General features: G+C 67.9%; 39 protein-coding genes (1 of these 39 cut by a window edge). 19 read left to right on the top strand and 20 right to left on the bottom strand.

Going from position 1 to position 54,128, the window contains the following annotated elements; genetic code table 11:
• Positions 1-1,507, bottom strand: a 1,507-nt coding sequence (gene fusA, locus ABFD52_14130) for an elongation factor G (protein MEN6561904.1), incomplete at its 3' end; no start/stop codon positions are given.
• 250 nt (positions 1,508-1,757) lie between these two features.
• Here fusA and ABFD52_14125 point away from each other — a divergent pair.
• A complete protein-coding gene (locus ABFD52_14125) occupies positions 1,758-3,254 on the top strand; it encodes a M64 family metallopeptidase (GenBank protein MEN6561903.1) in 1,497 nt (498 codons plus the stop codon).
• A 19-nt stretch (positions 3,255-3,273) separates the two neighbouring features.
• Here the strand turns inward: ABFD52_14125 and ABFD52_14120 are convergent, their stop codons facing one another.
• The 12 genes from ABFD52_14120 to buk form a co-directional block, all read right to left on the bottom strand.
• On the bottom strand, positions 3,274-4,224 hold the full coding sequence (locus tag ABFD52_14120) for a prohibitin family protein (GenBank protein ID MEN6561902.1): 951 nt from the start codon (positions 4,222-4,224) through the stop codon (positions 3,274-3,276).
• Positions 4,225-4,298: 74 nt separating this feature from the next.
• Positions 4,299-5,369 carry a tRNA 2-thiouridine(34) synthase MnmA gene (gene mnmA, locus ABFD52_14115; protein ID MEN6561901.1) on the bottom strand — a complete coding sequence of 357 codons (1,071 nt, stop codon included), beginning with the start codon at positions 5,367-5,369 and terminating at the stop codon, positions 4,299-4,301.
• Entirely contained in the window at positions 5,366-6,208 is an 843-nt protein-coding gene (larE, locus tag ABFD52_14110) for an ATP-dependent sacrificial sulfur transferase LarE (protein ID MEN6561900.1), read from the bottom strand. The genes mnmA and larE overlap by 4 nt, the downstream gene beginning before the upstream one ends.
• An 80-nt stretch (positions 6,209-6,288) precedes the next feature.
• Positions 6,289-7,167, bottom strand: coding sequence for a DUF481 domain-containing protein (locus ABFD52_14105; GenBank protein ID MEN6561899.1), 879 nt, complete (start codon positions 7,165-7,167; stop codon positions 6,289-6,291).
• A gap of 111 nt (positions 7,168-7,278) precedes the next feature.
• Positions 7,279-8,133, bottom strand: coding sequence for an ROK family protein (locus ABFD52_14100; GenBank protein ID MEN6561898.1), 855 nt, complete (start codon positions 8,131-8,133; stop codon positions 7,279-7,281).
• Positions 8,130-9,428: an MFS transporter gene (locus ABFD52_14095; protein MEN6561897.1), complete on the bottom strand. Its 1,299-nt coding sequence runs from the start codon at positions 9,426-9,428 to the stop codon at positions 8,130-8,132. The genes ABFD52_14100 and ABFD52_14095 overlap by 4 nt, the downstream gene beginning before the upstream one ends.
• A 49-nt stretch (positions 9,429-9,477) precedes the next feature.
• Complete coding sequence (locus ABFD52_14090) at positions 9,478-12,123, bottom strand: DPP IV N-terminal domain-containing protein (GenBank protein MEN6561896.1); 2,646 nt, start codon at positions 12,121-12,123, stop codon at positions 9,478-9,480.
• Positions 12,124-12,191: 68 nt separating this feature from the next.
• The gene (locus tag ABFD52_14085; GenBank protein ID MEN6561895.1) at positions 12,192-12,557 is read right to left on the bottom strand and encodes a M48 family metallopeptidase; all 366 of its coding nucleotides are present in this window, start codon (positions 12,555-12,557) and stop codon (positions 12,192-12,194) included.
• A 196-nt stretch (positions 12,558-12,753) separates the two neighbouring features.
• A complete protein-coding gene (locus tag ABFD52_14080; protein ID MEN6561894.1) occupies positions 12,754-15,156 on the bottom strand; it encodes a hypothetical protein in 2,403 nt (800 codons plus the stop codon).
• Between the two features lie 27 nt (positions 15,157-15,183).
• The gene (locus ABFD52_14075) at positions 15,184-17,511 is read right to left on the bottom strand and encodes a sulfatase-like hydrolase/transferase (GenBank protein MEN6561893.1); all 2,328 of its coding nucleotides are present in this window, start codon (positions 17,509-17,511) and stop codon (positions 15,184-15,186) included.
• Between the two features lie 50 nt (positions 17,512-17,561).
• The gene (locus ABFD52_14070) at positions 17,562-18,461 is read right to left on the bottom strand and encodes a bifunctional enoyl-CoA hydratase/phosphate acetyltransferase (protein MEN6561892.1); all 900 of its coding nucleotides are present in this window, start codon (positions 18,459-18,461) and stop codon (positions 17,562-17,564) included.
• Positions 18,462-18,486: 25 nt separating this feature from the next.
• Complete coding sequence (gene buk / locus ABFD52_14065) at positions 18,487-19,554, bottom strand: butyrate kinase (GenBank protein ID MEN6561891.1); 1,068 nt, start codon at positions 19,552-19,554, stop codon at positions 18,487-18,489.
• Between the two features lie 182 nt (positions 19,555-19,736).
• Here buk and ABFD52_14060 point away from each other — a divergent pair, with 182 nt between their 5' ends.
• The 5 genes from ABFD52_14060 (at position 19,737) to ABFD52_14040 (ending at position 25,517) form a co-directional block, all read left to right on the top strand.
• The gene (locus ABFD52_14060) at positions 19,737-20,150 is read left to right on the top strand and encodes a GNAT family N-acetyltransferase (GenBank protein ID MEN6561890.1); all 414 of its coding nucleotides are present in this window, start codon (positions 19,737-19,739) and stop codon (positions 20,148-20,150) included.
• Positions 20,147-21,019, top strand: coding sequence for a phosphatidylglycerol lysyltransferase domain-containing protein (locus tag ABFD52_14055; GenBank protein MEN6561889.1), 873 nt, complete (start codon positions 20,147-20,149; stop codon positions 21,017-21,019). The genes ABFD52_14060 and ABFD52_14055 overlap by 4 nt, the downstream gene beginning before the upstream one ends.
• A 109-nt stretch (positions 21,020-21,128) precedes the next feature.
• Positions 21,129-24,521 (top strand): type ISP restriction/modification enzyme, encoded by a 3,393-nt coding sequence (locus ABFD52_14050; GenBank protein ID MEN6561888.1) that lies wholly within the window; start codon positions 21,129-21,131, stop codon positions 24,519-24,521.
• A gap of 420 nt (positions 24,522-24,941) precedes the next feature.
• A complete protein-coding gene (locus ABFD52_14045; GenBank protein ID MEN6561887.1) occupies positions 24,942-25,343 on the top strand; it encodes a DUF3307 domain-containing protein in 402 nt (133 codons plus the stop codon).
• Positions 25,344-25,370: 27 nt separating this feature from the next.
• Entirely contained in the window at positions 25,371-25,517 is a 147-nt protein-coding gene (locus ABFD52_14040; GenBank protein MEN6561886.1) for a hypothetical protein, read from the top strand.
• A gap of 121 nt (positions 25,518-25,638) precedes the next feature.
• Here ABFD52_14040 and pta read toward each other — a convergent pair whose 3' ends face one another.
• The gene (pta, locus tag ABFD52_14035) at positions 25,639-26,616 is read right to left on the bottom strand and encodes a phosphate acetyltransferase (GenBank protein ID MEN6561885.1); all 978 of its coding nucleotides are present in this window, start codon (positions 26,614-26,616) and stop codon (positions 25,639-25,641) included.
• A gap of 155 nt (positions 26,617-26,771) precedes the next feature.
• Here pta and ABFD52_14030 point away from each other — a divergent pair, with 155 nt between their 5' ends.
• Positions 26,772-28,115, top strand: coding sequence for an acetate kinase (locus ABFD52_14030; GenBank protein MEN6561884.1), 1,344 nt, complete (start codon positions 26,772-26,774; stop codon positions 28,113-28,115).
• Between the two features lie 20 nt (positions 28,116-28,135).
• Complete coding sequence (locus tag ABFD52_14025) at positions 28,136-29,158, top strand: AI-2E family transporter (GenBank protein MEN6561883.1); 1,023 nt, start codon at positions 28,136-28,138, stop codon at positions 29,156-29,158.
• An 11-nt stretch (positions 29,159-29,169) separates the two neighbouring features.
• Here the strand turns inward: ABFD52_14025 and ABFD52_14020 are convergent, their stop codons facing one another.
• The 4 genes from ABFD52_14020 to ABFD52_14005 all read right to left on the bottom strand — a co-directional run bounded on the left by ABFD52_14020 (position 29,170) and on the right by ABFD52_14005 (position 35,874).
• A complete protein-coding gene (locus ABFD52_14020) occupies positions 29,170-29,619 on the bottom strand; it encodes a low molecular weight phosphatase family protein (protein MEN6561882.1) in 450 nt (149 codons plus the stop codon).
• Positions 29,616-31,634, bottom strand: a complete 2,019-nt coding sequence (locus tag ABFD52_14015) for a serine/threonine-protein kinase (GenBank protein MEN6561881.1) — start codon at positions 31,632-31,634, stop codon at positions 29,616-29,618. The genes ABFD52_14020 and ABFD52_14015 overlap by 4 nt, the downstream gene beginning before the upstream one ends.
• A gap of 114 nt (positions 31,635-31,748) precedes the next feature.
• Positions 31,749-34,907 (bottom strand): glycoside hydrolase family 2 TIM barrel-domain containing protein, encoded by a 3,159-nt coding sequence (locus tag ABFD52_14010; protein MEN6561880.1) that lies wholly within the window; start codon positions 34,905-34,907, stop codon positions 31,749-31,751.
• Between the two features lie 37 nt (positions 34,908-34,944).
• Positions 34,945-35,874 carry a sugar phosphate nucleotidyltransferase gene (locus ABFD52_14005; GenBank protein MEN6561879.1) on the bottom strand — a complete coding sequence of 310 codons (930 nt, stop codon included), beginning with the start codon at positions 35,872-35,874 and terminating at the stop codon, positions 34,945-34,947.
• A gap of 165 nt (positions 35,875-36,039) precedes the next feature.
• Between ABFD52_14005 and hslV the strand changes: the two genes are divergently transcribed.
• From hslV to fabD, 9 genes are read left to right on the top strand one after another with little or no spacing between them, the layout of a single operon-like run.
• On the top strand, positions 36,040-36,567 hold the full coding sequence (gene hslV, locus ABFD52_14000; GenBank protein MEN6561878.1) for an ATP-dependent protease subunit HslV: 528 nt from the start codon (positions 36,040-36,042) through the stop codon (positions 36,565-36,567).
• Positions 36,567-37,964, top strand: a complete 1,398-nt coding sequence (hslU, locus tag ABFD52_13995; protein ID MEN6561877.1) for an ATP-dependent protease ATPase subunit HslU — start codon at positions 36,567-36,569, stop codon at positions 37,962-37,964. Before hslV ends, hslU begins: the two co-directional genes overlap by 1 nt.
• Positions 37,964-38,494: a hypothetical protein gene (locus ABFD52_13990; GenBank protein ID MEN6561876.1), complete on the top strand. Its 531-nt coding sequence runs from the start codon at positions 37,964-37,966 to the stop codon at positions 38,492-38,494. The genes hslU and ABFD52_13990 overlap by 1 nt, the downstream gene beginning before the upstream one ends.
• A 16-nt stretch (positions 38,495-38,510) precedes the next feature.
• Positions 38,511-39,290: a fumarylacetoacetate hydrolase family protein gene (locus ABFD52_13985; protein ID MEN6561875.1), complete on the top strand. Its 780-nt coding sequence runs from the start codon at positions 38,511-38,513 to the stop codon at positions 39,288-39,290.
• Entirely contained in the window at positions 39,287-39,931 is a 645-nt protein-coding gene (fsa, locus tag ABFD52_13980; GenBank protein ID MEN6561874.1) for a fructose-6-phosphate aldolase, read from the top strand. The genes ABFD52_13985 and fsa overlap by 4 nt, the downstream gene beginning before the upstream one ends.
• Entirely contained in the window at positions 39,928-43,425 is a 3,498-nt protein-coding gene (locus ABFD52_13975; GenBank protein ID MEN6561873.1) for a translocation/assembly module TamB domain-containing protein, read from the top strand. The genes fsa and ABFD52_13975 overlap by 4 nt, the downstream gene beginning before the upstream one ends.
• Entirely contained in the window at positions 43,400-46,180 is a 2,781-nt protein-coding gene (locus ABFD52_13970) for a POTRA domain-containing protein (GenBank protein ID MEN6561872.1), read from the top strand. The genes ABFD52_13975 and ABFD52_13970 overlap by 26 nt, the downstream gene beginning before the upstream one ends.
• Positions 46,181-46,197: 17 nt before the next feature.
• Positions 46,198-46,836 carry a hypothetical protein gene (locus ABFD52_13965; protein ID MEN6561871.1) on the top strand — a complete coding sequence of 213 codons (639 nt, stop codon included), beginning with the start codon at positions 46,198-46,200 and terminating at the stop codon, positions 46,834-46,836.
• On the top strand, positions 46,833-47,762 hold the full coding sequence (gene fabD, locus ABFD52_13960) for an ACP S-malonyltransferase (GenBank protein MEN6561870.1): 930 nt from the start codon (positions 46,833-46,835) through the stop codon (positions 47,760-47,762). The genes ABFD52_13965 and fabD overlap by 4 nt, the downstream gene beginning before the upstream one ends.
• Here fabD and pgsA read toward each other — a convergent pair.
• Positions 47,745-48,290 carry a CDP-diacylglycerol--glycerol-3-phosphate 3-phosphatidyltransferase gene (gene pgsA / locus ABFD52_13955; GenBank protein ID MEN6561869.1) on the bottom strand — a complete coding sequence of 182 codons (546 nt, stop codon included), beginning with the start codon at positions 48,288-48,290 and terminating at the stop codon, positions 47,745-47,747. The two genes, fabD and pgsA, sit on opposite strands and share 18 nt — an antisense overlap.
• Before the next feature lie 156 nt (positions 48,291-48,446).
• Here pgsA and mutS point away from each other — a divergent pair, with 156 nt between their 5' ends.
• Positions 48,447-51,080 carry a DNA mismatch repair protein MutS gene (gene mutS, locus ABFD52_13950; protein MEN6561868.1) on the top strand — a complete coding sequence of 878 codons (2,634 nt, stop codon included), beginning with the start codon at positions 48,447-48,449 and terminating at the stop codon, positions 51,078-51,080.
• A gap of 55 nt (positions 51,081-51,135) precedes the next feature.
• Here the strand turns inward: mutS and ABFD52_13945 are convergent, their stop codons facing one another.
• Entirely contained in the window at positions 51,136-51,489 is a 354-nt protein-coding gene (locus tag ABFD52_13945; GenBank protein ID MEN6561867.1) for a hypothetical protein, read from the bottom strand.
• 147 nt (positions 51,490-51,636) lie between these two features.
• Between ABFD52_13945 and clpB the strand changes: the two genes are divergently transcribed.
• Positions 51,637-54,128: the 5' portion of an ATP-dependent chaperone ClpB gene (clpB, locus tag ABFD52_13940; protein MEN6561866.1), read on the top strand. It continues 94 nt past the right edge of the window; the window shows 2,492 of its 2,586 coding nt (coding positions 1-2,492); the start codon lies at positions 51,637-51,639; its stop codon lies beyond the right edge, outside the window.

Below are 54,128 nucleotides of genomic sequence, written 5' to 3'. Positions count from 1 at the left end.
ACTGGCCGGAGCCGCCCGTCTGCTTCTTATGCGTGTAGTTGAACTCGGCGCGCTGGGTGATCGTCTCGCGGTAGGCGACGCGCGGGCTACCCGCTGTTACCTCCGCCGAGTATTCGCGCTTCATCCGTTCCAGGTAGACTTCGAGATGAAGCTCGCCCATGCCCTCGATAATCGTTTCGTTTGTTTCCTTGTCCACATGGCACTTGAAGGTCGGGTCCTCCTTGGTGAAGCGGTTGAGGGCCTTGGCCACCCGGTCGGCGGCGGCCTTGTCGACCGGCTCGATGGCCAGCGAGATGACCGGCTCGGGGACGTAGATCGCGGACATGGCCAGGTTCAGGCCGGGGCCGCAGAACGTGTCGCCCGAGGCGCACTCGACGCCGAAGAGGGCGACGATGTCGCCCGGCCCGGCCGTGGTGATCTCGACCATCGTGTCGGCGTGCATGCGGACCAGGCGGCCGACCTTGATCTTCTGGCCCGAGCGGGTGTTGACGAGCTCGTCGCCCTTGCGGAGCGAGCCCTCGTAGATGCGGATGTAGGTCAGCTGGCCGTAGGCCCCGTCCTCGAGCTTGAAGGCCAGGGCCACGGTCGTCGCGTCGGGGTCGGAGCCGAGAACGCGCTCGGCGCCGCCCTCGTCCAGGTCGACGGCCCGGTTCTCGACCTCGGCCGGGTTGGGCAGGTAGTGGACGATGGCGTCGAGGAGGGGCTGGATGCCCTTGTTCCGGTAGGCCGAGCCGATGAAGACCGGGACGAGCTTGCGGGCCAGGACGCCCTTGCGCACGGCCGCCCGGATGAGCTCCTCGGTCGCCCGGCCCTCGAGCAAGGCCTCGGTCAGCTCGTCGGAATGGAGGGAGGCGGCGTCGAGGAGGTCCTCGCGCAGCCGGGCCGCCTCGGCGGCCAGCTCCCCGGGGATGGGCTCGACCCGGACGATCTCGCCCTCCGGGCCGTCGAAATAGAGGGCCTTCATCGTGACCAGGTCGACCAGGCCCTGGAAGGCGCCCTCGAGGCCGATCGGCATCTGCATCAGGACGGCGCGGTGGTTGAGCTTGTCGGCGATCTGGTCGCGGACCTTGACCGGATTGGCCCCGACCCGGTCGGCCTTGTTGACGAAGGCGATGAAGGGGACGTTGTAGCGCCGGAGCTGGCGGTCCACGGTGATGGTCTGGGACTGGACCCCGCCGACCGCGCAGAGGACGAGGACGGCCGAGTCGAGGACGCGGAGGGACCGCTCGACCTCGATGGTGAAGTCGACGTGGCCCGGCGTGTCGATGATGTTGACGGAGTGGTCGGCCCACTCGACATTGGTCGTGGCCGAGGCGATGGTGATGCCGCGCTCCCGCTCCAGGTCCATGGAATCCATGGTCGCGCCGACGCCGTCCTTGCCCTTGACCTCGTGGATCTTGTGGATCTTCTTGCAGTAAAAGAGGATCCTCTCCGTCAGCGTCGTCTTGCCGGAGTCGATGTGGGCGCTGATGCCGATGTTGCGCATCCGGGCGATGTCGGTGGTCATGACCAGCTCACTTCTTCCGAAAATTAGAATTTACGCCTGTCGGGATATTCGGGGTATTGCCGTCCGGGGCCTACGGGTGAACCGATATCGAACAGTCCAGACGGCATTATAGCGGAAAACGGCCGCCCTCTCAAGTCCGCGGGCCTGTCGCGGCTCATCCGGCCCGGGGACGGGCCTGCCCCCGGCCGGGGGCGGGTTGTCCGCCGCCGCCGTCCGGCTTATAATCCTGGGGAAGACCGGAGGATCTCCCATGAAGAAACCGATCCTGGCCCTTGTCGGCCTGGCGCTCGCTTTCCTGACGGCCGCCCCGGCGGCGGTCCCCGAACCCCAGCCGTCCTTCGATGAATTCTTCGCCGACAAGGCCTGGCGCGTCGATCTCTACCAGACGGGCGACGCCAGGAACGAGAGCGTCCTCCTCCACCGGATCTCCGAGGAGGGGGCCTGGCCCGAGCCCAAGACCGCGCTCCTGCCGCCCTTCGACTACGGGCGCTACGTCTGCCGCCTCTACGACGCCGCCTCCAACCGGCTCATCTTCTGCCGCGGCTTCGACACCATGTTCGGCGAATACAAGACCACCTCGCCGGCGCTGGCGGGCGCGGCCCGGGTCTTCGAGCGATCCCTCCGGATCCCCGCGCCCAGGCGGCCGGTCCTCCTCGTCGTCGAGCAGCGCGACAAGCGCAACCTCCTCCATCCCGTCCTCAACCAGATGATCGATCCGTCGGACTACCACATCCTCCGGGAGCGGCCGGCGCAGGGGGACTGGATCTACAGCGCCAGGATCGCCGGCGATCCCCACGAGAAGGTCGACCTGGTCTTCCTGGCCGAGGGGTACACGGCGGAGGACCGGGACAAGTTCAAGTCGGACGTCGACCGTATGGCGGCGTTCCTCTTCTCGGTCGAGCCGTACAAGGCCCTGAAGGACCGCTTCAGCGTCCGGGGCGTCTTCAGGGCTTCGCCCGAACGGGGCATGGACGAGCCGCGCCAGCGGGTCTACAGGAAGACCGTGCTCGACGCCTCCTTCAACGCCTTCGACCTCGACCGCTACATGCTCATCGAGCGGGACCACCGGATGCACGAGATGGCCGGGCAGGTCCCCTACGACGTCCTGGTCGTGCTGGTCAACAGCGCGCGCTACGGCGGCGGGAGCATCGGCCTCGACTACTGCGTGACGACCGTCGACCACCCGGCCAGCCCCCAGGTCTTCATCCACGAGCTCGGCCACTCCTTCGCCTACCTGGCCGACGAGTATTACGATTCCGAGGTCTCCTACAACGACTTCTACCCCAAGGGCGTCGAGCCGCTCGAGCCCAACATCACCGCCCTCCTCGACCCGGCCCGGGTCAAGTGGCAGGACCTGCTCTCTCCCGGGATCGGCATCCCGACGGAGTACGGCAAGGCGCAGATCGAGGCCCTCCGGGCCGAGCTCCGGGAGAGCCGGGAGGGGCGGGCCAGGGCCGTCGAAGCGGCCGGCCAGCGGGGCGCCCGCGCCGACGAGATCCAGGCGATCGAGGCCAAAGCCAAGGCGGCCGAGGACGAACTGACCAGGAAGATCGACGCGGTCCGGGCGTCCTACGACGCCTCCCTCGCCGACAAGGTCGGCGTCTTCGAGGGGGCCGGCTACGCCTCGAAGGGGCTGTACCGGTCCATGATATATTGCATCATGATCGGCAACCCGAAGAACGAGTTCTGCCGGGTCTGCCAGCGGGCCATCGCCCAGATGATCGACTTCTGCAGCGGCCGGTCCTGACGGCCGGCCCGCGCCGCGCCTACTTCTGCGGGTTCGCCAGGCCCTTGAAGTCGATGACCGGGATGACCTTGTCCGGCATGATGCCCCACTGGACGTTCGGAGCCAGCTTCTGGACGAACTCCCACTGGATGATGGTCGGGTTCTTGGTCAGGGCCGCCTGCCGGATCTCGATGCTCCTGGCGTCGCCCTCGGCCTCGACGATCTTCTGTTCCTTGCGGATCTTCTCCTGCTCGAGCTTGTTCTTCTCGGTGGTGATGTTCTCGAGGGCGATCTGCTTCTCCTCGAGCGTCTTGGCGTATTCGGGCGTGAAGGTGATGTTCCGGATGATGATCTCGTCCAGGATGAGGCCGTTCTTCTCGAACTTGGGCGAGATCTCGTCGTAAAGGGCCTGCTGAGCCTCGTAGCTTTTCTTGGTATAGAGATCGTAGGCGGCGAACCGGGTCGGCACGCGCCGGCCCGAGCCGCGGATCTCGGTCTTGACGACCTTCTCGACGTATTCGCGCTCGGAGCCGAGATTTTGGAGGATCCAGGCGGCCTTGCCCGGGGCGATCATGAAGCGGGCCGTGAGGCCGACGCGGATCTGCTGGCCGTCGGAGGTCAGGGCCGCGACGATGACGTCGGGATAGTCGGCCTCGCTCGATTGCGGCGTTTCGGAGGCCTCGTAGGTCTTTTTCAGGGTCGGGAAGATGACGACCTTGTCGATGAACGGCACGACGGCGTGGAGCCCCGGGTTGAACTCCTGGCGCACGGCCCCGAGCCGCTTGACCACGCCGACCGTCCCGGCCTGGACGGTGACCAGGGATTGGACGGCCAGGACGAGGACGATGACCGCCGCGGCCGCCCAGAAGACCAAGCCCTTCCGGGCCCGGAACAAGGCGCCGAAGCCGCCGCTGCCGGGCCGCTCGCGCTGGGCGACCAGGGCGGCCATGACGATGATGCCGATGACGAAAGCGATGATGATGCCGGCCATGAGCGATCCTCCTCTCGGATGCTGATCAAAGCGGGCCGATTATAGCCTGGACCGGGGCCGGACGGGAAGGGCGTTCAAGAAGAGGATTCGATGACGCCGCCGCCGACCACCGTCTCGCCGTCGTAGAAGACGGCGGACTGGCCGGGGGCCACGGCGGCGACGGGCTCGTCGAAGTCGACGCGGCAGAGCCCTTCGGCGAACGGGGAGATGGCCGCCGCGGCCGGCCGGCCGCCCGACCGGACCTTGGCCCGGACCCGGACGGGAGCGGTCAGCGCCTCGAACGGCCCCCAGACGCAGTCCCTGACGACTGCCTCGCGCCGCAGAGTCTCATGCTCCGGGCCGACGACCAGCCGGTTGGCGGCGGCGTCGATGGCGACGACATAGAGGGGGACGGGCGAGGCCAGGCCCAGGCCCTTGCGCTGGCCGATGGTGTAGAAGCCGACGCCGCGGTGGCGGCCGAGGACGCGGCCGTCGCGGTCGACGATCTCGCCGTCGCCGGGGCCGGGGCCGACGAGGTCGCCGATGTCGCCGGCGTAGAAGTCCTGGCTTTCCCGCCGGTCATGGACGGCCAGGCCGGCCTCGCGGGCCAGGGCCCGGACCCGGGCCTTGGCCAGCTCGCCGAGAGGGAAGACGGTCTCGGCCAGCTGGGCCTGGCTCAGCCGGTAGAGGAAATACGACTGGTCCTTGGCCGGGTCGACCGCCCGCTTCAGCAGGTATCGCCCGGTCGCGGCGTCGCGGCCGATCCGGGCGTAGTGGCCGGTGGCGAAGCGGTCCAAGGCCAGGCCCGCGGCCCGCGCCGCCGCGGGCAGGACCCCGAACTTGACCAACTGGTTGCAGCGGACGCAGGGATTGGGGGTGGTCCCGGCCGCGTAGGCCTCGCGGAAATAACGGAGGACCAGGCTCTCGTAATCAGCGGCGCAGTCGATGACCCGGAGCGGGATGCCGAGCCGGCCGCAGACGTCCCCGGCCGCGCGGATGTCCTCGGCCTCGTCGGGGCCGTAGCAGGCGCTCTTGGCCGCGGCCGGGGCTCCCGGCCCGGGCCAGAGCTTCATGATCAGGCCGAAGACCTCGTGGCCCTCGCGGAGGAGAAGCAGGGCGGCGACGGAGGAGTCGACCCCGCCGCTCAGGCCGACGGCGATCTTCATCGCTGCGCCTTGGAAGCCGGGGCCCGGCCGGCGACGGCCCGGTTGAGGCTGCCCATCCGGTAGCCCTCGACGTCGGCGGCGGTCCAGAGATAGCCGAGCTTCCGCAGCCGGGCCGCGATCCGGCGGGCCGTGGCCGGTCGCACGAGGCGGGCCAGGTCGGCCGCCGGGACCTCGAGGCGGGCCAGGTCGCCGTGGTGGCGGAGCCGGACGACGGGGAAGCCCAGGCCCCGGACGAACCTCTCGCCGGCCTCGATCCGGCGCAGGACCTCCGGCGTGATCCGGGTGCCGTACGGGACACGGCTGGCCAGGCAGGGGTTGGCCGGCTTGTCCCAGGTCGCCAGGCCGAGCTTCTTCGACAGGGCCCGGACGTCCCTTTTGGCGAACCCGGCTTCGAGGAGCGGGCTGACCACGCCGAGCTCCCTGGTCGCCCGGCGGCCGGGGCGGTAATCGTCCAGGTCGTCGACGTTCGAGGCGTCGTAGACGGCCTCGGCGCCGAGGCTCTTGGCCAGGCCGGCGATCTTGGCGAAAAGCTCGCGCTTGCAGTGATAGCAGCGGTCGGCCGGGTTGGCGGCGAAGGCGGCGCAGGCGAGCTCGTCGGTCTCGACGAGGATGTGCCGGACGCCGAGGGCGCGGGCGGCGCTCCGGGCCGCTCTCTTCTCTTCGGGCGTGTAGGTCTGCGAGATGCCGGTCACCGCGACGACGTTGCCCGGGCCGAGGACGTCGCGGCAGACCCGGAGCAGGAGGGTCGAATCGACTCCGCCGGAGAAGGCCACGACGGCCTTTGGCCGCGAGCGGATGACGGCCTCGAGCCGGTCGATCCTGGCGCGGGCGATGGTCATGAGAAAGCCACTATACCACAGGCGGCCGCCAGCCGCCCGCCCCGCGGAGGCAGGGCCTCCGGCGGCCCCTCGAAGCCGCTCTAGAAGTTGATGACGACCGAGGTCATCAGGAACGTGTCGAACTTCTTCAACGGATACGGCACCGTGAGCCCGGTCGGCTCGCCGAGAGGGTCGAGGAGCGTCAGGCTCTGCATCGCCGGGACGTGGGTGTAGAGCGTCCGCAGGCTCACCTTGAGAGCCAGGGACCTGGAGATCGAGGCCGTGGCCGAGTTGGTCCAGTCGAAGCGCCAGTCGGGCGCGTTCTTGAGATTGTCGTCGAAGATGATCTGGCTCGCCAGCTTCGAGGTTTCGAGGATCTTCTGGTCCGCGCCAAGGGTGAACCGGAACCCGGCGAAGGATTCCGTCTTCTGGCCGACGTATTGCCGCAGGGTGTGGGTCAGGCCGGCCGAGGACTTGATCTGGGTCCGGGGCCTCTCGACGAAAGCGAGGCCGAAGCCGGCGGTGAAGATGGCCCGGTTCTCGACGCCGGCGAAGCGGTTGCGGTCCCAGATCAGGCCGGCCTGGCCCTCGAGCCTCTTCGAGACGCGGCGGTCGTACTGGCCGGACAGGAGGTAGTTCTCCGCCACTTTCCGGGTGATCTTCTCTTCCAGGATCCGGTAATCGTCGACGGTCCCCTGGGCCGTACGCGTGGTCGTCGTCGCGTTGCTCTTCAGGATGTAGCTCTTGAAGACCAGGGCGTCGCTCGTCCACTTCCGCGAGAACGTCGTGGCCAGGCTCAGCGCCGAGGTCGAGGTGTTGCCGCCCGTGACCACGTAGCTGACCTCGGCCGTGGCCGCCCAGGGGCCGAAAAGGCCGGTTTTCTTTTCTTCGGCCGCCGCGGCCGGAAGGATCAGGCCGGCCAGCAGCCCGGCCGCGACCGCTCCGGCGGAAATCCTCGCGACACCTGTTCTCGGGGCCATGCGGACGCCTCCTTTGAAGTGAGCCATAACGTTCTATTTAAGGCCATCCGGAAAAACGCTGTCAAGCGTTTTAATGTTCTCCGCGCCGTTCTTTCCCGCGCTCCGGCGGGATCAGCGTGCCGCGGCGTCGAAATACAGGGCGGCGGCGCCGAGGATGGCGATGTTCTCGATCTCCGAGACCTCGATCTTCAGCCTGTCCCTGGCGATCGAGTAGGCGTAGGTCCGGAAGGTCTCCCAGAGGGCGTCGCGGAAGAAGCCGTAGGACCGGCTGACCGAGCCTCCGAGGACGATGATCTCGGGATCGACGGCGTAGCAGACGGCCTTGACCGCTTCGCCGAGGTGCCGGCCGAACTCGGCGAAGATCTCGAGGGCCCGGGCCTCGCCGCGGCCGGCCCGCTCCGCGAGGTCCCGGCCCGTCGTGCCGTGGACGCGCCGGAAGAACTGGCCGCTGGCGTAGGCCTCGAAGTTCAGGTCGCGGTAGGGCAGCATGCCGAACTCGCCGGCGCCGCAGTTGACGCCCGAGTAGAGGCGCCCGTTGGCGATGATGCCGGAGCCGAGCCCCGTCCCGACGATCAGCCCGACGGCGCTGTCGTGGGGCCTGAGCTTGCCGAAATATTTCTCGCCGGCGGCGAAGCAGTTGGCGTCGTTGTTGACGCAGGCCGGCAGGCCGTATCGCTCCTCCAGCCGGGCCCTGAGCGGCACCTTTTTCCAGGAGGGGATGTTCTGGACGTCGTAGACCGTGCCGGTCTTGAGGTCGACGATCGACGGCACCCCGGCGCCGAGGCCGGCCGTGCCGGGGCGCATGACCGCGTCGACCGCGCCGAACAGGTCCTCGAGGACCTCCTCCTCAGAGCCCTGGCCGCGCACCGGGACGGACCGGACATCGGCCAGCCGGCCGTCCACGACCAGGCCGGCCCGGACGTTGGTCCCGCCGAGGTCGATGCCGACGACCGCCGGGCCGCTCACGCCCCCTCCTGCCTCTTCTTCCGCAGCGAGATCGTCTCGTTGACGATGAGGGGCCGGGCCCAGATCCCGATCGAGAGGATGTAGCCGAGGGTCAGGTAGAGGACGAACAGGCCCTGGCGCAGGCCGAAGGCGTCCCCGAGGCGGCCGATGACCAGGGGCATGATTGCCCCGCCGATGATGCCGGTGCAGAGGATGCCGGAGAAGGAGCCGTGGTGGCTGGCGACCGAGTTGAGGGCCAGCGAGAAGATGATCGGCCACATGACCGAAGCGGCGAAGCCCATGAGCGGGAACATGACCAGGGCCACCGGCCCGGGGCCGAACAGGGCCAGGCTCAGGAAGACCAGCGCCGCGGCCGTGAAGCCCAGCAGGACCTTGCGGCTGTCGAAGAACTTCAGCAGGACGAGGCCGAGGACGCCGCCCAGGGTCATCAGCAGCCAGAACAGGGCCACGCGGTGAGCGCCGACCGTCTGCTGGTCGTAGCCGTGATAGGTCTTGAGGAACTTGGAGATCCAGAAGGACACTCCCTGCTCGGTGCCGACGTAGGCGAAGATGCCGAGGAAGAACAGGAGGACCGTCCGGTTCCTGAACAGGGCCTTGTGCGTGGCCCAGGCCCCGGCCCGCTCGTCCTCCTTGCGCACGACGACCGGGAAGCGCGCCGCCGCCAGGATCGCGATCATGACCAGGAGGATGACGGCGAAGACCCAGTAGACCGAGACCCACGACAGGCCGGGCCGGACGAGCTTCGTCATCAGCCCGACCAGCGGCTTGTCCCCGGCCCCCGGCCGGCCGATGTTCTGGACGAAATATGAATAGATGAACGGGCTCAGGAACGAGGCCCCGCCGAAGATGAGCTGGGCCAGGACGGAATTGAAGGCGTAATGCTCCTCTCCGCCGGAAACCCGGAGGAGGGGATTGATGACCACCTGGAGGGCGGCGAAGCCGGTCCCGATGAGGAAGAGGGAGGCCAGGAACACGGGATAGCTCGGATAGAGCGAGATGAGCAGGGCCCCGGCCAGGGCCAGGCCGAAGGCCGTGACCATGACCGGCTTCTCCCGGTAGCGCTCGACCAGCAGCCCGGCCGGGATGGACATGACGCCGTAGGCGATGAAAAAGGCGAAAGCCAGGAGCCCGACGAGGGTCAGGCTGAGGCCGAAGCTCTGGCCGACGTCGGCGTTGATGGCCCCGATGACGTTGGTGACGAGAGAGATGACGAAGAAGGTCAGCATCACCAGGGCGACCATGCCGGGTGATCGCCGGGAGACGGGGGTCAGAGGCGCGTTGTCGTTCATGGTCATCAGCCGCCTTTCACCGACTGTTTTAACCCATTCCGCGCCGAAAGGGAAGTCAGCGCGGCTTCTTGGCGCCGGCCTGCTCCTTTTCCCGCTGGAGCTCGACGAGATCGACGCTCTGGGAGAAGTCTCCCAGCAGCCAGCGGCAGAAGTAGTCGGCCCGGATCCAGAACCAGTAGTCGCCCATGTCGCCGTAGCCGTGGCGCTGGCCGGGGAAGACGAAAAAGTCGAAGCGCTTGTTGGCCCGGATCAGGGCCGAGGCCAGGCGCAGGGTGTTGGCCGGGTGGACGTTGTCGTCCATGTCGCCGGTCGTGATCAGGAGGCGGCCCTTGAGGTTCCTGGCGATCTCGGAGTTCTTCTCGATCGAGTACTCGAACTTCGTGTTGCCGTCCTGGTCCGCGGCCTCCCTGACGCCGTGATGCTTCTCGCTCCACCAGCGGTTGTAGACGTTGTTCTCGTGGTTGCCCGAGGAGGAGACGGCGACCTTGAAGAAGTCCGGGTAGACGAGCATGGCCGCCGTGGACATGAAGCCGCCGCCGGAGTGGCCGTAGATGCCGACCCGGTCGATATCGATGAAGGGGTGACGGACGGCCAGCTCCTCGATGGCCCGCTTCTTGTCGGCCAGCCCGTAGTCGCGGAGGTTGCCGTAGCCGTAGTTGTGGTACCACTTGGACCGCGACGGGTGGCCGCCGCGGTTGCCGACCTCGATGACGACGAAGCCGAGCTGAGCCAGGGCGACGTTGGCGTTGCGGGGCGCGAAGGTCTTGGAGACGCTTTCCGTCTGCGGCCCGGGATAGACGTAGGCGATGATCGGGTACCTGGCGCCGGGGTCGAAATCGAAGGGCTTGTACATGACCCCGTAGAGGTCGGTGATGCCGTCGTCGGCCTTGACCTTGAACGGCTCCGGGTACTTGAAGCCGGCCGCCAGGAGGGCCGAGACGTCCGTCGCCTCGAGCTCGCAGACGAGGCCGCCGGCCGCGTCGCGGAGCTCCGACCGGGGGGCCTGGTCGACCCGGGAGAAGCTGTCGACGAACCAGCGGCAGGCGTCGTCCATGTCGGCGTTATGGGACGCGTCGCCCTTGTCGAGCTGCTTGAGCCCCGATCCGTCCAGGTTGACCCGATAGAGGTGGGTGTAGTACGGGTCTTCGCCCGGCTCCCGTCCGCAGGCCGCGAAATAGAGGACCCGGGCCTTCTCGTCGATCCGCTCGATGCCCTGGCCGACGAACTCGCCGGACGTGAGCTGGGTCTTGAGCCGGCCGTCGCCGTCGTAGAGGTAATAGTGGCCCCAGCCGTCGCGTTCGGACCACCAGATCATCTCCTTGCCGCCGCCGAGGAGGCGGAGGTCCTGGGCGTCGACGTAGGTGTTCAGGCGCTCCTCGATGAGGACCTTGACCTCGCCGGTGGCCGTGTCGGCGACGCAGACGTCGAGGCCGTGGAGGTCGCGCGACTGGCGGGCGAAGTAGAGCTTGTCGGACGTGTCGGACAGCCACTGGGCCGGCGGCGGGTCGTCCCTCTCGCGGTCGAGGGCCCGGCGCGGCGCCGTGAAGATGTCGAAGGCCGGGTCCTTGAACTTGTCGGCCTTGACCTTGATCCTGGCCTTGCTGGCCAGGTCGAAGACCAGGATCTCGGGCTGGGGCTGGTTCTCCTCGCCCGGCATCTCGTAGCGGTAGGTCTCGAGGGCCGGCCGGGGATCGGCCAGCGAATTGATGACCCACAGGTCGGCGACCTTGCGCTCGTCGCTGCGGACGAGGGCGATCCTCTTCGAGTCGCGGGACCAGACGACCATGCCCGCGGGGGCCCGGAAGTCCTTGCGGTCCTTCTCGTCCTTCTGGAGCTCCTTCTTGTCCTCGTCCTTGAGGGACATGGCGTAGGAATAATGCTCCTCGCCGTCGGTCGTCAGCTGAACTTCCTTGACGTCCTTGTCGTCGGCCTTCTTCCGGGCCAGCCGGAAGCTCTCGGCGTCCATCATGAACAGGTTCTCGCCCCGGGCGAAGACGACCGTCTTCTCGTCCGGCGAGACCGAGGCCCAGCGGGGCCGCTTGACCGGCGCCTTGTAGTCCTCGACCAGGGCCAGCTTCCCGGTCGCGAGCTCGCAGGTGAAGGCCAGGACCTTGGTCTTCTTCTCCGGCTCCTTGGCCTTCTCGGCCTCCTTGTTCTTCCGGGTGTCCTGCTCCTTTTCCTTGTCCTTCTGCTTGTCCTGGTCCTGGGCCTTTTCCTCCTCCTTGGCGATCTCGGAGGCCTTGACGATCTTGCCGTTGACGAGGATGTCGTTGTCCTTGGGCACCTCGACCTCGAACTGGATGGCCGTGTCCTTCCTGATGAACTTGATCGTCTTGATCGGCAGGTGCTGGGCGTCGTAGGGGGAGAGGAGGATGCGCGTCAGCCCGGCGGCCATCCTGGCGTTGTCGAAGAGGGGCTTTTTCGTCCGGGCGGCCGGATCGACGATCATCCAGCGACGGCCCTGGGCGGTCTCGTAGCTGTACCAGAAGCGGTCGCCGGTCTCGAGCCAGTGCGGCGTCACGGCCGTGTCGAAGACGAGCTTGCCGACCTTGGCCGGCGTCCAGCGCGCGGCCAGCTCGTAGTTGGCCTTCTTTCCCTCCGGCGCGGCGGCCCGGCCGGGGTGCGAGGCGATCGAGGCGAAAAGGACGATGGCGGCGGCCGCGACGACGGCGGCCCGGCGGGAAGCGTTCTGGAACGACATGAGCGGGTCCTCCTTGAGGAATGTTCGCTGCCGAGGCAGGCGCAGGCCGCGATTATAGCATGGCCGGACTAGAACAGGGCCAGGGAATATTCGCGCAGGCGGGCATGGCGGCGCCGGGCGTCGGGCAGGCGGCGCTCGAGCTCGGCCCAAAAGGCCCGGCCGTGGCCGGAGACCCGCGTGTGGACAAGCTCGTGGACGATGACGTAGTCGGCCAGGTCCGGCGGCACGACGGCCAGGAGCATGTTGAGCTGGATCCGGCCGGCGCGCGAGGCGCTGCCCCAGAGAGTGCCCTGGCGACGGACGCTCAGGCGGCCGGGTCGGTCCCCGTACTCCCGGGCCAGGGCGCCCAGGCGTCCGGCCAGGAAGGCGCGGGCGGCGCGCCGGTCGAGCTTTTCAGCCGCGGCGACCGCGTCGCGGCAGCGGTCCCGGGCCAGGTCGAGCCGGGCCCGCGTGCGCCGGATCCAGGCCAGCTTGGACAGGGCCAGCCGCGCGGCCTCGTCGAACGTCGTTCGCCAGGGGACGGCGACGCGGACGCCGCGGGAGGCGCGGACGGAGATCGAGAGCCGCCGGGCCCGCCGGCTCCTGACGAAGGCGACGGGCCCGACGCCGTCGAGCTCGCAGACGCGGACCTCAGTCCTCGAAATCGAACCTTCTCCGGCTCGGCTTGTTGTTGACCTTGTCGGCGTCCAGGGCCCACATGCCCCGGCCGTGGGTGGCGATGACGATGATGTTGTCCCGCGGGTGGACGATCAGGTCATGGACATAGACGGTCGGCAGGTTGCCGCCGAGGACGGCCCAGGTCTTGCCGCCGTCGACGGTGACGTAGACGCCCATGTCCGTCCCGGCGTAGAGGATGTTCTCGTCGACCGGATCCTCGCGGATGACGTTGACCGGCCCGACCGGGATGCCCCCGGCCAGGCTCGTCCAGGTCTTGCCGTAGTCGGTCGATCGCCAGACGTAAGGCGTGAAGTCGTCGTCCCGCTTGCCGTTCTGGGCGAGATAGACGGTGCCCAGCCTGTAGGCCGAGGCCACGACCCGCGACATCCATTTGCCCGGAGCCAGGCCGGCGCTGATCTCGGTCCAGGCCTTGCCGCCGTCCCTGGTCATCCAGAGGCGGCCGTCGTCCGTGCCGGCGTAGAGGAGGCCGTACTTCAACGGCGACTCGGACATGGTGAAGAGCGTCTGGTAGCGGACGTCGCCGCGGGTCGCCGGGTCGTTGGTGGTCAGGTCGGGGCTGATGCGCTCCCAGGTGTCGCCGCGGTCGAGCGACCGGAAGACGTACTGCATGCCGTGGTAAAGGATGTTCGGATCGTGGGGCGAGAGGATGAACGGGGCCAGCCACTGGCCGCGCAGGGGCGGCTCGTTCTCGTAAGGGACGGGCAGGATCGTCTTGGTGAACGGATAGCCGGGATAGGGGCCGGGCTTGCCGTATTCGCTCCGCGTGATCGTCCCGTAGAACTGGGCCGAATAGACGATGTCCGGGTTGTCCGGATCGATGGCGTGGTTCGAGCCCTCGCCGCCCGGGGCGTTTTCGAACTCCTGGGCCGGGATCTTGTCGCGGCCGGCGCCGAGATCGACCTTGCCGCGGAAGCTGCCGTGGTCCTGCATCGAGCCGTAGACCTTGAACGGCACGGCCAGGTCGTAGTTGAGGTTGAAGAACTGGCAGACGTTGATCTCTTTCTGGAAGTAGCGCCAATTGCGGCCCTTGTCGTAGGACACCGCCACGCCCTGGTCGAAGCCGACGAGGAGATAGCTGGAGTTGGAGGGATCGATCCACAGGGCGTGATGGTCCACGCCCGGGACGCGCAGCGACGCGTAGGTCCGGCCGCCGTCGGTGGAGACGCTGAAGGGCACCCCGAGGATATAGGAGGTGTCCGGGTCGTTGGGATCGACCCGGATCTGGCCGAAGACCCAGCCGTAGGTCCCGGAGTGGCGCTCCATGAAGGTCTTCTGCCCGGGGGTCAGGCCGCTCGCCTGCGTCCAGCTCGCCCCGGCGTCGTCGGAGCGGTAGACCGCGGCCCCCTTGATGAAGCCGGACGAGGGGACGCCGTAGGAATCGGCCGTCTCCCGGGGCGTCGGCTCCCGGGAGACCTCATAATTGTCGACCAGGGCGTAGAGCGTGTCCGGCCTGGCCAGGCAGAGGTCGAGGCCGATGCGGCCGCGCCAGCGGGCCTCCGGCAGGCCCTTGTTGACGGCCGCCCAGGTCTTGCCGCCGTCGGTCGTCTTGAAGATCCCGCTGCCCGTCGAGGAAGCGTCGTTCCGCGGGTCGTTCCATTTCTTGCGCGTCCGCTGCCACATGGCGGCGTAGAGGGTCTCGCTCGAGCGCGGGTCCATGACCAGGTCGTAGGCCCCGGTCTCGTCGTTGACGAAAAGGACCTTGTCCCAGGTCCGGCCGCCGTCGACGGACTTGAAGACGCCGCGGTCGGCGTTCTTCGTCCACTCGTGGCCGCCGGCCGCGACATAGACGATGTCCGGGTTGGCCGGGTGGACGACGATCCGGGCGATCGTGTTCGTGTCGGCCAGGCCCATGTGCGCCCAGGTCTGGCCGCCGTCGACGGACTTGAAGACGCCGAGGCCGGCCTGGGAGCTGCGGAAGATGTTGTGCTCGCCGGTCCCGACCCAGACGACCCGCGGGTCCGACGGGGCCAGGGCGATGTCGCCGATGGCCGCGGTGGGCATGTTCTCGAAGACGGGCGTCCAGGTCGTGCCCTCGTTGTCCGTCTTCCAGACGCCGCCGGAGGCCGAGGCGACGTAGAGGGTGTAGTTCCGGCCCTTGGGAGGCACGACGGCCACGTCCGTCACCCGCCCGCTGACGTTTGTCGGGCCGATGAACTGCCAGGGCAAGTCCTTGAACTTCGAGGCGGCCTGCATGGCCTTGTGCTCCGCGAAGCCCTTGAGCCGCAGCTCCGGCTTCGTGGACTGCAGGACGGCCGGACGCTTCGCCGTCTGGGCGACGAGCGCGGCCGCCGCGACGAGCAGTATCGTCGGGACGATCAGGAGCTTTCCGGCGGGGCGTTCACGCAAGAGCTTCATCGTCTTCCTCCTTGGATGCTCGGACCATCAGGGCCGTTTCCGGTTCGCCGCGGCCAGGGCCCGGCCCTTGGCGGCATATTCGCGCGAGCGGGCCGTATCGCCGACACGCCCGTACAGCTCGGCCAGGAGAAAATAGCCCGTGGCCAGGTCGTCCGGCCCGGGCCCGAGGGCGATGCCCCTGCGCGCCAGCTCGATGGCTTCCGGATAGCGCTCCTCAACGGCCAGATCGAGGCGGGCCAGGTAGAAGCAGGGGAGCGGGGACTTGGGGTCGGCCTCCAGCGCCTTCTCCAGGGCTTCCCGCTCCTTCCCGAAGTCCTTGGCCGCGTCGTAGATCCGGGCCAGGTAGTAGAGCGCCTGGAAGTGCTTCGGGGAAACCCGCAGCTCGGCCCGGTATTCGGCCTCGGCCTCGGTCGTCCGGCCCTGCTTCTCGGCGATCCAGCCGATCCGGTAGTGGATGTTCGGACGGTCCGGCTCGATGGCCAGCGCCCGGCGGAGATACTCCGCGGCCCGGGACAGGTCGCCCCTGGCCATGGCGATCGTGGCCAGGGCGTCCAGGGAACCGGCCGGCTCGGCGTCCAGCTCGACCGACCGCTCGAAATAGGGGACGGCCTCGTCATACTTTTTCTGGTCGAGCTTCATCCTCCCCAGGAGGGCGAAGAGATGGGGTTCCTCGACGCCTTTCCTGAGGTAATCCAGGGCGAACCGCTCGGCCTCGTCCGGCCGGCCCGACCGCTCGTAGCAGGTCACGATGTTGAGGGCGGCGAAGCCCTCGTCGGGCTTGATCTCGAGGACCCGCTCGAAGGCGGCGATGGCCTCGTCGAGCTTCCCTTGCTCGGCCAGCAGGCTGCCGAGATTGAAATAGGCGTCCGGGATCTGCGGGTCGGCGGCCACGATCCGGCGGATCGTCGCGACCGCTTCGTCCGGCCGGCCGGCCCGGGCCGTTTCCCTGGCTTCGGCCAGCGCATTGTAAACGGCGATCTTGTCTTTCGGGTCGGCCAGCGCCTTCCCGGCGAGCTTGGCCTGGTCGGTGAACGAGGCGACGTAGCCGAGGGCGGCCAGCCGCTCGCGGGTGGCGGCATCGACCTTGGCCGCGTCCATCTGGTAGGCGTTCCGGCCGGCCCGGGCCATGAACGCCGCGGCCCGGGCTTTCAGGTCCCGGAAGACCCCGGGCTCCCGGCCGGCCAGGTCGTTCTCCTCGCGCGGGTCGGCGGCCAGATCGTAGAGCTCGGGCCGGGGCGCCAGGATGAGCTTCCAGCGCCCGTCCTGGACGCTCTCGAGCTCGGACCAGCCGAAATGGAAGCGGGGATAGAAGGTCTCGCTGTAGACGAGCGGCGGCTTGCGGCCGGGGCGGCCGGAGAAGGCCGGGACCAGGCTCCGGCCCTGGACCTCGTCCGGGACCGGGAGCCCCGTCATCCGGCAGACCGTCGGCAGGACGTCGACCAACCCGGCCGGCTCGGCCGCGACGACGCCCCGGAATTGCGGGAACGGGGTGGCGATGATGAGAGGGACTCGGAGGGCCGCCTGATAAAGGAAGAAGCCGTGGGTCGTCTCGCCGTGCTCGCCGAGCATCTCGCCGTGGTCCCCGGCGACGACGATGAGGGTCCTGTCGAGAAGCCCGCTTGTCTCGAGGAATTGACGGAGCCGGCCGATCTGGGCGTCGATGAAGGCGATCGCGCCGAGATAGGGACGGCCGGCGTAGCGGGCGTCGTAGGGCGGCGGCGGCAGGTACGGCGCGTGAGCGTCATAGAGATGGATCCAGGCGAAGAAGGGCTTGTCTTTCCGGCTCTCCAGCCAGGGCAGGGCCGTGTCCATCACTTCGTCGGCGGGCCGCCGGACGGTCTCGAGCGAAACCCGCCGGTATTTCTTCAGGTCGAACTTGTCGTAGTAGAGGTCGAACCCCTGGTCCAGGCCCCATTGCGAATCGAGCACGTAGGCGCCGATGAACGCGCCGGTGGCGTAGCCCTTGTCCCGAAAGAGCTCGGCCAGGGTGACCATCTTCTGAGGCACGACGAACGCGCCGTTGTCCCGAACGCGATGGAACAGGGGCTGCGTGCCCGTCAGCAGGGTCGCGTGGGATGAGAGCGTCAGCGGCGTCTGGGCGTAGCAGCGGTCGAACCGGACCCCCCGGGCGGCGAAGCCGTCCAGCGCCGGCGTCTCGACATCCCCGCGGCCGTAGCAGCCCAGGGCGTCGGCCCGGACGGTGTCAAGCGTGACGAGGACGACGTTGAAGTCGCGGCCCTTTGTCAGCCGGCCGAACACAGACCCGGACCCGGCCGGCCGGCACAGCATGACGGCCGCGGCGCCCGCCAGGACGACCCCGGCCGCCGCCCATCCCAGGACCTTCGGCGACTTCATCGGCTGACCGCGATTCTACCACAAAACGCCGCCCGCCGGCCGCGTGAAGTCTAGGCCAGAAGCGAACCGAGGGCGATCGAGTAGAACTTGGTGTCCTCCGAGTCGCCGCGTGAGGTCAGGACGCACGGGCACCGGGCCCCGGCCACGACGGCTCCCAGCTCGCCCTTGGCCAGGTAGGTCGAGGCCTTGAAGAAGATGTTGCCGGCCTCGATGCTGGGGAAGACCAGGATGTCGGCGTCCCCGGCCACCGGCGAGCTGATGCCCTTGATCCGGGCGCTCTCCGCGCTGAAGGCCACGTCCAGGGCCAGGGGCCCGTCGACGACGGCGCCCTTGATCTGGCCCCGCTCGGCCATCTTGGCGATGATGGCCGCTTCCGTCGTCGAGGGCATCTTGGGATTGACCTTCTCGACGGCCGAGAGGAGGATGGCCTTGGGCGTCTCGATGCCCAGCTTGTGGGCCACGTCGATGGCGTAGTTCAGGATGGTCACCTTGGCCTCCAGGTCCGGGGCGGGGATGACCGCGACGTCGCCGCAGATGATGAGCTTCTTCCAGGCCGGCGCCTGAATGACCGAGACGTGGGACAGGAGCCGGCCGGGCGGCAGGAGCCCCTTCTCCTTGTCGATGATGCCGCGGATGTAGAGCGAGGAATCGAGCAGGCCCTTCATCAGGAAATCGGCCTTCCCGGAGCGGACCAGGTCGACGGCCAGCGTCAGGGCCTTGGCCTTGTCCGGCTCGTGGACGATCTCGAATTGGCCGGCGTCGACCTTGTTCGCGGCGGCGACCTTCTTAATGGCCTTCTCGTCGCCGGTCAGCACGGCCCGGACGAGTTTCTCCTTGACCGCGCGGCCGACGGCCTCGATGGTATGGGGATCCTCGGCGGCGGCCACGGCCAGCCGCCTGGCCGGCAGGCCCTTGACCCGCTCGACGATCTGGTTGAGGGTGGTGATCATGAAAGCTCCTTCGCTGTGACGACGATCAGGATGGATAGGTCCGGGCCGCTTCCTCGCCCCGGAGGACGCGCCGGCCGGCCTCGGCCAGCGCCACCATCTCGTTCTCCCCCGGAAAGACGAAGACCGGTCCGAGGAACTGGACATGGTCCTTGATCTTGTCGACGAATTCCCTGGAATGGGCCAGCCCGCCGGTCAGGACGATGCCGTCGACCCGGCCCTGGAGGACCGCGGCGGCGGCCCCGACCTGCTTGGCCACGGTCAGGACCATGGCCGTGAAGACGAGCTCCGCCTCGCGGTCGCCGGCGCCGATGCGCCTGAGCGTCTCCCGCATGTCGTTCGTCTTCAGATGAGCGACCATGCCGCCGCGGCCGGTCAGCATCTTCCGGAGGTCCTTCTCGGCGTGCCTGCCCGAGCAGGCCAGGGTGACCAGGTCGCCCGCCGGCACGGTGCCGGCCCGCTCCGGCGCGATGGGCCCCTCGCCGTGGAGGGCGTTGTTGACGTCGACGACCCGGCCCTTCCGGTGGGCGCCGACCGAGATGCCGCCGCCGAGATGGCAGACGATGAGGTTCAGCGCCTCGTAGGGCCGGCCGATCTCGCCGGCGGCCAGGCGGGCGGTGTACTTGTGGTTCAGGGCGTGGAAGATGCTGCGGCGCCGGATCTCCGGTACGCCGGAAAGGCGGGCCCAGTCGTCGAGCTCGTCGACGACGACGGGATCGACGATGAAGGCCGGGATGCCCAGGGGACGGGCGATCTCGTCGGCGATCAGCCCGCCGAGGTTCGAGGCGTGCTCGCCCTGGACCCCGCTGTAGAGGTCGGACAGCATCCGCTCATCGACCCGGTAAACCCCGCTGGGGATGGGCTCGAGCAGTCCCCCCCGGCCGACGACCGCGGACAGGGAGGCCGGGGCGATCTCGCGGGCCTTGAGCGTCTCGAGGATGATGTCCTTGCGGAAAACCCTCTGGTCCACGATCCGGCCGAACGGCGCGAGATCTTCGGCCGAATGCGGGATGCTGACCGACAGGACCTCCCGTTCGTCCTCGTACACGGCGATCTTGGTCGATGTCGAACCGGGATTGATGATCAGAAGGCGCATGGTCCACCAGGGTTCAGGGATTGGAACATCGCCCGCGGGGCGGGGGAGCATGATCCGCGATCCCTAGCCTCCGCCCGCGAACACGGAGCATCTTACTGCCCGCCCGCCGGCCTGTCAAGGCGAGCGGCCGGCCGCGGCGGCCGGACCGGGGGAAGCCTGGTCCGTGGTATAATAACAAGCGCATGCGAGTCCGCAAAGCACTGCCGCAGGACCTCCCCGCCGCCCTCGATCTCGCCTGGAAGCTCGGCCTGGATTATCCCGATATGGGGACGGACTCGCTCTGGGTCGCTGAGGACGGCGGCCGGGTCATCGGCCTGGTCGCGCTCAAGACCCACCCGGACTGCCTGGAGCTCTGCGCCCTCGGTGTCGAGCCGGACCGCCGTGGCCGGGGGGTGGCCCGGGCCCTGGTCGAGGCCGCGACGGCCGAAGCGCCGGGCGACGTCCATCTGGCCACGATCATCCCCGGCTTTTTCGAGTCGTGCGGCTTCGCCCGGGCGCGGGAGATCCCCGCGACCTTTCCGGCCCGGCGCGAGAGCTTCTGGTGCGAAGGCTGCCCCCAGGAACGCTGCACGATCATGGTGAGACGGAAGCCGTGAACCGGCCGGCTTTTCCCGAGTTCAAGCCCGTCGGCCTCGAGGACCGGGCCGTCTTCGACGAATACCTCCGCCGCGAGCCCTTCGAGGCCTGCGAGATGTCGTTCGCCAACATTTTCATCTGGAAGGATTCGGAGCACCCGCGCTGGACCGTCCTCGACGGCAGCCTCTGCGTCCTGGTCGAGCCCGACTTCGAGGATCCCTATTTCCTGCCGCCTGTCGGCGGAGACCGCGTCCCTGAGACGGTCGCCGCCTGCCTGGCCCGGGCGCCGCGGCTGTCGCGGGTCCCCGAAAGCTTCGTGGCCCGGTACGGGGCGGGCTTCAGGTCCGAAGAGGATCCCGGCAACTTCGACTACGTCTATCGGCGGCAGGACCTGGCCGAGCTCAAAGGCAAGAAGTACGACGGCAAGCGCAACCGCATCCGCAAGTTCGAGACGACCTGCGCCCACGAGTACCGTGCCCTGACCCGGGCCGACGTCCCCGGCTGCTTCCGGCTGCTCGAGGACTGGTTCGAGGAGAAAGCGAACGGCGACCTCTACATGCGGGCCGAGCGGACTGCGATCATCCAGGCCCTGGCCTCGTTCGAGCGCCTCGATCTCAAGGGCGCGGTGGTCAAGGTCGGCGGCCGGGTCGAGGCTTTCACCATGGGCGCGCTCCTCGCCCCGGACATGGCCGTCATCCCCATCGAGATCGCCAACCCCGGCCTGGTCGGCCTGGCCCAGTGGATCAACCGCGAGTTCGTCGTCCGGGACTGGCCGGGCGTCGCCTTCGTCAACCGGGAGCAGGACATGAACGTCGAGGGCCTGCGCAAGGCCAAGCTCTCCTACCACCCCGCCCGTCTGGTCAAAAAATACAACCTGACATCGGCCTGAGATCGATCGGCACTTCCCCCACCGGGGGATTGCGCCGATTCGAGATTCCGGCTTGAAAATCCGCATCCACAGTCATATGCTTGACCCAATTACTCCTTGAGGGACAGCCATGGTCAAACGCGCCTCCGGCAGAAGAAAGAGATATCCGCTCATCAAGGAAACACCGGGAGATTATCGGGCGAAGACTCCGCATGAATCTTTTCATGCCGCCCTTGCGGATTTCACCGATTCCGTCAAAGCCAGGTTCGAGATCGCCGGCTCCGGAGAGCCGGAGGATAAACTCCGGGCTCCCCTCGAGGCCCTTTTTGAAGCCTATGGCCGGATCATCGGCCGCGACATCCTGCTGACCGGACAACACCATCTCAAGGATCGCGTCGGCAAGCCGGATTTTGCGGCTCACGATAAAAGACAGATTATCGGTTTCGTCGAAGCCAAAGCGCCGGGCAAGGGCGCGAATCCCGACCTTTACAGGGGCCATGATCATGAGCAATGGCAGCGATTCAAGGCTGTCCCCAATATTCTGTATACCGATGGCAATGAATGGGCGCTTTTCCGAAGCGGTGAACGCGAAGGACGCCTTCTGCGGTCGTCAGAGGACATAACGATCCGTGGACATGAGGCGATATCCGGGGAGCTGGCTTCGGCTCTTTTCGAGGTCTTCGCGGCGTTCAGTTCGTGGACGCCCGTTGTGCCCCTGAAGCCCAAGGACCTGGCCGAGTTTCTGGCGCCATACTGCCGCCTGATCCGCGGCGAAGTGGAAGAGGCCTTGGAGAATTCGAAATCGCCGTTGCAGAGTCTCAAGAAGGAGATCAAGAATCTTCTCTTCCCGGAAGCAACCGACCGGCAATTTGCCGACGCCTACGCTCAGACGGTCATATTTGCGTTGCTTCTTGCCAAGCTTGAGGGGGCCAACGCCCTCGATCTGAATGACGCCTATCGGGTCTTGGAATCCCACCATCTCCTCTTGTCCAGATCTCTGCAGTTCCTGACGGATCCCCAGGCCCGCGCGGAGATTTCTTCTTCTCTGGGATTGACCCAGCGGGTCATTCAGGAGGTGCTGCCCAAGACGCTCAAGATGGCCGAGGGCGGCCGGGACCCCTGGCTGTACTTCTATGAATTCTTCCTGGCCAAATACGATCCGAAGCTCCGGAAAGAATGGGGCGTCTACTATACCCCGGTCGAAGTGGTCCGTTGCCAAGTTGCCTTGATCGACGAGATCCTCTCCGGGGAACTCGGACAGACGATGGGCTTTGTAGAACCCGGTGTCGTCACTTTGGATCCTGCCCTTGGAACGGGGACGTATCTTCTCGGCATCATCGAACACGCCTTGGGGCGGGTCGAGGCTGAAGAGGGACCCGGCGCTGTCCGGGGCGGGGCGCGCTCCTTAGCCAGGAACCTTCATGGCTTCGAATGGATGGTCGGGCCTTATGCCGTCGCGCAGCTCAGGTTCGCCCGCGCCATCATGGCCCACGGAGCCGCGCTCCCGCCAGCCGGCGTCGGCATCTATTTGACGAATACGCTGGAGTCGCCTCATACGCGGCCTCCCGCGCCGCCGCTTTTTCACAAGCCGATCGCCGAAGAGCATAAGAGGGCGCTTAAGGTCAAGGACTCCGAACACGTCCTGGTTTGCCTCGGGAATCCTCCCTATGGGCGGCACGAAGCCGCCCAAGAAGCGAATCGCTCAGTTACAGGAGGATGGGTGCGGTATGGCGAGGAAGGCCAAAAGGCCATTCTCGAGGATTTTCTCGAGCCAGCCCGGAAGGCCGGCTTTGGCATCCACCTCAAGAACCTCTATAACCAATATGTCTATTTCATCCGATGGGCGCTATGGAAGGTCTTCGAACACGAATCCGCGGTCGGGCCGGGAATCGTATCGTTCATAACGGCCTCCAGCTACCTGGACGGCGATGCCTTTGCCGGGGTCCGCGAGCACATGCGCCGGATCTGCGACCATATCGACATCATCGACCTTGGCGGAGAAGGGCGGGGGACCCGCAAAGACGAGAATGTCTTTGCCATCCAGACGCCAGTATCTATATTCGTGGCGTGGCGAAAGGCCAAGAAGGATTCAGTACAACCTGCCGCTGTCCGCTATACGCGGATTGATGGCAGCAGGCAAGAAAAACTGGAAAAGCTTGCTCTAGTTCACTCGGCAAAGAACCTGAAGTGGGAGAGAATCTCACCAGTTTGGCAAGCTAGATTCAGACCGGAGGGGAAAGGCAAGTTCATTTCTTGGCCGCTTCTTACGGATATCATGCCTTGGCAGTATTCGGGTATAGAGACAAAGCGCTCCTGGCCGATCGCCATGGAGAAGGGAGTTCTCCTAAGGAGATGGGAGACACTCCTCGCTTCAGATAAAAGAGCCGAACTCATGAAAGAGAGCGGCGATCGGACGGTTTCCTTGAGCCCAAATGAAATTAAGCCGCCATTTGCGAAGTTGCCGCCAATCTCATCACTGCCGGCAGGATCGCCTCCCTGCGCGATTGTTCGTCTCAGCTTCAGATCGCTTGACCGTCAGTGGATCCTTGCGGACAACCGGATTATTTCCCGCCCTCGAGAGCCTCTTTGGAACGCCGATAGCGGAAAGCAGGTATATTTATCGAGCTTGTTTAATCATCCTCTTGGAGGGGGTCCGGCGCTGACGGCGTGCGGCCATGTTCCCGACCGTCATCATTTCCGGGGATCTTATGGAGGGAAAGACATACTTCCCCTTTACCGCGACCCCTCGGCCCAAGAAGCCAATATCGCTCCGGGCCTTCTGGGTTATCTCTCCATGGGCCTTAAGAAGCCGGTCTTAGCGGAGGATCTCGCCGGATATATCTACGCCGTCCTCGCTCAGCCGGAATACACGTCGCGTTTTTCTCCCGAGCTGGCGAGCCGGGAGATCCGCGTCCCCTTGACCAAGACCCCCGACCTGTTCTTCCGCGCCGCGGAGCTGGGGAAGTCGCTCATCTGGCTGCACACATATGGTGAGAGATTCGTGGTGAAGGGTCGAGAACAGGGCCGGATTCCGTCCGGCCAGGCCAAGTGCATCCGAGCCGTCCCCGAGGAGGAAGATCGTTACCCGAATGATTTTCGATATGATGAAGATACAAGGATTCTTCATGTCGGCGATGGTGCATTCGGACCCGTCGAACGAGATGTTTATGAATTCGAAGTCTCAGGCCTCAAGGTGGTCAAATCCTGGCTCGGATACCGGATGAAGGAGCGCTCGGGACGCAAGTCGAGCCCGCTCGATGACATCCGGCCCCGCTCCTGGACTAGGGAATTCACGAGGGAGCTTCTAGAACTCCTTTGGGTTCTCGAGAAGACCATCAAGGGCTATCCGAAACAGAAGATGCTGCTTGAAGAGATCCTCGCCGGGCCGCTGTTCTCTGCCAATGAACTTCCCCCAGTGTCCAAGGAGGCTCGCGAAGCGCCCCGCCAGGCCCGAAAGGGATCGAATAGACAGGGCGAGTTATCTTTCGGGCCAACTACTCCCGATGAAGACGCTGACATATAAGGACCAGGCCTTATAATCAGGCATTATAAGGCTTGGAGGTTATAATGGCGTCGATAAATTTCGTGGGGGTCTTGTCGGGAGACCGACGGCTATCTTCATTAGGACCGAACTCATTAAAGGGCGCACCGATGGGGTCCATGCCGACGCCCGGCTCGGATTGGGTTTCGGATCCGTATCGGCCTGGAACCCGCGCAATATTACGTCGAGCGACGGGGAGGTTTTCCGGCTCAGCGGGAAAGCCCTGGATACCATCAGATGGTGGCCGGCCGGCATATAAGCTCCCAAGGCGATAATCCTGGATTATAAGCCCCCCATGGTTATAAGCGAACAGGCATCGCCCATCCGCCTGCTGATCGGGCCTGTGGCATCTGAGTTCCTTCTCCAGTCGCGAAGGATGGTGGACCAAAAAGAAAAGAGGGTCTGGCCCAGTGGGCGCAGTGGGCCTGGCTCATCCCCCTGTTCTTCGTGACGCACACCCTGATCGATGCCTGGAAAGCCGCAAAGGGGAACAGGACATCGACCTTCCTGGCCGATCAGCTGGCTCATCTGGCGGTGCTGACCGTCGCCTTATTCCTGCTCTTGGGTTGGACGGATAGCTGTCTCGCCCGCTGTTTGGCCCAAGCATGGACTTCGCCTCGATTACTCATCAGCATCCTCGGATATATTATCGTCCTCTGGCCGGTGGGCAGGCTGATGAGCGTTCTGCCCGAGCCATTCCGGCGGCAGCTTGCGGAGGAGAAATCGCGCGGACTTGAAACGGCCGGGCTCTGGATCGGATGCCTTGAGCAGATCTTCCTTCTGTCGTTCATCCTGGCAGATTAGCTCCCGGGGATCGCGCTTCTGCTCGGGTTGAAGTCCCTCTTCAGGTTCGGCGAGATCAAGGACCCGACGAATCGAAAGGAGACCGAGTACATCCTGATCGGCACGCTGTTGAGCTTCGGCTTTGCCCTCGCTGCGGGAATGGCCGTCAAAGCGGTTTTGAACACCCTGCCCTGATTCTGATTGGCCGGGCTCAAACCCCGACTTCAGTCCGCCGATCCAGAGGAGAAGGCTCCCGGCGAAGCTGAACAGACGGCATCCGGCGGGGCGGCGACCCCGCGTTCTTTTTAATCCTGGGCTAGGCCATCAGGCTGCAGATGGCGGCGACGTTGACCATGTCGTCGGCCGAGCAGCCGCGGCTGAGGTCGCAGTAGGGCTTGTTGAGCCCCTGGACGATGGGCCCGACGGCCTCGGCCCCGGCCAGCCGCTCGGTCAGCTTGTAGCCGATGTTCCCGGCGTCGAGGTCGGGGAAAACGAGGACGTTGGCCTTGCCGGCGACCGGGCTGCCCTTGCACTTGCGCTCGCCGATCGAGGCGACGAGGGCCGCGTCGGCCTGCATCTCGCCGTCGAGCAGGAGGTTGGGGGCCTTCTCCCTGGCGATCTTCACGGCGCTGACGACCTTGTCGACGTCGGCGTGGGAGGCCGAGCCCTTGGTCGAGAAGGACAGCATGGCCACCCGCGGCTCCTCGCCGGTCACGGCCTGGAAGTTCCTGGCCGAGGTGATGGCGATGTCGGCCAGCTGGGCGTCGGTCGGGTTGGGGACGACGGCGCAGTCGGCGTAGCACAGGAGCTTCTGGGGGAGGACCATGATGAAGTAGCTGGAGACGGTCGAGATGCCCGGCGCCGTGCCGACCGTGTGGATGGCGGCCCGGATGACGTCGCCGGTCGAGGAGACGTTGCCTCCGACGACGGCCCCGACCTTGCCGGTCGCGAGCAGCAGCCCGGCGTAGTAGAGCGGGCTCCTGGCGGCCTCGGCCGACTGCTCGACGGTCCAGCCCTTGGCTTTCCGCTTGTCGAACAGGACGCCGACGAGCTCGTCCCGGGCCGCGTCGGTGGCCGGGTCGATGATCGGGATGCCGCCGATGTCGAGGCCGTTGTCCTTGGCGACCTTCTGGATCGCGGCGGCCGGCCCGACCAGGCGGGGCTCGGCGATCTTCTTTTCCCGCAGGATCAGGGCCGCCTGGAGGGTCCGGACGTCCTCTGCGTCCGGGAAGGCGACCTTGAGGAACCGCTTGGCGGCCTTGGCGCGAATGTCTTGGATGAAGGTATTGGCCATGGGGAACTCCTTATTCGTATAGATAATGACAAGACGGGTTTATACCCCAGCCCCCCGGGCCTGTCAACCCCGCGCCGGGGGCCCGTTCCGCCTTGACATTTTGTCCCCGCGGGGAGAAAATGGGCCTTCTCATTTCGTTCCCGAAGGAGTCTTCCATGATCGTCCTTTCCCTCAATTGCGGGAGCTCGTCCGCCAAGTACAGGCTCTATGACTACGACAAGAAGGAAACTCTGGCCACCGGCATCGTCGAGCGGGTCGGCATCGGCAAGAGCTATATCCAGCAGTCCGGCCTCGGCCGGGAGCCCATCAAGTTCGACCACGAGTGCGCCAACCACAAGGAGGCCATCAAGCTCATCATCGACACCCTCCTCGATCCCAAGATCGGCGTCCTGGACGACCTCGGCAAGATCTCGGCCGTCGGCCACCGGGTCGTCCACGGCGGCGAGAAGTTCACCAAGTCGGTCCGGATCACCCCGGAGACGATCGAGACCTTCAAGCGCCTGTTCAGCCTGGCCCCGCTCCATAACCCGCCGAACGTCCTGGGCATCGAGGCGGCCATGGACGTCCTGCCCCAGATCCCCCACGTGGCCATCATGGACACGGCCTGGCACCAGACCATGCCGGCCAGCTCCTACATGTACGCCCTGCCCTACGATTGGTACGAGAAGTACGGCGTCCGCCGCTACGGCTTCCACGGCACCTCGTTCCTCTACGTCGCCAAGCGGGCCGCCCTGCTCCTGGGCAAGGACCCCTTCAAGTGCAACCTGGTCTGCCTCCACATCGGCAACGGAGTTTCGGCCAACGCCATCAAGAACGGCGTGTCCTTCGACACCAGCATGGGCCTGACCCCCCTCGAGGGCCTGGTCATGGGCACCCGGTCCGGCGACCACGACGCGGCCATCGACCTCATGATCATGGAGAAGGAGAACGTCCCGCCGGCCAAGATGAGCGACATCCTCAACAAGAAGTCGGGGCTGCTCGGCCTCACCGGCAAGTACACCGACCGCCGCGACGTCCAGCAGGCGGCCGAGGCGGGCGACGCCCGGGCCAAGCTGGCCATCGAGGTCGAGGCCTACCGGATCAAGAAGTACATCGGGGCCTATTCCGCGGCCATCGGCGGCGCGGACGCCGTCGTCTTCACGGCCGGCGTCGGCGAGATGTCCGACCTCATCCGCGAGAAGGCCTGCGAGGGCCTGGAATTCCTGGGCATCAAGCTCGACAAGGCCAGGAACAAGCTGGCCAGGACCCGCAACGCCGAGACCGAGATCTCGACCGCCGACTCCAAGGTCAAGATCTTCGTCATCCCGACCGACGAGGAGCGGGTCAACATCGAGGACGTCATCGCCATCCTCGAGGGCCGCTACGACGAGCACACCCGCTTCACCTACCGCTTCCAGTCGCCCGAGTACGTCAACTCCCAGCGGGAGCAGGACTTCCTCAAGGAGTGCGAGAAGAAGCCGGGCCTCGCCGCGATCCAGGTCAAGCCCAGGAAGCGCTGAGCATGGGCTGAGGAGCGCGCGTGGATAAGGCCAAGTGGGTCCGGATCGGCGTCGCCGCTCTCGTCCTCTTCGTCGCCGGCGTCTTCCTGAAGCTGGCCCAGTCGATCCTGGTCCCCTTCGCCCTGGCCCTCCTGTTCGCCTTCGCCGTCTCGCCGGCGCTCGATTACCTGGTCGGGCGCAAGGTGCCCAAGGCCGCGGCCCTGGTCCTCATCCTCGTCGTCTCGTTCGCGGCCCTCTACCTCGTCGGCATGGTCTTCTACTCGAGCGGCAAGTCCCTGGCCTCGGAGCTGCCGTCCTACACGGAGATGGTCCGGGAGCTTCTCGCCAAGATCGACAGCCTCGTGCCCGATCCGCGGCTCAAGGTCGGGCTGACGGACTGGATCGGGGGCTTCAACATCGGCAAGGTCGGGACGTTCCTCGTCGGCGCGCTCGGCCCCTTCGCCTCGTTCATGTCGGACCTGCTGCTGGTCTTCGCCTTCATGATCTTCATCCTGGCCGGCCGCGGCCGGATGGTCCGGAAGTTCGGCCTCGCCTTCCCCCCGGCCCAGGCCGAGACGCTGAGCCGGACCGTCTGCCGGATCGACCGCGAGGTCCAGAAGTACGTGGCCGTCAAGACCCTTGACAACCTGGTCATCGGCATCCTCGTCGCGGCCGTCCTGGGGATCCTCGGGGTACGCTTCGCCCTGCTCTTCGGCGTGCTGGCCGTGTTCTTCAACTACGTCCCGGTGCTCGGCCCCATCGCCTCCGTCGCCATGCCCGCGCTGCTGGCCCTGTTCCTCGAGGGCGGCCTGAGCCTCAAGGTCGGGCTCGTCCTGGTCCTGCTCATCGGGATCCACGTGGCCGTCGACCGCCTGCTGGAGCGGCGGCTCATGACCAAGGAGATCAGCCTGTCGCCGCTGCTCGTGCTCTTTTCCCTGTTCTTCTGGGCTTGGCTGTGGGGCATCCCGGGCATGATCCTGGCTGTGCCGCTGCTGACGGCCGCCCGGATCGTCTTCGACAACGTGCCCGCCCTGCGCTCGCTCGGGGCGATGATGGATCGCTGAGGCGGGAGGCTTCAGGGCTCGAGGCCGACCGCGGCCAGGAACTGTCCCAGCCGCCGCTCGATCTCGAGCGCCGCTTCCTTGTAGGCCTGATAGCCGGAGCCGAGAGGGTCCTCGATGGCCCAGCCGTAAAGGACCGCCTCCGGCACCCCCCAGACGTCGCGGAGATGATGGTAGATGGACGGGTCCATGGCGATGATATAGTCGAAGCTCCCGAGATCGCAGGCGCCGACGGGGCGGGCGACATGGGACGAGATATCGGTCTTGTAGACGAGCTTCATGACCAGCACGGCCTCCTCGGACGCCGGGCCGCCGATCGCGCCGATGCCGGCGCTGGCCACCTCGGCGGCCGGACCGAGCCGCAGGCGGGCGATGCCTTCGGCCATCGGGCTGCGGCAGATGTTCCCGTAGCAGACGAAAAGCAGCCGCTTTTTCCCGGAGGTCATCATGGTCCCGGCCGTCATCCCCGCCCGGCCTGGGCGCTCTCTTCGGCGACTTCCTTGGCCTTCTCGTAGAGGAAGGCGGCCAGGATGTACTGCTCGGCCGCCTGGGGCACGAGGCCTTCGCTGACCATCTGGCCGGCGCTCTGTTCCTGCGACACGGCCCGGTCGTAGAGCCAGGCCTGCTTGGCCTGCGCCTGGGCCGTCTCGGCTTCCCTGCGCTTGCCCGTCACGAGCTCGCCCAGCGCGGCCAAGCCCTTGTTCTCGTCCGTGGCCCGGGGGCTCAAGGCGTGGACCTGGGCCAGGATATTGCACAGGATCCGGGCGCCCGAGAAGTCGTTCTTGGCGAAGGCGTCCGAGGCGTCCTTCTCCTTCTCGGCCGCGATCCAGGTCAGCAGGTTCGGCCGGCCCGCCGGCGCCTGGACGGCCGCCCGCCGCTTGGCCTCCTGAAGCTCCTGGAACGCGGCCTTGGCCCGCTCGCGCTCGCTGACCTCGGACAGGAGCTTGCGCATCTCCGACTCGCCCCGGTCGTAGCTCCGCTTCGAGGCCGCCAGGTTCCCGGCTTCCTTCAGCTTCTTGCCTTCGGTCATCCGGCTCTGGATGCTGTCGATCCAATGGGAGAGCGCCGCGGCCTCCGAGGGGTACTTCTCCTTGACCTGGGCCAGGGCCTTCTCGAACTCGGCCGCGTCCTTCTCGCCCATTAACTTGGAAGGGTCTTTCAGGAACGGGGCGAGATAGCCCATGATGGCCGATCCCGTGTCGCCGCCGAGCGAGGGCGGCTCCGCCGGGCCGGCCGCGGACGGGACGCCGGGAAAGGACTGGCGGAGGCCGCCGGATGCATCGAGGCCCGCCGGCTCCTGGCCGCCCGGCGGGATCAGGGCCGTATGGGAGCGCCGGCTTTCGGCCGGGCCCCGGCCGCTCTTGCTGGTGATCACGACGACTCCGAGGACGACCAGGGCGATGACAACGGCGGCTTCGATCAGGGCCTTCTTGAGGTTGAACTTGACCGTGATCTCGCGGTCGGTGATGGGCTTGGTCGGGGCCGTGGCCGGCCTCGTCCGCGCCGTCGTCTGGCGGGTCAGCGGCAGCCCCTGTTCGACGGAGGCCAGGTCCTCGAGGACCTCGGCGGCCGACGGATAGCGGTCGTCCCGCGACTTGGCCAGGCACTTCAGGATGATCCGGCTCAGGCCGGCCGAGATCTGGGCGTTGATCGCCTGCGGGTTTTCAGGCGGCTCGCTGCGGTGCTTGAGGACGATGCTCAGGGGCGTTTCGCCCTCGAACGGCACGCGGCCCGTGACCATCTCGAAGAGGATGGCCCCGAGGGCGTAGATGTCGACGCGCTGATCGATATCCTTGCCCTCGGCCTGTTCCGGAGCCATGTACTCCGGGGTGCCGATGATGACCCCGGTCCCGGTGACGCCCCTGGTGTGGAGGGACCGGGCGATGCCGAAGTCCATGATCTTGGCGTTGCCGTCCTTGTCGATCATGACGTTCTGCGGCTTGAGATCGCGGTGGACGACGCCGAGCCGGTGGGCCTCGGCCAGGCCCTCGGCGATCTGCCTGGCCAGCCCGACGGCCTTGGCCTCGGTCAGGTGGCCCGAGCGGCGGATGAAGCTCTTGAGGTCCTCGCCGGCGACGTATTCCATCGAGATGTAGATGGTCAGCCACTCCTCGCCGATGTCGTACATCCGGCAGACGTGGCGGTGGGCGACCTGGCGGGCCAGCTTGATCTCGTTGCGGAAGCGCTCGATGACCTCGAGGTCGGACGCGATCTCGGGCTTGAGGAGCTTGAGCGCCACGACCTCGCGGATCTTGCTGTCGTAGGCCTTGTAAACGGTGCCCATGCCGCCCTGGCCTATCTCCTCGATGATCTCGAAGCGGCGGGCGAAGGTCGTTCCGCGCTCCAGGCCCTTGGCCGGGGTCTGGATGGTGGCCGTCCCCATGGCCACGGTCTCGCCCGAACCGGGGAGCTCGCGGCCGCAGTGGCCGCAGAAGCGCGTCCCGTCAGGGTTGTCGTTCTGGCAGCGCGGGCATTTCATGGATGTCGGCCGGCTCTTCGTATATTAAGGATATTGACTAAATCCGATTATATCAAGATCCATTAAAAAATACGCCCGGCGGCGGCGTTTGGTTTCCGGGCCCCGGGTCCGGGCTCAGCGCGCCGCCCGGGCCGCCGGATCGTCGCCGGCCCCGAGGGGCCGGAAGACCAGGCTGAAGCGGTAATCCCCGGCCGGCAGCGTGTACTGCGGGTGGACCCGGGCCCCCCAGGAATCGTCGCCGCCGACGCCCATCTGGCCGTGGTCGAGGGTCAGGCACGTCAGGTCCCGCCTCTGGACGTCCGGCGGGTGCTTCGATCCGCGGCTCGGCTGGGTCAGGTCCTCCGGCCAGAAGGGATGGGCCGAGAACTCGAACAGGGGATCGCCGGTGACGAGAAGGCCCCGGCCCAGGCCGTCGCGGACGGCCAGCCAGCGCGTGTCGGTCCGGTTGCCGAACTCCTGGGGGCTGACGTAGGGGCAGGGCTCGGCGGGCGTCATGTCGTAAAGGCCGACGAAGGCCGCGGTCCTGCGGTCCCGGTAATTCTCGAAGGGCCCGCGGCCGTACCAGGCGATCCGGTCGAAGGCGCCGGGCAGGGCCAGCTTGATCCCGGCGCGGGGGAGCTCGGGCAGGTTGGCCCCGGCCTTGAGAACGAGCGTCGAGCGCAGCGCGATCGCGCCGTCGCCGCCGACGGCGTATTCGAGGGTCTGGGAAGCCTGGCCGCCGGCCAGGGCGTAGGCGACGGTCACCGTCACCCGGCCGGGGGCCGTTCCCCGGGCCTCGAGCGCCGTCAGGTCGCGATAGAGGCTGGCCTGGCGCCAGACGTTCAGGCGCCGCGGCATCTGGTTGCCGAAATCGTTGTCCGTTGGCGCGCGCCAGTAGTTGGGCTCGATCCCGGCGCCGATGAGCTCGGTCCCCTCGTGGACGAACGAGTCCAGGCCGCCGGTCAGGCGGTCGAAGCGGACCGCGAAATCACCGCCGAGGACGCGAAGGAAGCGGGGGCCGTTCTCGATCGTCAGCGGGGGCAGGGGCGTTCCGGCCGCCGCGGCCTCGGTCCCGACGGCGGGCCCGAGCGGGAACTGCTCCGAGGCGACGACATGCCCCCGCGGAACTCCGGCCCAGGCTTCCCGGGTCCGGACCGAGAGGTTCAGGAAGCATTCGGCGCCGGGCCTGGCCTGGAAGCGGGGGAGCGGCAGGCGGACGGTCGCGCCCGCCCCGGGCGCCGCGGCCGGGCACCGGAGCGTTCCGGATGCCACGGCCTTCCCGGACGCGGCGATCTCCCAGCCGAGATCGAAGCCGCCGAGGCCGATGAACGCGTAACCGTTCCTGATGCCGATCTGGCCGGCCGCGAGGCCGGCCGCGGAGAGCTTGACGTACTGGTAGACCTTCTTGACCTCGAACAGCGCGGGATGGGGCGTCCGGTCGGGGGCGACGAGCCCGTTGCAGCAGAAGTTCTGGTCCGAGGGCGTATCGGGAGGGCCGTAATCCCCGCCGTAGGCCCAGAACGGTTCGCCCCTGGCGTTCCTGGCCGCGAATCCCTCGTCGACCCAGTCCCAGATGAAGCCGCCCTGGAGCTGGTCGCGGCTCTCGATGGCATCCCAATAATCCTGGAGATCGCCCGTGGAGTTGCCCATCGAGTGGGCGTACTCGCACTGGATGAGCGGCCGGTCCTGTTCCGTCGCGGCGTACTCGAGCATCTCTTCGATCGAGTCGTACATCGGGCAGAAGATGTCGGTGTGCGGCCGGAGCTCGGCCCGCTCGTACTGGACCGGCCGCGTCGGGTCGGCCTTCTTCAGCCAGGCGTAGGCGTTCTCGAAGTTGACGCCGTCCCCGGCCTCGTTGCCGAGCGACCAGATGATGACCGAGGGATGGTTCTTGTCCCGCCCGACCAGGCGCTCGACGCGGTCGAGGTGGGCCGGGCCCCAGGCCGGGTCCTTGGCCAGGCTCTCCGGGCCGTAGCCCATGCCGTGGCTCTCGATGTTCGCTTCGTCGACGACGTAGAGCCCGTATTCGTCGCAGAGATCGTACCAGCGCGGGTCATTCGGGTAGTGGCAGGTCCGGACGGCGTTGATGTTCGAGCGCTTCATGAGCTCGATGTCCCGGCGCATGGACTCCTCGGAGATGACATGTCCCGTGTAAGGGTCATGCTCGTGGCGGTTGACGCCCTTGAGCAGGATCCGGACGCCGTTGACGAGCAGATGCCCGTCCCTGATCTCCGAGGTGCGGAAGCCGATCCTGGCCGTGACCGCCTCGAGCGCTTTGCCGGCCCCGTCCCTCAATTCCAGGACCAGCCGGTACAGGGCCGGCGTCTCGGCGCTCCAGCGGGCGACATTCGGCACGGTCCTGTCGAACCGGACCGCGGCCCGGCCCCCTTCGGCCCCGGCAGCCGGGGCCGACGCGGTCAGGACCTTCCGGCCGGCCTCGTCGAGAAGCGTCAGCGCCACCGAGGGCCTGGCCGCCGCCAGGGCCGCGGCCCCGGCCGTCCCCAGCTCGACCGCGAGGCCCAGGCGGCCGTTCCTGTACGCCCCGTCGAGGCCGGCCCGGACCTCGAAGTCGCGGATGCGGACCTTCGGCGCGGCGTAGAGATAAACATCGCGCTCGATCCCGGCCAGGCGCCAGAAGTCCTGGCATTCGAGGTAGGAGCCGTCCGACCAGCGATAGACCTCGGCGGCCAGGACGTTCTCTCCGGGCCGGAGATAGCGCGTGATGTCGAATTCGGCCGGCGTCTTGGAATCCTTGCTGAAGCCGACCTTCTCGCCGTTGACCCAGACATAAAAGAACGATTTGACCGCGCCGAAATGGAGGAAGACGTCCATCCCGTCCCAATCCGCCGGGAGGGTGAAGTTCCGGCGATAGGAGCCGACCGGGTTGCGGCCGTGCGGCACGAACGGCGGCCTGGGATTGGGCGCGAACTCGTAGCTCATGTTGACGTAGATCGGATGATCGAAGCCCTGGAACATCCAGTCGGAGGGGACGGGGATGTCCTTCCAGCCGCCGACGTCGGCGCCTGGCTTCCAGAAATCGAGCGGCCGGTCGGCCGGGCGCGGCGACCAATGGAACTTCCACGGGCCGTTGAGAGAGAGATACCGGGGCGACGCCGCGGGCTGGAGCCGCAGCGCGGCCGCCGCGTCGGGAAAGGGGATGAAGTCGGCCCGGGGCGTTTCCGTGCCGGCGTGGAGCGCGGCCGGGTTCTCCCAGTCCTCGGGCTTCGGCCCTGGCACGGCGGCCGAGAGGGCCAGCGCCAGGAGACAGGCGGTCAGGGCGGCGGTTTTCTTCATGGTCATCCCTCGTTCATGGACCTTCCGGATCCCGGGACTAGGCGGCGGAGCGCCCGGCCCAGAGGTCGCGCGGATAGACGCCCGCCCTGACCAGTTCCAGGATGGCCGCCCTGAACAGGGGCCGGTCCTCCGGATAGGTCATGCCGAACCAGCGCTCGCGCGTCGGCAGGATGCGGACCCGCGCCCGCTTCTCCCGGATGAGCCGGCCGACGACCTCGGGGATGAGGAATTCGGCCTTGAGGATGTTCGCCGCTTTCTCCCGCAGGAACTCCGAGAAGAGGCGCCCGAGCTCCCCGAACAGGTCGGGCGTGAAACCCCAGAAATTCATGGACGTCCAGGCGGCCGGGTCGAGCGGCAGCCAATCGGCGTCGTTCAGGGTGTGCTTGATGCCGTCCGGGAAGCGCTTGATCTTCAGCAGCTCGCGGATGCCGACGAGGTCGAGGCCGGCCGTGGCCTCGCAGACGCCCCGGGCCACCGTGCCGTGCTCGGACAGGGTGTTCTCGAGCCGGTAGCCGACCATGGCGTAGTCGGCGCTCCGGCCGGCCCCCCCGCGGCCGAGATAGCCGGCCATGGCTTCGAAGGCGGTCCGCCCGTAGTAATCGTCGGCGTTCACGGCCAGGAACGGCGTCGCGACGGCGTCCTTGCAGGCCAGGATGGCCTGGGCCGTGCCCCAGGGCTTGGTCCGTCCGGCCGGCACTCCGAATCCGGGCGGCGCCTGGTCCAGCGACTGGAGGACGTAGGCCGTCTCCGCCGCCCCCTCGATCCGCCGGCCGATCTTCTCCCGGAAGGCGGCCTCGATGTCCCTGCGGATGATGAAGACGACCCGGTCGAAGCCGGCCCGCAGGGCGTCGTACACGGAATAATCGAGCACGGCCTCGCCGCTCGGCCCGACGGGATCGATCTGCTTCAGCCCGCCGTAGCGGCTGCCCATGCCGGCGGCCATGACGACCAGGGTCAACGACGCCATCGCGTCTCCTCTCACTCGCGTGCTTACCGTATCTTATAAAAATCATCATCGGCCGGTCAAACCGGAGGCCCATGGACACGTCCGGCCCGCCGGAGAGGGCCGGGAGGCGGTTCCTTTACTTCACCCCCCCTATCCGATATCATTGACAGGGTCAAAGGAGCCTCCATGATCCGTTCGACGACCGTCATCTGCGTCCGTCATATGGGGAAAACGGCCATGGCCGCCGACGGCCAGGTGACCATGGGCCAGACCGTCCTCAAGAAGACCGCCACCAAGATCCGCCGCCTGGGCAAGGGGGACGTCCTGGCCGGCTTCGCCGGCGCGACCTCCGACGCTTTCGCCCTGTTCGCCCGCTTCGAGGCCAAGCTCGAGGAGTACCGCGGCAACCTGTCGCGGGCGGCCATCGAGCTGGCCAAGGACTGGCGCATGGAGAAGGCCCTGCGCCAGCTCGACGCCCTGCTCATCGTGGCCGACAAGGGGACCTCGCTCCTCATCTCCGGCACCGGCGACGTCGTCGAGCCCGATGACGGCATCCTGGCCATCGGCTCTGGCGGCTCCTTCGCCCTGGCCGCGGCCCGGGCCCTGATCAAGCACACCGGCCTCGACGCCCGGGCCGTCGCCGAGGAGGCCCTGAGGATCGCCGCCGAGATCTGCGTCTACACCAACGCCGAGATCACGGTCGAGGAGCTCTGATGCCCATCCACCTGCCCGAATCTCTCGAGAAACCAGCCGTCGAGGCGCCTGACGCCGAGCTGACGCCGAAGGAGATCGTGGCCGAGCTCGACAAGTACATCATCGGCCAGAAGGCGGCCAAGAAGGCCGTGGCCATCGCCTTGCGCAACCGCTTCCGCCGGCGCAAGCTGCCGCCGGCCCTGGCCGACGAGATCGCACCCAAGAACATCCTCATGATCGGACCGACCGGCGTCGGCAAGACCGAGATCTCCCGGCGCCTGGCCAAGCTGACCTCGTCGCCCTTCCTCAAGATCGAGGCCAGCAAGTTCACCGAGGTCGGCTACGTCGGCCGGGACGTCGAGTCCATGATCCGCGATCTCGTCCGCATCTCGGCCGACATGGTCAAGCAGGAGGAGATCGAGGCCATCGAGGGCAAGGCCCAGGCCGCCGTCGAGGAGCGCCTGCTCGACATCCTCCTGCCGCCGGCCCGCAAGCGCGAGGAGGCTCCCGGCGAAACGGCCGAGGCCGGGCCGGGACCCGTCGAGACCCGGGAGAAGCTCCGGGCCCAGCTGCGGGCCGGCCTGCTCGAGGAACGCTGGGTCGAGATGGAGGTCAAGGAAAAGACGACGCCGCCCGTCGAGGTCGTCTCCAACTCCGGCATCGAGGAGATCGGCTTCCAGATCCAGGAGTTCCTGCCCGGCTTCCTCGGGGGCCGGACCAAGCGCCGCCGGATCAAGGTCAAGGAGGCCCGGGAGCTGCTCCTCGAGGAGGAGGAAAAGCGCCTGGTCGACATGGACCAGGTCGCGCGGCTGGCCATCGACCGGGTCGAGCAATCGGGGATCATCTTCCTCGACGAGGTCGACAAGATCGCCGGCCGCGAGTCCGGCCGCGGGCCCGACGTCAGCCGCGAGGGCGTCCAGCGCGACCTGCTGCCGATCATCGAGGGCACGACGGTCAACACCAGGTTCGGCCTGGTCCGGACCGATCACATCCTGTTCATCGGGGCCGGGGCCTTCCACGTCTCCAAGCCGTCCGACCTCATCCCCGAGCTGCAGGGCCGCTTCCCCATCCGGGTTGAGCTCACCCCCCTCACCAAGGACGACTTCGTCCGCATCCTGACCGAGCCGGAGAACGCCCTCATCCGCCAGTACGAGGCCCTCATGGGCACGGAGGGCGTCCGGGTCTCGTTCACGCCGGACGCGGTCGAGGAGATCGCCGACATCGCCGAGAAGGTCAACGCCGACGCCGAGAACATCGGGGCCCGGCGCCTCCATACGGTCGTCGAGAAGGTCATGGAGGACATCTCCTTCGCCGCCCCGGACATCGCCCCGAAGGCCATCCGGATCGACCGGACCTACGTCCAGGAACACCTGAGGGACATCCTCGTCAGCCAGGACCTGCGGCGCTTCATCCTCTGATGGACAAGCGGATCGCGGCGCTCCTCCTCGGGCTGTGCCTGGCCGCCGCGCCGGCCTGCGGCCGCAAGGGCCCGCTCGTCCTGCCGCCGGGCCGCGCGCCCATGCCCGTCGAGCGTCTGACCGCCGTCGCCGGCGAGGGAACGGTCGTCCTCCGCTGGATCGATCCCGTCAAGACGGTGGGCGGGAGGCCGCTCGGCCTGCTGGCCGCCGTCGAGATCTGGGTCTTCGACAAGGGCCGGCCCGGCGCCGGCGCGCCGCTCACGTCCGGGGCGGTCGAGAAGACGGCCCGGCTGGCCCGCCGGGTCTCCGGCGGCGAGCTCGCGGCCCTGCGCGGGCCGGCGGGGGAGGGGGCCGGGGTCAGGACCTTCGCCTATGAGCTGCCCCCGGGCCCGGCCGCCCCGGCCAAGCCGGCCTTCGCCGTCCGGGTCTTCGACGCAAAGGGGCGGGCCTCGGAATTCTCGGTGGCGACCGTGGATCCGGTCCGCAAGGAAGCGGGGGTCGACCGGCCGGCCGCCCCTGGTGTATGCTGAAGACGGGAGAGCGCAATTGAAGATCTACCGTTTCCGCTACCGCAAGAGGGTCCTCACGGGCATCCTCAAGGAAGAGTACCTCTTCCCGGTCGTCGGCTCGATCTACGGCGACTTCAGCATCGGATCGAGCCCCGTGCCCATAGGCGACGTCCGCGTCCTGCCGCCCGTCCTGCCCACCAAGATCGTCGGCATCGGCCGCAACTACCGCGACCACGCCAGGGAGCTGGGCAACCCCCTGCCCGAGGAGCCGCTCATCTTTCTCAAGCCGCCGACGGCGGTCGTCGGCCACCTCGACGCCGTGGTCCAGCCGCCGGCTTCCGGGCGCGTGGATTACGAGGGCGAGGTCGGCGTCGTCATCCGCCGCAAGGCCCGCCAGCTCGGCGAGAACGACCCGGTCGACGACGTCATCCTCGGCTACACCTGTTTCGACGACGTCACGGCCCGGGACCTGCAAGGCCGGGACGTACAGTTCGCCCGGGCCAAGGGCTTCGACACGTTCGCCGCGGTCGGGCCCTGCGTCGCGACCGGGCTCGACCCGGCCGCGATCCGGCTGAAGACCTTCCTCAACGGCAAGCTCGTCCAGTCGGGGACGACGGCCAACCTGATCTTCCCCATCCCGTATCTCGTCCGCTACGTCTCGCGGATCATGACCCTCAACCCCGGCGACATCATCGCCACCGGCACGCCGGCCGGGGTGGGAGCCACGGCCCCGGGCGACCGGGTCGACGTCCAGATCGAAGGCATCGGCGTGCTCTCCAACACGTTCACGCGCCCGAGCGGCAAGGAGGTTCAATGAAGCTGTTCCTGGATTCGGCCAATGTCGAAGAGATCCGCGAGGTCGCCGGCTGGGGCGTCCTCGACGGCGTGACGACCAATCCCTCGCTCTGCTCCAAGGAGAGCGCCAGTTTCGAGGACAACATCCGGGCCATCTGCGCCCTCACTCCCGGGCCCGTCAGCGCCGAGTGCGTCTCGCTCAAGGCCGACGAGATCGTGCCCGAGGCCCGGGCCCTGGCCCGCATCGCGCCCAACATCGCCGTCAAGATCCCCGTCGGCGTCGAGGGGCTCAAGGCCGCCAGCCGCCTCGCCGGCGAGGGCATCGCCGTCAACATGACGCTCATCTTCTCCGCCGGGCAAGCCCTGCTCGCGTCCAAGGCCGGGGCCCGCTTCGTCAGCCCGTTCATCGGCCGCCTCGACGACATAGCCGAGGACGGCATGGCCCTGATCGACGAGATCGTCCAGATCTTCGAGAACTCCGATACGGCCACGGAGATAATCGTGGCCAGCGTCCGCCACCCCCGCCACGTCATCGAGGCGGCCCGGCTCGGGGCCGACATCGCCACTGTGCCGTTCGGGGTCATGGAGAAGCTCCTCCGTCACCCGCTGACCGACATCGGCGTCGAGCGCTTCCTGGCCGACTGGAGGAAAGTCAAGAAGTGAGGATCCAGGCCATCCTCCGGCTCGGGGAGCGGGCCCGGACGCTCGCCCGCCGGATCCGCCGGGCGGCCGCGTTCGTCTTCGTCCTGGCCGTCCTGGCGGTCAGCGTGATCGTGGGCAAGAACGCCCTGGTCCGGGAGATCGGCAGCCAGGTCCACAAGAACTTCGCCTACGACCGCCTCCGCGTGTCCTATTTCCCGCCGGCCCTGGTCATCGAGAACTTCCGCTCCCTCGGCGACGCGCCGCTCCTGCGGGCCCGCCGGGTCAGGATCGAGATCCCCTACCTCTCGTTCGTCCGGAACCGCCGGATCCTGTCCGTCGTCGTCCAGTCCCCGGAGATCCGCATCCGCCCGGCCCCGGCCCAGGCCGGCCAGCCGCGCCGCAAGCCGCGGCCGCCGCTGTCCATCCTGGAGCTGCCGTTCATCATCTCGCGCGGCCTCATCGAGGACGGGCTGGTCGTCTACGAATCGCGGGGCGCCCGGATCGAGGCCCGCGGCGTCCGGGCGCTCGTCACCCAGAAGGGCGAGGACTATGCCATCCGGGCGACGGCCGCGTCGAGCGGCTACGCGATGCCGCGGCGCGTCTCGACCCCCCTGGGCGCCCTGACCGTGGCCCTGGACGGCAAGGGCGAGGATGCGACCATCAGCCGTCTGTCGTTCGAGGGGCCGGAGCTCTCGTTCTCGGCCAGCGGCCGGGTCCGGACCATCCTGGATCCGGCCTTCGAGTTCGAGGCCCGCTATGATATCTCGGCGGACATCCTCGACGACCTGCTGCATATGCCCTTCGGCTGGCAGGGCCGGGTCAACGGCGAGGCCCGGATCGAGCGCCGGGACCGCCGCCTGTCGGTCACGACGAGCGTCGCTTCCGATACCCTGGCCCTCAACCAGGTGCCCATGGGCGAGATCCGGGGCAGGTTCGAGCTCGCGCCGGAGAAGGGAGGACGTCTCGAGCTCGGTCTCCGGAAGCCGGGCCGGCCGGCCGAGAGCCTGATCCTGACCTTCTCCGGAGGCCGGGTCGAAGGCCGGACCTCCCCGATGATCGTCGATCCGGTTTTCCGGGAGATCTCCATCCCCTGGCCGGTCCGGTCCGCGGCCTGGGGCAGCTTCACCCTGGCCCACGGACGGCTCGCCGTCGAGGCCGAGTTCCGCGACGACTCGCTCCAGCGCCGCGGCGGGACCTATGCCTTCCGCGGCCTCGTCAAGGTCGGCGTCGATTTCCCCGGCCACATCGTCACCATCGAGACGCCGGGCCTGGAATCGGATTTCGGCCGTTTCGAGGCGACGGCCCGCATCGACCTCAAGGGTGACCTGGACGCCCGCATCCGGGGCCCGGTCTCCGACGTCAAGGAGACCAGGGAGTTCGTCGCGTTCGAGCTCCGCCAGGACTTCGGCTTCGGGGAGATCCGGGGCCGGGGCTATGCCGACGCACACCTGACCGGCCGCTCGGCCTCGCCGGCGCTGGATCTGAAAGCCACCCTGTCGCCGGGCGGCTTCGGGCTTTTCAACGCCGCCTCCGTCGAGGCCGGCCTGACCTTCGCCGGGGGCGCGTTCGAGGGCCGCTTCGGCGTCGACGACCCGGATCTCAAGGGACAGGTCGAGGTCCGGGCGGCCCGCGGCGGGCTGGCCGTCGATGTCAGGAACGGCGAGGGCGAACTGGCCCGCATCCTGCCGGCCCTCGAAGTCCCCGTGAGCGTGTCCGGCCGGGCCGAGGGCGATTTCCGTATGACCCAGAGGGCCGGCGGCGGCCAGGAATTCGAGGGAACGTTCGCCAGTCCCGAGATCAGGTTCTTCGGCCAGAAGGGCTCCCGGGCGGCCGGCCGCATCCTCTATAAGGACGGCCTGCTGTCCTTCCCCGAGCTGGCCATGGATTTCGACGGCGGCCGCCTCGAGGGGCGCCTGCTCGTCGGGCCGGCCCGCGGCGAGTTCGACTTCGACCTCCGCGGGGAGGAGCTCGATTTCTCCAAGATCGTCCCGGCGGCCTCGGGGCGGTTGTCTCTGTCACTGGCCGGCCGCGGCGTCTTCGGCCGGGACCGCCTGCCCGGCCTTTTCGACGTCAAGGACATGCTGCTGCCGCCGATCGACAGGACGGAGGCCCGCGGCGGGCTCTCGGTCGGGGTCTCCGGCGGGAAGATCTCCCTCGGGCTGAACGGTGCGCTCGTCCCCGGCGAAAATCCCTTCGAGGGCGCCTTCGAATTCCCCCTGTCCGGCGAGCCCTGGAGCGGCTCGGTCAAGGGCCGGGTCACCAGCCTCGACCTGGTCGTTCCCTGGAACGGGGCCCAGGGCCGGATAGATTATGTCGCCAACGTCGCCCAGACCGCGGCCGGGGCCGGCCTGTCTGTCTCCCTCGACGTCGCCGCGCCGGTCATGCCGCTGCCGGGGTTCTCCTACGCCGTGTCGGATTTCGTCTCGCCCATGACCTACGCCGACGGCGTCCTGACCATCACCTCCATCGCCGGCCGGCTCGGCGGCGGGCCGATCGCCGGTTCGGGCACGGTCGGGATCGGCGCGGGCGGCATCGCCACGATGGACCTGCGGCTCGAGGGCAAGGACATGGTCCTGTCGCCCATGGAGCGGATGCGGGCCCAGGTGGACGGCTCCCTGCGCCTCCTCAAGGGGCCGCGCCGCTTCGTGACCGAGGGCGAGCTCCTGTTCAGGCGGCTGACCTGGCGCCGCGAGATCTACGACGGCTTCAGCTTCTCCTCGCAGGCGCCGACGCAGACCCCGGGACCGTCGTTCTTCGACGGCATGTCCCTGAACATCCGCCTCCGCGGCGACGAGAACGTGGCCATCGAGAACTCGCTCGGCCGCTTCAGCGCCCGGTTCAACCTGACCGTGGCCGGCGGCTTCGACGATCCCACCCTCCTCGGCGACATCAACCTCGTCAGCGGCGATCTCTACTTCCAGGACCGCAGCTTCCGCGTCATCCACGGCCGGCTGGGGTTCGGCGACCCGGTGAACACGGAGGCCTTCCTCGACTTCCGCGGCGAGACGTACGTCAAGGACTACCGCGTGACGCTGACCCTGAGCGGCCCGGTCAGCCGGCTCAAGCCGGAGTTCGGCTCCTCGCCGCCGCTGCCGCCGGAGGAGATCCTGTCGCTCCTGGCCCTGGGCGATTCGTTCCGGCGGATGTATTATTCATATTCGGGCGACCGCAGCACCGCCCTGAACACCGCCTCGCTCCTGACCTACCAGGTGGCCGACCTGGCCAAGCGGCGGACGGGCGGCCTGCTCTCGCTCGACCGCTTCCGGGTCGACCCCTACGTCCCGGAGAGCGGCCCGGGCGGCATCGGGGCCCGGATAACGGTAGGCAAGAAGATCTCCAACAACCTGCTGGTGCTGTACTCGACCATCCTGGCCAATTCGAGCGTCAGGAACGAGATCGACGAGTCCCCCATCTTCCGGATGGAGTGGGATGTCAGCCGGCGCTTCTCGCTCGTGGGCGGGCGGGACGACCGGGGAAGGCTTGGTTTCGATGTCAAGTTCCGCAAGCGCTTCTAGGCCGCGGCGGGCGGCGGCGCTGGCCGCGGCGGGCCTGGCCCTGGCCGTCCTGCTGGCCGCGGCCGGGGCGGCCGCGCCCGTCCAGGAGGGCGTCGTCGTCGACCGGGTCGTCGTCCGCGTCGACGGCCGGCCCGGCGAGGCGGGACTGCTCGAGCTCATCCCCATCCGGCCCGGGGACGCCTTCTCCCCGCGGCTCGTCGACCAGGCCGTCAAGCAGATCTTCCGGGCCGGCCTGTTCGCCGACGTCCGCGTCTCGCGGACGGGCACGGAGCGGATCGATCTCGTCTTCGACCTGGTCCGGAAGGTCTTCATCGACGCCGTCCGCTTCCGCGGCGCCGGCGTCCCGGCCTCGCGGCTGCGCGAGGCCCTGACGTCCCAGCGCCCGGGCGCCTTCCTTCAGGAAGACCGGCTGCCGCAGGCGGTCGAGGAGGTGCGCCGGGGGCTGCGCCAGGAGGGTTGTTTCGACGCCGCCGTCGCCTGCGAGGTGGAGAAGAACGAGGAGGCGTCGACGGCCGTCCTGGTCTTCCGGGCCGCTGATTGGAAGAGCTACCGGGTCGGCGGGCTCGAGGTCGAGTGGAAGGCCGAGATCCCCGAGCGGGACCTGTTGAAGAAGATGAGGACGCGCGTCGGGGACGCCTACGTCCCCCAGGTCCTGGCCGCCGACCTCCAGGGCCTCTCGGACCGGCTGGCCCGGGCGGGTTACCGGCGGGCCGAGGTCCGGCTCGCCGGGGAGAGCTTCGACGACCAGAACCGCCGGGTCGACCTCCGCGTCGAGATCGTGCCCCAGGACAAGATCACCATCCTCGTCCGGGGCGCCAAGGTCCCGGCCCGGCTCCTCGACCCGATCTGGGCGGAGCGCGTCTTCGAGCAATGGGGCCTGGCCGAGGGCGAGGCCCGGATCCTCAACTACGTCCGCCGGAAGGGGTATCTTTTCGCCGCGGTCAAGAGCCGGGTGGAGAGGGACCAGAGCGAGACCCGCATCATCCACGAGGTCGAGCCCGGCAGGAAATCCAAGATCGCCGGCATGGACTTCCGCGGCAACAGGGCCTTCTCGAGCTTCGACCTGAAGACCCGGCTGGCCATCCGCGAGAACGTCCCGCTCGTCGCCTTTCTCAGCTACGACCGCCTCTTCCGCATCCCCCGGGAGACCGAGGAGTTCTACAAGGAGAACGGCTTCGCCGACGTTCAGGTCCGGCTCGAACTCGTGCCGGTCCGGGACGGCGTGAAGGCCGTCTACGACGTCCGCGAGGGGGCGCGGACGACCGTCGAAGCCATCCGCATCACCGGCGCCACGATCGTCCCGCCGGCGACGCTGGCCGGCGGCCTCGTCAGCCGCGAGGGCGGGGCCTACTTCGCGCCCAACGTCCAGAGGGACGTCAGCCAGATCGAGAGCTTCTACCTCAACCGCGGCGTCCGCGGCGGCGAAGTCGCGGCCCGGGTCGAGCGGCCGGCGGAGAACCGGGTCGCCCTGGTCTACGAGATCACCGAAGGTACCCCCGTCACCATCCGTGACGTCTTCGTCGCGGGGAACCGTTCGACCCGCCCGGGGGTCATCCGCCGGGAGCTTCGCGTCGCCAAGGGCGATCCGGCCGACTACGCGAAGGTCCAGACGTCGAAGAGACGGCTGGAGGCGCTCGGCATCTTCTCGGAGGTCCGCGTCGAGGAGGTCCAGACCGGGCCCGGCGGCGAGGTCGTCGTCGTCACCGTCCGCGAAGGGGAGAAGAACTACGCCGGCGTCGGCCTCGGTTTCGAGTCGAAGGAGCCCGTGACCGGCTCCTGGGCCGGCGTCGGGCCCGAGGATTTCCGGGTGCGGGGCACCGCCGAATACATCCGCAGCAACGTCTTCGGGCTGGGCGCCCAGGCGGGCCTGGTCGGCCAGACCAGCGTCGTCGAGAGCCGGGCCGTCGTCTCCTGGAACCAGCCGTATTTCTTCAGGCTGTCCCTGCCGATGACCGTCCTGGCCTGGATCGAACGCGAGGACCGGACGGCCTTCGTGCTCGACCGGCGCGGCGTCAGCCTCAGCCTGGTCAAGGCCCTGAGACGGTCGCGCCTGCTGCTCGGGTCGCTGAGCCTGACGAGGACGTCCCTGCCCGAGACTCCCGACCTCAGCGATCTGCCGCCTGATATCGACCGCCGCTTCCTGCCGTACTCGGCCGCCCTGGCCTCGGTCAGCATGAGCTGGGAACGGCGGGACGACACCCTGAACCCGAGCCGGGGCTGGTTCCTGAGCGCCGTCGGCGAGGTGGGCCTGCCCCTGTTCGGCACGGAGTCCAACTACCAGAAGATCTTCCTCAAGGGCCAGTACTTCCGGCCCCTGACCTCGACCTTCAACCTCGGCCTGACGGCGCGCCTGGGGCTGGCCAACGGCCTGAGCCACCTGCCGGAACGGTTCTTCGCCGGCGGCAGCAACACCTTCCGGGGCGAGGAGTTCGAGATGCTCGGGCCCATCGATCCGACGACGCTCAAGCCCTACGGCGGGGAGGCCCTGGTCCTCATCAACACGGAGCTGACATTCCCCGTTTTCCGGCCCTGGCGGGACCTGCGCCTGGCCGCCTTCTTCGACCTGGGCAACGTCTTCTCCGGCCTCAAGGACTTCCGTCCGTTCGACCTCGAGGGCGCCGTCGGCGGAGGCATCCGCTACCGGACCGCCCTCGGGCCCGTCCGGCTGGAGGTCGCCTGGAAGCTCTGGGACTTCGACCCCCAGGACAAGCGCGGCCGCGCGCTCATCTTCCTGACGATCGGCAACATCTTCTAGCAGCGAGGATGACAAGGATGCTCAAGAGGACCTGGCTACTCCTGGCCCTGGCGTTCGCCGCGGCCGCGGCCGGACCGGCCCAGACGGTCAACTGCGTCGTCGCCGTCGTCAACGGCGAGATCATCACCCTGCTCGACGTCGAGGTCGCGGCCGAGTTCGGGCTGGCCGGCGCGCAGGCCGCCGAGCCCGGAGCGGACCCGCGGCGGGCCGCCCTGGACGCCCTGATCGAACGGAAGATCGTCCTGGACCTGTCCCGCGAGAACAGGGGAGTCAGCGGCGAGGAGCTCGATGCCGCGGTCGCCGAGGTGCGCCGGTCCGTCGGCGAGGCAGCCTTCGCGGCCAAGCTGGCCAAGTTCGGCCTGGCCGCCGCCGACCTCGAGCCCTATCTCGAGGAGCGCCTCATCTGCCGGCGGGCCCTGGACATGCGCTTCAGCCAGTCCATCCCGGTTTCGGTGACGGAGATCGAGCGGTACTACCGGGACATCTACCTGCCCGAGCAGGCCCAGCGGGGGGCCACGGCGGAACCGCTGGACAAGGTCGCCGACGCGATCGAGACGCGCCTCCGCGGCGAGCGCCTGGACCAGCGCAAAGCCGCCTGGCTCAACGACCTGCGGAAGCAGGCCGACATCCAGATCAAGAAGGATTGCCTGAAATGACCATCGCCTATCTCTTTCCCGGACAGGGATCGCAGGCCGTCGGCATGGGCAAGGACCTCTACGACCGTTCGGCCGAGGTCCGGGGGCTTTTTGAGCAGGCGGACGCGGCCCTGGGCTTCCCGCTCTCCAGGCTCTGTTTCGAGGGGCCCGAGGAGGAGCTGCGGCTGACCCGGAACACCCAGCCCGCCCTCCTGGTCGTCAGCACGGCCGCGTGCCTGCTCCTCGGCCGGGACCCGGCCGTGGCGGCGGGCCACAGCCTGGGCGAGTACTCGGCCCTGGTCGCGGCGGGCAGCTTGGGCTTCGAGGACGCCGTCCGGCTCGTCCACAAGCGCGGCCGCCTCATGCAGGAGGCCGTGCCCGTGGGCGCCGGCGGCATGGCGGCCGTGCTCGGCGTCCCGGGCGACGAGGTCGAGCGGCGGCTGGCCGGCGTGCGCTCGGGCGTCGTCCAGATCGCCAACTGGAACAGCGACGATCAGATCGTCATCTCCGGCGAGAAGGCCGCGCTCGAGGAGGCCCTGGCGGCGATCCGCGCGCCGCGGTCCGTGATGCTGCCGGTCAGCGCGCCCTTCCACTCCCGGCTGATGCGGCCGGCCGAGGAACGGCTGGCCGCCGATCTCGACGCCGCGGCCTTCGGCCCGCTGCGCTTTCCGATCGTCACCAACGTCGACGCCGCGCTCGTCCGGACCGGCGAGGAGGCCCGCGACGCCCTCAAGCGGCAGGTCAGCCGGGCGGTGCTGTGGACGAGATCCATGGCCGTGCTGAGGGACCTGGGGGTCGACGCCTGCGTCGAGTGCGGGCCGGGCAAGGTCCTGACCGGCCTCCTCAAGCGCATCGCCCGGGGCTGGGACAAGGCGCCGGCGCTCCACAACGCGGAGAGCTGGGAGGGCGTCGAGAAGGCGCGGGCGGCCCTATTCGGCGGGCTGTGAGATGACCCGCGGCCCGAAGCGGACGAAATATTCGACGGCGGAGACGACGGCCAGGACGAAAACGAGCCACAGCCCGACCCTGGCCACGATGTAGAACCTGCCCAGGTAGAGCGGTCCCAGGACCAGGGCCCCGACGACCCACGATTCGCTGCCCATCTTGGCCTTGCCGAAGGCCGAAGCCGGGATGTTGATGCCCTTGGACGAGGCCATGGCCCGGAAGCCCGTCACGGCGATCTCCCGCCCGATGATGACGATGGCCGCCCAGGCCGGCACCCGGCCGAGCTCGACGAGACAGATCAGCGCCGAGGCGATGAGGAGCTTGTCGGCGGTGGGGTCGAGCAGCTGGCCGAGGACGGTGACCAGGCCTTTCCGGCGGGCCAGCCAGCCGTCCAGCCAGTCCGTCAGCGAGGCGAAGACGAAGATGGCGCAGGCCACCAGGTCGTGCCCCCGGAATTGGATCAGCTGGGCGGCGACCATGGCCGGGATGGCCACGATCCTCGCCAGGGTGAGATAGTTCGGGATATTCACTCCCCGAGATTACACTACCGTCCCCCGGGTGTCAAACTCCGGAAAGCGCCGTTCCCGGCGCGGGGGAAGCGCCCCGGGCCGGGGGCCGCGGACACCGGGATGACCCGGCCGCCGAAGTTGCAAAAACGGGGGGCGGTGGGTATAGTGAGGGCTCCGATGGCCAACGAAAACTCCCTGACCCCTATGATGGAGCAGTACTTCCGCATCAAGGAGCTCCATCCCGGCGCGCTGCTCTTCTTCCGCCTGGGCGACTTCTACGAGATGTTCTACGAGGACGCCCGGACCGCCGCTCCGGTCCTCGGCATCGCCCTGACCTCGCGGCAGAAGGTGCCGATGTGCGGCGTGCCCTATCACGCCGTCAATGCCTACCTGCCCAAGCTCCTGAAGCATGGCTTCAAGGTGGCCGTTTGCGAGCAGGTCGAGGACCCCAAGGCGGCCAAGGGGGTCGTGCGGCGCGAGGTCATCAAGGTCCTGACGCCGGGCACGGCCGTCGAGATCGAGACCGAGGAGGCCAAGGAGAACACCTTCATCGCCTCCCTGGCCCTCGACGACGGCGGCTGGGGCATGGCCCTGCTCGACCTCTCGGCCGGGGAGGTGCGGACCCTCGAGGGCGGTTGGGCCGAGGCCAGGCTGCTGGCCGACGAGATCTTCAAGGCCGGGCCGAAGGAGATCCTCTATCCCGAGGGCGCCGAGGAGTCCCTGCGGCGCGTCCTGCCGGCCGACGGTTCGAACGGCGCCGCCCTCAGCCCGGCCGAAGCCTGGCTCTTCGACCCGCCCCAGGCGGCCCGCGTCGTCCTGGAGCATTTCGGGACCAGGTCGCTGGCCGCCTTCGGTCTCGAAGACAAGCCCCGGGCCGCGGCCGCCGCGGGCGCGCTCATCGCCTACGCCAAGCGCGTCAGGCAAGATTCCCTGGCCCTCGTCCAGCGCCTCTCCTACCTCAACGCCGCTGGCTATCTCGTCCTCGACGCCGCGACCGTCCGCAACCTCGAGCTTGTCCGCAACCTCCGCGACGGACGGGTCAAGGGCACCCTCCTCGACGTCATCGATTTCACCGTGACCGCGCCGGGCGGCCGCCTGCTCCGGTCCTGGCTCCTCCGGCCCCTGCGGGACGTCGCCGAGATCGTCCGCCGCCAGGACGCCGTGGCCGAGGGGCTGGGCGCGACCATCGCCCGCCGCGAGCTCCGGGAAACGCTCAAGGGTGTCCACGACCTGGAGCGCCTGGTGGGCAAGATCGCCCTGGCCGCCGCCCATCCGCGCGACCTCGTGGCCCTCAAGGCTTCGCTCGTCCCGCTGCCGGCCCTCGAGCGCGGGCTCGGGGCGTTCTCCTCGGGCCTCCTGAAGGACATGGCCGGCCGCTGGGACAACGCCGCCGACATCGCCGCCCTCGTCGACAAGGCCATCCTGGACGAGCCCGCCTTCCTCCTGACCGAGGGCGGGATCATCAAGGACGGCTGGAACGCCGAGCTCGACGGCCTGCGGGCGGTCAGCCGCTCGGGCAAGGGCTTCATCGCCGAGCTCGAGAGCCGGGAGCGCGGGCGCACGGGCATCGGCTCGCTCAAGGTCCGCTACAACAAGGTCTTCGGCTACTTCATCGAGGTGACCAAGCCCAACCTGCCCCAGGTCCCGGCCGACTACATGCGCAAGCAGACGACGGTCAACGCGGAGCGCTTCCTGACGCCCGAGCTCAAGGAGTACGAGGACAAGGTCCTCCACGCCGAGGAGCGCATCGGCCTCCTCGAGCACCGCCTCTTCCTCGAGGTCCGCGAGGCCGTGGCCCGGGAGACAGCCCGCCTGCAGCGGATCGCCGCCGACGTCGCCGCCCTCGACGTCGTCCTGGCCCTGGCCGAGTGCGCCGCCCGGCGCGGCTACGTCCGCCCGGTCGTCGACGAGGAGGACGTCCTCCGGATCGAGGACGGCCGCCACCCCGTCATCGAGACAAGCCAGGCCGAGCCCTTCATCCCCAACGACCTCGAGCTCGACGCCGCCGGGAATCAGATCCTGATCATCACCGGCCCGAACATGGGCGGCAAATCGACCTTCCTGCGCCAGGCGGCGCTCATCGTCCTCCTCGGCCAGATGGGCGCCTTTGTCCCGGCCCGCTCGGCCCGGATCGGCCTGGTCGACCGCGTCTTCACCCGGATCGGGGCCATGGACTTCCTCAGCGTCGGGCAGTCGACCTTCATGGTCGAGATGCTGGAGACGGCCGCGATCCTCCACAACGCCACGTCCCGGAGCCTCATCCTGCTCGACGAGGTCGGCCGGGGCACGAGCACCTTCGACGGGCTGAGCATCGCCTGGGCCGTGGCCGAGCGCCTCCACGAGCGGCCCGACATCCGGCCGCGGACCCTGTTCGCCACCCATTACCACGAGCTGACCGAGCTGGCCCTGACCCTGCCGCGGATCAAGAACTGCCACGTCTCCGTCAGGGAATGGCGGGACGAGGTCGTCTTCCTGCGCAAGATCGTGCCCGGCCCGTCCGACCGGAGCTACGGCATCCACGTGGCCAAGCTGGCCGGACTGCCCCGGGACGTCATCGACCGGGCCCGGGAGATCCTGTTCAACCTGGAGAAGCAGGAGCTCGATGAATCCGGCCTGCCGCGGCTGGCCCGGCGGGCCCGGCCCTCCGGGGACCGGAACCAGCTCCTGCTCTTCGCCGAGGACCGGGAATACTCCCTGCTGCGGGAGCTTAAGGAGGAGATCGAGGGGCTCGACCCTGCGTCCCTGACGCCGATCGAAGCGCTGAATATCCTGGCCGGGCTCAAGGGCCGGATCGGTTCGCCCGGAGGGTAAGAAGGCCCGATAAAAGAGACGGAGGAAAGCGGGGCGTTCTTATGAATAGGCCGGGTCAGTAGGTCTCGGACTCATCCTCGACGGAGAAGCCGTCCTCTATGTCCTCGTCGTCCTCTTCGTCCTCGTCCTTGTCGTAGCCCTCGTCGCCGTCGTCCGCCAAGTGCTCCTCGCCGTCCCCGGCCTTCCGTTCCTCGACGGCATCGTCGAAATCGCCGCGGTCGTCGAAGCGGCGGATGGTGCTGGAAGCGGCGTCGCTGTAGACGAGCTCCAGGAAATCGTCCTCGATGACGACGAACACGGACTTGGAATGGCCCGTCTGCAGGTTCCCGACCGTCTCGACGACCTCCGCGCTCTTCGACTTCCGGATCGCATCGAGCGTCAGCCAGCTCGTGACTTCCAATTCTTCCATAACACGCCTCTACGACAATAAATATGTATTTTCCGGCGCTTGTCAAGGGGGGCGAGCCGGGCCGCGGCGAGGCGCCCCGCGCCGCCTTGACAGGGCCGCGACGGGGGCCTTTAATAGAAAAGATCGTCGCCGCAGGAGGAGCCCCCGATGAGATGGGATCAGTTCACGGTCATGTCCCAGGAAGCCATCCAGAAGGCCCAGGCCCGGGCCGAGGAGATGGGCCACCAGGAGATCCGGCCCGAGCATCTGCTGGCCGCCTTCCTGGCCCAGGACGAGAACATCGTCAACGCCATCCTGGCCAAGATCGGCGCGCCGGCCGCGAAGATCAAGGCCGACGTCGAGTCCGCGCTGGAGCGGCTGCCCAAGGTCGGCGGCGGCGCCGCGGAGGCCGCCCTCTCGCCGGACCTGCGCCGGCTCCTCGATGAGGCCCGCAAGGTCGCCGAAGAGCTCAAGGACGAATACATCTCGACCGAGCATCTTTTCCTGGCCCTGCTCAAGGACGAGCGGAGCGAGGCCTCCCGCATCCTCCGCGCCAACGGCGTCGGCGAGGACTCCGTCCTCAAGGCCCTGGCCGCCGTCCGCGGCTCCCAGCGGGTGACCGACCAGGAGCCCGAGGGCAAGTACCAGGTCCTGGAGAAGTACACCCGCGACCTGACCGCCCTGGCCCGCCAGGGCAAGCTCGACCCGGTCATCGGCCGCGAGGACGAGATCCGGCGGGTCATCCAGGTCCTGTCGCGGCGGACCAAGAACAACCCCGTGCTCATCGGCGAGGCGGGCGTCGGCAAGACGGCGGTCGTCGAGGGCCTGGCCCAGCGCATCGCCAACGGCGACGTGCCCCAGTCCCTCAGGAACAAGCGCCTGCTGGCCCTCGACATGGGCTCGCTCATCGCCGGGACAAAGTTCCGCGGCGAATTCGAGGACCGGCTCAAGGCCGTGCTCAAGGAGATCGCCGACTCGGGCGGCCAAGTGGTCCTCTTCATCGACGAGCTGCACACGATCATGGGCGCCGGCGCGGCCGAGGGGGCCATGGACGCCTCCAACATGCTCAAGCCGGCCCTGGCCCGCGGCGAGCTCCGCTGCATCGGCGCGACCACCCTCAACGAGTACAAGAAGCACATCGAGAAGGACGCCGCCCTGGAGCGGCGCTTCCAGCAGGTCTACGTCGGAGAGCCGTCCGTCGAGGAGACGATCTCGATCCTGCGCGGCCTCAAGGAGAAGTACGAGGCCCATCACGGCGTCAGGATCAAGGACTCGGCCCTGGTCGCCGCGGCGACGCTGTCGTCGCGCTACATCACCAGCCGGTTCCTGCCGGACAAGGCCATCGATCTCGTCGACGAGGCCGCCTCGCGCATCCGCATCCAGATCGACAGCCTGCCCGAGGAGCTCGACGAGCTCGACCGGCGGATCCTCCAGCTCCAGATCGAGCGCCAGGCCCTGCGCAAGGAGAAGGACCCGGCCTCGCAGGAGCGGCTGGAGAGGATCGAGGAGGAGCTGGCCAACCTCGGGGAGAAGGCCTCGGCCCTGCGGGCCCGCTGGCAGAAGGAGAAGGAGACCATCGAGGCCTCTGGCAAGCTCAAGGAGCGGCTGGACGCGCTCAAGATCGAGGCCCAGGGCGCCGAGCGCCGGGGCGACCTGGAGAAGGCGGCCGAGATCCGCTACGGCAAGATCATCGAGGTCCAGAAGCAGATGGACAAGGCCGCGGCCGACCTGGCCGCTCTCCAGGCCAAGGGCCGGATGCTCAAGGAGGAGGTCGACGAGGAGGACATCGCCCAGGTCGTCTCCAAGTGGACGGGCATCCCGGTGGCCAAGATGCTCGAGGGCGAGGTCGACCGGCTCATCCGCATGGAGGAGATCCTGGGGAAGCGCGTCATCGGCCAGGACGCGGCCATCCAGGCGGTCGCGGCCACGGTGCGCCGGTCCCGGGCCGGCATCCAGGAGCCTGGCCGGCCCATCGGCTCCTTCATCTTCCTCGGCCCGACCGGCGTCGGCAAGACCGAGCTGGCCCGGGCCCTGGCCGAGTTCCTGTTCGACGACGAGAAGGCCATGGTCCGGCTGGACATGTCCGAGTACATGGAGAAGCACACGGTCAGCCGGCTGATAGGCGCCCCGCCCGGCTACGTCGGCTACGAGGAGGGCGGCCAGCTGACCGAGGCGATCAAGCGCCGGCCCTATGCGATCATCCTGCTCGACGAGATCGAGAAGGCCCATCCCGATGTCTTCAACATCCTGCTCCAGATCCTCGAGGACGGCCGCCTGACGGACGGCCAGGGCCGGACGGTCGACTTCAAGAACACCCTGATCATCATGACCTCGAACCTCGGCAGCCAGGCCATAAAGGACCTCAGCCGGGATTACGAAGCCATGGAGAAAGAGGTCCGCAAGGTCCTCGAGACCCACTTCAAGCCGGAGTTCCTCAACCGCGTCGACGAGGTCATCATCTTCAGGCCGCTGCCGAAGAGCGCCATCCTGAAGATCGTCGGGCTCCAGCTGGACCTCCTGGCGAAACGGCTGGCCGACCGCAAGATCGGCCTGGAAGTGACCAGGGAGGCCAAGGCTCTGCTGGCGGACCGGGGCTTCGACCCGGTCTACGGGGCCCGCCCCCTCAAGCGGACCATCCAGCGGGACGTCCAGAACCCGCT

This window comes from Acidobacteriota bacterium (assembly GCA_039683095.1).
GTDB lineage: Bacteria > Acidobacteriota > Aminicenantia > Aminicenantales > Saccharicenantaceae > RBG-16-66-30.
This window is presented reverse-complemented; position numbering and strand designations above follow the sequence as displayed.

What these genes read in the sequence shown, in the direction of transcription:
- ABFD52_14125 (MEN6561903.1), top strand. Translation starts at nt 1,758, where the DNA reads ATGAAGAAACCGATCCTGGCCCTTGTCGGCCTGGCGCTCGCTTTCCTG.
- ABFD52_14120 (MEN6561902.1), bottom strand. Translation starts at nt 4,224, where the DNA reads ATGGCCGGCATCATCATCGCTTTCGTCATCGGCATCATCGTCATGGCC.
- mnmA (MEN6561901.1), bottom strand. Translation starts at nt 5,369, where the DNA reads ATGAAGATCGCCGTCGGCCTGAGCGGCGGGGTCGACTCCTCCGTCGCC.
- larE (MEN6561900.1), bottom strand. Translation starts at nt 6,208, where the DNA reads ATGACCATCGCCCGCGCCAGGATCGACCGGCTCGAGGCCGTCATCCGC.
- ABFD52_14105 (MEN6561899.1), bottom strand. Translation starts at nt 7,167, where the DNA reads ATGGCCCCGAGAACAGGTGTCGCGAGGATTTCCGCCGGAGCGGTCGCG.
- ABFD52_14095 (MEN6561897.1), bottom strand. Translation starts at nt 9,428, where the DNA reads ATGACCATGAACGACAACGCGCCTCTGACCCCCGTCTCCCGGCGATCA.
- ABFD52_14090 (MEN6561896.1), bottom strand. Translation starts at nt 12,123, where the DNA reads ATGTCGTTCCAGAACGCTTCCCGCCGGGCCGCCGTCGTCGCGGCCGCC.
- ABFD52_14080 (MEN6561894.1), bottom strand. Translation starts at nt 15,156, where the DNA reads ATGAAGCTCTTGCGTGAACGCCCCGCCGGAAAGCTCCTGATCGTCCCG.
- ABFD52_14075 (MEN6561893.1), bottom strand. Translation starts at nt 17,511, where the DNA reads ATGAAGTCGCCGAAGGTCCTGGGATGGGCGGCGGCCGGGGTCGTCCTG.
- ABFD52_14070 (MEN6561892.1), bottom strand. Translation starts at nt 18,461, where the DNA reads ATGATCACCACCCTCAACCAGATCGTCGAGCGGGTCAAGGGCCTGCCG.
- buk (MEN6561891.1), bottom strand. Translation starts at nt 19,554, where the DNA reads ATGCGCCTTCTGATCATCAATCCCGGTTCGACATCGACCAAGATCGCC.
- ABFD52_14060 (MEN6561890.1), top strand. Translation starts at nt 19,737, where the DNA reads ATGCGAGTCCGCAAAGCACTGCCGCAGGACCTCCCCGCCGCCCTCGAT.
- ABFD52_14050 (MEN6561888.1), top strand. Translation starts at nt 21,129, where the DNA reads ATGGTCAAACGCGCCTCCGGCAGAAGAAAGAGATATCCGCTCATCAAG.
- pta (MEN6561885.1), bottom strand. Translation starts at nt 26,616, where the DNA reads ATGGCCAATACCTTCATCCAAGACATTCGCGCCAAGGCCGCCAAGCGG.
- ABFD52_14030 (MEN6561884.1), top strand. Translation starts at nt 26,772, where the DNA reads ATGATCGTCCTTTCCCTCAATTGCGGGAGCTCGTCCGCCAAGTACAGG.
- ABFD52_14020 (MEN6561882.1), bottom strand. Translation starts at nt 29,619, where the DNA reads ATGACGGCCGGGACCATGATGACCTCCGGGAAAAAGCGGCTGCTTTTC.
- ABFD52_14015 (MEN6561881.1), bottom strand. Translation starts at nt 31,634, where the DNA reads ATGAAATGCCCGCGCTGCCAGAACGACAACCCTGACGGGACGCGCTTC.
- ABFD52_14010 (MEN6561880.1), bottom strand. Translation starts at nt 34,907, where the DNA reads ATGAAGAAAACCGCCGCCCTGACCGCCTGTCTCCTGGCGCTGGCCCTC.
- ABFD52_14005 (MEN6561879.1), bottom strand. Translation starts at nt 35,874, where the DNA reads ATGGCGTCGTTGACCCTGGTCGTCATGGCCGCCGGCATGGGCAGCCGC.
- hslV (MEN6561878.1), top strand. Translation starts at nt 36,040, where the DNA reads ATGATCCGTTCGACGACCGTCATCTGCGTCCGTCATATGGGGAAAACG.
- hslU (MEN6561877.1), top strand. Translation starts at nt 36,567, where the DNA reads ATGCCCATCCACCTGCCCGAATCTCTCGAGAAACCAGCCGTCGAGGCG.
- ABFD52_13990 (MEN6561876.1), top strand. Translation starts at nt 37,964, where the DNA reads ATGGACAAGCGGATCGCGGCGCTCCTCCTCGGGCTGTGCCTGGCCGCC.
- fsa (MEN6561874.1), top strand. Translation starts at nt 39,287, where the DNA reads ATGAAGCTGTTCCTGGATTCGGCCAATGTCGAAGAGATCCGCGAGGTC.
- ABFD52_13970 (MEN6561872.1), top strand. Translation starts at nt 43,400, where the DNA reads ATGTCAAGTTCCGCAAGCGCTTCTAGGCCGCGGCGGGCGGCGGCGCTG.
- ABFD52_13965 (MEN6561871.1), top strand. Translation starts at nt 46,198, where the DNA reads ATGCTCAAGAGGACCTGGCTACTCCTGGCCCTGGCGTTCGCCGCGGCC.
- fabD (MEN6561870.1), top strand. Translation starts at nt 46,833, where the DNA reads ATGACCATCGCCTATCTCTTTCCCGGACAGGGATCGCAGGCCGTCGGC.
- mutS (MEN6561868.1), top strand. Translation starts at nt 48,447, where the DNA reads ATGGCCAACGAAAACTCCCTGACCCCTATGATGGAGCAGTACTTCCGC.
- ABFD52_13945 (MEN6561867.1), bottom strand. Translation starts at nt 51,489, where the DNA reads ATGGAAGAATTGGAAGTCACGAGCTGGCTGACGCTCGATGCGATCCGG.